This is a genomic window from Streptomyces botrytidirepellens (assembly GCF_003721215.1).
Classification (GTDB): domain Bacteria; phylum Actinomycetota; class Actinomycetes; order Streptomycetales; family Streptomycetaceae; genus Streptomyces; species Streptomyces himastatinicus.
Genome location: NZ_RIBZ01000108.1, coordinates 1 through 57,671, shown reverse-complemented (window position 1 = coordinate 57,671; position 57,671 = coordinate 1). Strand labels below are relative to the sequence as shown.

Here is a 57,671-nt window from a genome sequence, read left to right as displayed (position 1 = left end):
GGTGCGGGGACCGGCGCAGGGCGGGCAGGAAGGCGTTGGTGACCTCGAGGACCGCGAACACGTTGGTCTCGTACGTGCGCCGGAACTCCGCGACGTCGGCTTCGGCCGGTGAGGCGGACGACACCGAGATGCCCGCGTTGTTGACCAGCACGTCCAGGCGATCCACCCGGGCCGCGGCCCCGGCGACGCTGTCTGTGTCCGTCACGTCCAGGACCAGCGGACGGGCGTCGCCGCCGATCTCCGCCACGGCCCGCTGCCCGCGTCCGGCGTCCCGGGAACCCACGTACACGGTGAAGCCCTCCTCGGCGAGGAGGCGGGCGATGTGCTTGCCGATGCCCTTGTTGGCACCGGTGACGAGTGCCGTGCGATCGTTCATGACACCTACGGTGCTCCGGCGGCGACCGCTCTGCCAGGTGCAGCTTGTACCAGGCTGCCGGGAGCGCGGACACCCCCTAGCCGGAGACGCCCAGCGAGGCGTAGTCGTAGCCGCCTCCCCAGGGCTCGCTGGTGTGGACGTTGGTCAGCCGGGAGCCGCGCCAGATCACGGCCCGCTGGAACAGGATGGGCAGATAGGCGGCGGAGTCGGAGATCTTCTCATTGATCCGCGCGTAGTCGCTCCCGGCCTTCGCCGGGTCCTGTTCCGCGATCGCCGCGTCGAAGAGGTCGTCGACCGTGGGATCGTCCAGCTCCGCGACATTGACATTGCTCGCGTCCTGGATGAAACGGCTGTCGGCGAGCGGCTGGAGAAACCCCTGACCGGTCGGGAAGTCGGGGGACCACCTCTGGAAGACGATGCCGTAGCCCTTCTTCTTCACGGTCGCGGGCGAGCCAATCGTCGCGTAGAAGTCCCTGTAGCCGATCCGCTCGATCCGGGTACGGATACCGACCTTCTTCAGCGACTCCGAGAGCGACGTGGCGATTCCCACGTCGACGGGCTGGTCACGCACCGCGATGGTGGTCGTGAACCCGCCCGACTCTCCGCATGCCGTCAATTCCTTCTCCGCCTGGGGGACGTTCGGCTTGCCCTTGTCCTTGACGGTGTCGTACGGGTCGTAGGAGGAGACGGAGCCCGTGACGGTCGGCGGAAGCATATGGGGCGCGAGATCGCCGCTCTGCGGACCGCCTGCCGCGGTCCGCATGTTCTCCCTGTCCGCCGCGTAGAGGACGGCCTTACGGCAGTGGACGTTGTCCAGGGGTTTGACGGAGCGCGGAAGGGCCGCGAACCGAAGCACTCCGGTGTACGGGTTGTCCAGCCGGTCGGAGTCCTTCCGGGCCTTGATGAGGCCGGTCCCGGTGAGCCCGGAAAATCCCAGGTCGAGGTCGTATTGGCCCGAAATCAGGGCCTGCGCGTTCGCCTGCTCATTGTCATTGATCCGCACCGTGATCCGGTTCGGGAGTGCGGTGCGGATCGGGTCGGACGACGGGTTCCACTGCGTATTGCGGACCAGCTCCAGTGACTTTGCCGGCGTGTAGGACTTGAACGTGTACGGCCCGGAGGAGAACGGACGATTCTGATAATTGACTTTGGTGTCCTTCGCCCGCTTGACGGGCGACGCGGCCGGCATCGCGAGCATGTGCTCGAAGTCGCCGTTGGGCTCGGGCAGCCGGAAGACGATGGTCTTGTCGTCCGGGGTCTCGATGGCCTTCAGGCCCAGCTTGTCCTGGGAGGTGTCCTTGTACGGCCCCTTGTAGGTGTGCTCGGGGTCCAGCACCTGCTGGAGATAGACCGGGCCGCCGTTGATCACCTCCGGGGCCCAGACCCGCTCGATGCCGTATTTGATGTCCTTGGAGGTGATCGCCGTGCCGTCTTCCCAGGTGAGGCCGTCGCGCAGGGTGTAGGTGTACGTCTTGCCACCGTCCGTCACTTCGGCCCTCTCCTGGGCGAGGTCTGCGACCAGTTCGGTGCCCTTCTTGCCGGGTTCCGGGGCGTAGGTGACCAGTTGGCGGGCGTAATAGCGGGAGAAGTTCCAGACGAAGCCGTAATAGCTGCGCTGCGGGTCCCATGAGTCCGCGTCGATGCTGCTGACGAATTTCAGCGTGCCGCCGGGCTTCGTCGAGGCGTTGACCGTGCCCTTGGTCGCGGCGTTGTACCCGGACGTGGGGCCCGTCTTCGGCGTGCTGGACGACTTCGGTTTCCGCTGTCCGGAGTCGTTCGTGGAGGCGTCGGAATCCTTCATCCAGGACAGCACCAGCGGGATGCCCGCGGCGATCAGGGCAATGGCCAGCGCTCCCACCAGACCGTAACGGACCGTCCGGCGGAGGCCCGGTGAGGCACCGCGGGAGGAGGGGGCCGGGGCGGGCGACGGCAGGGTTGTCGGCGACCAGGCGGGTTGCGGCGGCACGTCGGGCAGCGGCCGTGGCGCCGGGGCCGGGTCGGGTTCGGGGTCGTACGCCGAGGGCGTGGGCGCGGGCGGCGGTTCGTACGGGGGCGGCGCGGGCTCGGGCGCGGGTGTCGGCACCGGTTCGTGTTCGTACGGTGGCGGCGGCGGGCCGAAGCCGGGCGGTGCCCAGGCCACGTTGCGGGCCAGGGCCAGACCGCCCGCCGTGTTGCGGTCGCGCTTCTGCGGCAGGGGCCGCCCCTTCGCCCGCAGCGCCGTGTACACCTGTGCGTAGACCGTGTCCAGGTCCAGCAGCTCCGGCCCGCCCGGCGCTCCGTCGCGCAGGAGCCGCAGCAGCTCTCCCGTGAAGGCCGTGTGGGGCTCACCCGGCGGGGCGAGGGCGAAGCTGGTGTCGGGAACGGAGGCCAGTAGATAGGTGCCCTCGACTTCGACCTGGTCGATCACCGCATCGGCGCCCGGCGCGCTCATGAAGCCGAGCACCCGTCCGCTGAAGCAGCAGTCGAGCAGCATCACTTGACGGCCGGTCCGCCCGTCGAGCACGACGTCGCGCAGCGTGCCGTAGGGGAGCCCGGTGTAGGAGCGGTGCGGTATCGATCCGGTCAGCCCCAGGAAGAGTTCGCCGCGGCGCGGCTCCACGAGGCCGTGTCCGGCGAAGTACACCAGCAGGGTGTCCGTGGCTTCCTCGGCCGCGGTCCGCACGGCGTCGAGGACCTCGACCGCGGTGGCGGGATCCTCGATCACCGTGCAGTGCTCGGGTGCCAGCCCCCAGGAATGCGGGGCGCATAAGGCCGCGGCCAGCGCGCTCAGGTTGTTCGCCACCGCCGGGATCTGTTCCAGATGGGCATACCGGCTGGTGCCGATGAGCACGGCGCGGGTGGCGGCGGGGTCGGGCAGGACGGCCACGGCTACCGCCCTTCCCCGGCGTCTTCTCCCTCTGGTTCGGGCCCGGTCGGGGACTCCAGCGCATCGATCAGACGCCGCAACTCCTCGTCGCCGCCGCCGTCGAGACAGACCGTGAGGTCACCGCGGCGCACGGTGATCCGGCGGGCATGTGGTCGCGTCTGCCGCCAGGTGGACAGCGCCAGCGCGAAGGAGGCCGCGCTCCAGGCGTTGTCGGTGACCAACTGCAACACTTCGGTGAGCAGGCCCATCTGGCCCGGCGACGGCGGGGCTTGGACCAGTTCCACACGGGCGCCGCGGCGCATGGCCGGGTCCCGCCCCAGCCAGTCGTGGAGCGATCGCAGCTCCTCCTCGCCGCCGCTCACCGCTACGTCGATCCGCACCAAGCCCCCCTTGTGACGACAGACTTCTCAATTCTGTCCTACTCGGGGGCGCCTGCGAAGGATGAACGCGGGGCAGGATGAACGCCGGGAAGAGTGAACGCGGGGAAGGGTCGACGATCAGGCGGCGCCGGGGGCGGCTGCGGAACGATTCCGGGCAGCCGGGCCATCACCCACTCCTCGCCACTCTCAACGTATAGCGCACCGGGGGCCTTGCGGCAAGGCCCCCGTCGTGCCGCAGAATTTCCGGCCGTAGCCAGGACCTGCGGAAACGGAGTCGCGACGTGTGTGTGTTGTTGTCGGAGCACGGGGTGAGCGAGCCCACCGGCGCGTTCGATCTTCCCGACCGCCTCTCGCCCAAGGCCGACCCGGCGCTGATCGCCGGGGACGAGCGGCACTTCGCGGCCATCGCGGAGTGCCTCGAACAGTCGATCGCCGAACTGTCCGACAGCCTCGAAGCCGCGCGCAAGGCGCCCGGTGGCGTCGGCAGGCAGGCGATGGACCGGGACACGGAGATCCACCGGCTGACCGCCCGCCTGCGCGCGCTGCGCCGCTTCGGCCTGGACCTGTGCCTCGGGCACATGGTCGGCGAGGACGGGGCCGAGCCCGTGTACGTCGGACGGCTCGGCCTCAAGGACAGCACGGGCCGTCAGCTGCTGCTGGACTGGCGTTCCCCCGCGGCCGAGCCGTTCTTCGGGGCCACCCACGCCAACCCGATGGGTCTGGCGAGCCGCCGCAGATACCGCTGGACCCTCGGCCGGATCAGCGACTACTGGGACGAGGTGTTCACCTCGGACGGGTTCGCCGGACACGCCGCGCTGGACGACCAGTCCGCCTTCATCGCCAGCCTGGGCAGCAACCGGTCGCCGCGGATGCGCGACGTGCTCGGCACCATCCAGGCCGACCAGGACGCCATCATCCGGGCGGGCTCCCGGGGCGCCCTCGTCGTGGACGGCGGTCCGGGCACGGGGAAGACCGTCGTCGCCCTGCACCGCTCCGCCTACCTCCTCTACTCCGACCCGCGCCTCGCGCACCGCCGGGGCGGTGTGCTGTTCGTCGGCCCGCACCAGCCTTATCTGGCCTACGTCGCCGACGTCCTGCCCAGCCTCGGGGAGGAGGGCGTGCGGACCTGCACCCTGCGGGACCTGGTCGCCGAGGGGGCCGGAGCGGCCATCGAGGCCGACCCGGAGGTGGCCCGGCTGAAGTCGTCCGCGGACATGGTGGCGGCGATCGAGAAGGCCGTCAGGTTCTACGAGGAGCCGCCCGCCGAGGGCATGACGGTCACGACCGACTGGGCCGACGTCTGGCTGGGCGCCGACGACTGGGCCGAGGCGTTCGACGCACCGGAGCCGGGCACTCCGCACAACGAGGCGCGCGAGCAGATCTGGGCGGAGCTGGCCGCGATCCTGCTGGACAAGCTCGGCGAGCTCGGCGACGAGATCTCGCCCGATGCCTTCCGGAGGTCGCTGCTGCACGACGAGGAGCTGGTCACGACGCTCAACCGCGCGTGGCCGCTGATCGACGCGGCCGACCTCGTGGGCGACCTGTGGTCCGTACCCGCCTACCTGCGGATGTGCGCCCCCTGGCTGGGCCCCGACGAGGCGCGGAAGCTGCGCCGCAAGGAGGCTCCCCAAGCCTGGACGGTGTCCGACCTGCCGCTGCTGGACGCGGCGCGGCAGCGGCTGGGCGACCCGGAGACGGCCCGGCGCACGCTCCGGCACCGGGCCGCCGTCGACGCCGAACGCCGCCGCATGGCCGACGTCATCGACAACGTGCTCGCGGCCGATGACGATGGGGAAGGCGCGGTGACGATGCTGCGCGGACGGGACCTCCAGGACAGCCTGATCGACGAGACCGCACTGCCCGGCGCCGACCCGGACCTGCTCGCCGGTCCGTTCGCGCACATCGTCGTGGACGAGGCTCAGGAACTGACCGACGCGGAGTGGCAGATGCTGCTGCTGCGGTGCCCGTCCCGGAGCTTCACCATCGTCGGGGACCGCGCCCAGGCCAGGCACGGGTTCACGGAGTCATGGCAGGAACGGCTGGAGCGGGTCGGGCTCGACCGGATCAACCTGGCGTCCCTGAGCGTCAACTACCGGACGCCCGAAGAGATCATGGCGGAAGCCGAACCGGTCATCCGGGCCGAACTCCCGGACGCCAACGTGCCGACCTCCATCCGCAGCGGCAACGTCCCCGTCGAACACGGCTCCGTCGCGGACCTGACCACGATCCTCGACACCTGGCTCGCCGCACACGACGAGGGGACCGCGTGCGTCATCAGTACCGGAGCCGACGCCTTCCGGGCGACGTCCCGCGTCCGGTCGTTGACCCCGGAGCTGTCGAAGGGGCTCGAATTCGACCTGGTCGTCCTCGTCGACCCGGAGGAGTTCGGCGAGGGCATCGAAGGCGCGGTCGACCGCTACGTGGCGATGACCCGGGCGACGCGGCAGCTCGTCGTCCTCACGAGCTAGCGGGACGTCGGCTGGTGCGTTCCCGGGGTGTGTCCGAACGTACGGCGGAACACATCGATGAACGCGCTGGCGGACGACCAGCCGCACCGGTGCGCCACGGTGGTCACCGGAAGGTTCTCGGCCAGCAGGATCAACGCGTGGTACAGGCGCAGTTGGGTGCGCCACTGCGGGAAGGTCATGCCGAGGTCGGCCTTGAAGTGGCGGGAGAGCGTGCGGTCGCTGGCGCCGACCTCCCTGCCCAGCGCGGCCAGGGTGCGGCCGTCGGCCGGATCGTCGCACAGGATCGCGCACACCGCCTTCAGCAGAGGGGCGGTGGGCGTGGGCAGGTGCAGCGGCTGCTGGGGTGAGGCCCGCAACTGGTCGAGCAGTACGGCCCGCAGCCGCCCGCGCTCGGGGCTGTCGTCGTGCGGGGTGTGGGTGTAGACGAGGATCAGTTCGCGGAGGAGCGGACCGACCGCCAGCACGGTCGGCTCGTCCAGGCCGAGCGGGTTGTCGCTCGCGTCCAGGCCGACCAGGTGGAGTTCGAGTTCGCCGTGGGCCTGGTGGGCGTGCACGGTGCCGGCCGGCACCCAGATGGCGCGCGTGCCCGGGGCGATCCACGTGCCGGTGCCGGTCGTCACGGCCAGCACTCCGCGGCCCGCGTAGACGATCTGGTGGTCGTCGTGGTGGTGGGCGTCGATGGCGGCCCCGGGCGCCAGCCACTGGGTGCGGGTCGGCGCCACCGGCTCATGGCGGACTTTCGGCATGGGTTGGCAGTTTATCGGAAGCCCGACAGGGCGCCCGGTGACGACGATGGCGAGGTGCCCAGGAACAAATCCATCATCATGCTGTCGGTCGGCCACGCCTGCGTGGACGTCTACCAAGGCGCCGTCGCGTCGCTCGTCCCGTTCTTCGTGGCCGAGCGTGCGTACAGCTATTCCGCGGTCTCGGGCGTCGTGCTCGCCGCGTCCCTGCTGTCCTCGGTGGCCCAGCCGGTGTTCGGCGCGCTCACCGACCGCTGGGCGATGCCGTGGCTGCTGCCGGTGAGTACGGTCCTCGGCGGGCTGGGGATCGCCCTGAGCGGTGTGGGTGGTTCGTACGCCTGGACGCTGGCGTTCGTGGCCGTGTCCGGTATCGGGGTCGCCGCCTACCACCCCGAGTCCGCGCGCGTTGCGCGGCGCGTCAGCGAGGGCAGCCACAGCGCGATGGCGTGGTTCTCCCTCGGCGGCAACCTCGGCTTCGCCACCGCGCCGCTCATGGTCGGCGCCGTCGTCGCCACCGGCGGTCTGCGCCTGACGCCGCTGCTCGTCGTACCGGCGCTCGTCGGCAGTGTGCTGTGCCTGCCCGTCCTGCGCGCACTGGGCGGGCCGGTGCGCGGCGACACCGGTGCGGCGGTGGCGACGGGCCCCGATGACGTCGCCTCGTTCGTGAAGCTGTCGCTGGCCGTGGTCTGCCGGTCCATCGTCTTCATCGGCCTGAGCACGTTCATCTCGCTGTACGCGCAAGCGCGCCCGGGCGGCAGCACGGCGGCGGGCACGGCGGCGCTGTTCGTGCTCTACCTCGGCGGCGCGGTGGGCTCCGTGCTGGGCGGACATCTGGCCGGCCGCTGGGACCGGGTCACCGTCGCCCGCTGGTCGTACCTCTTCACGGTCGCCGCCGTCGCGGGGATCGTGTACGTGCCCGGCCCGGCGATCTACGCGTTCGTGGCGCTGACCTCCGTCGGCCTGTACGTCCCCTTCTCCCTCCAGGTCACCCTCGGCCAGGACTATCTGCCCACCCGCACCGGCACCGCCGGCGGGATCACCCTCGGGCTGACCGTCAGCGTCGGCGGCCTGGTCACTCCGCTCATCGGCAGCGTCGCCCACGCGACCTCCCTGCGCACGGCCCTGACCCCGCTGATCCTGATGCCCGCCCTGAACTGGCTGCTGTTCCGCACGCTGCCCGAACCCACCGCGCCGGGCGCCGCTAGCCGTCGTCCGGACCCTCGCCCGGGCCGTCGTCGGGTACATAGCGCAGCACGTCGCCGGGCTGACAGTTGAGGGTGCGGCAGATCGCGTCGAGCGTCGTGAACCGGACCGCCTTCGCGCGGCCGTTCTTCAGCACGGCGATGTTGGCGGGCGTGATGCCGACCGCGGCGGCGAACTCGCCGACGGACATGTTGTGTCGGGCGAGCTGGACGTCGAGGTCGACGATGATCGCCATCAGACGACCTCGGCCATCTCGGTCTCCAGATCGGTCGCCTTGCGCAAGAGGCTGCGCATGATGACGATGAGCATCGCGAACGAGGCCCCCACACCGGCGCTCGCGGTCGCGGCGAACAACGCGCTGATGACGTCCATGCCGTCGCCGGGAGAGGGAATGGACGCCAGGGCCAGATGCGCGGTGACCCCGATCGCCAGCAGCGTCGCCACGATCGAGGACCCGATGATGACGTCGACCCATCGGAAGGCCCGCGGCGTGAAGATCGCACCGCGCCGGACCATGTCGAGCAGCATCCACGTGGCGACGAGCGCGACTTGGACGCACGCGACGCCGAGGATCGCCACCGTCACGTAGGGCGTGGCGAAGGGGGCGTACGGGGGGAACTTGTCGACCTCATCGGCCGCCATCGTCGGTATGACGACGATCTGCCCGAAGAGACCCATCAGGATCGCGGCGACGATGCCGGCCCGCAGCGCGGCGATGAAGAGACGATGCATCTATCGATTGTCGATCGATACCTATCGAAAGTCAATCGATCCCAGCTGCGCGGAGAGCGCGCCGCCGCGTCACCCTTTCGCCCCACGTGCCTCTCGTTGCAGTACGCCGAGGCATCATCCACCGGCCCGCCGGGAAGGAATCACCTTATTCAGCGCAGAACGCCCCAGGGGAGCCGTCGTGCCCGCAGCCAGAAGCGATGCCACCGATGTGCCGGGGAACGGGGAGGAGACCCCGCTGAAGCGGGCCATCGGCCCCGGGCTGCTGGTCCTCTTCGTGATCGGCGACATCCTCGGCACCGGGATCTACGCCACCACCGGCCAGGTCGCGGGCAAGGTCGGCGGGGCGCTGTGGCTGCCGTTCGTCATCGGGTTCGTCGTGGCCATCCTGACGGCGGCCTCGTACGTCGAGCTGGTCGGCAAGTATCCGCAGGCGGCCGGTGCCGCGCTGTACACGCAGAAGGCGTTCAAGGTGCCGTTCGTGACGTTCATCGTCGCCTTCATGGTCATGTGCTCGGGCCTGTCCTCGGCGAGCGCGGCGGCCCGGGCCTTCAGCGGCGACTACCTCGCCGAGTTCACGGACGCCCTCCCGCCCACCTTCGTCGCGATCCTGTTCATCCTCGCCCTGGCCGCCCTCAACCTGCGGGGTGTGTCGGAGTCCGTGAAGACCAACGTGGTGCTCACGCTCGTCGAGCTGACCGGCCTGCTCATCATCCTGGTGACCGGCGCCTGGGCGGTGCTGTCCGGGGAAGGCGATCCGTCGCGGCTCGGCGAGTTCCGGGCGGAGGGCAGCGGTTACGCACTGCTCACCAGCGTGCTGGGGGCGACCGCCCTCGGCTTCTTCGCCTTCGTCGGCTTCGAGGACTCCGTCAACATGGCCGAGGAGACCAAGGACCCCCGGCGCACCTTCCCGCGCGCCATCTTCACCGGCGTCGCCGTCACCGGCACCCTCTACGTCCTCGTCGCCCTGGTGTCCTCCCTGCTCGTGGACTACCGGGTGCTGGAGGAGTCGAGCGGCCCCCTGCTCGAGGTCGTCGAGGTCGGCGGGCTCGACTTCCCGCCCAAGCTGTTCGCCCTGATCGCCCTGTTCGCGGTCACCAACTCGGCCCTGATCAACATCATGATGGCGTCCCGCCTCTGCTACGGCATGGCGAACGAACGCATCCTGCCGCGCGCCATGGGGCGCGTGCTCGCCGGGCGCCGCACCCCGGTCGTCGGGATCGTGTTCGTCTCCCTCCTCGCCATCGGTCTGGTGTCCACCGGCGAGATCGCCGGGCTCGGTGACACCACGGCGTTCCTGCTCCTGTGCGTGTTCGTCATCGTCAACGTCGCCGTGCTCGTGCTGCGCCGCGACCGCGTCGAACACCGGCACTTCCGCACCCCGACGCCGCTGCCGGTGCTGGGTGCGATCACGGCCCTGGTGCTGGCCAGTCCGCTGGCCGACCGGCCCGCCCACGTGTACATCAGGGCGGGGGTGCTGCTGGCCATCGGCATCGCGCTGTGGGTGCTCAACAAGGTGGTGATGACGGTTCGCGGCGAGGCGGGAACCGGTGAAGTACGGTCTGCGGAGTGACGAACCAGCGAAAGCCACGGGGCCCGTACCGCAAGAGCGCGGAACGGCGGGAACAGATCCTCCAGGCCGCCTACGAGGCCATCGACGAGCACGGGGAACGAGCCTCCCTCCAGGACATCGCCGCCCGCGTCGGGGTGACCCAGCCCGCCCTGACGTACTACTTCCCCACGCGCGACGACCTGCTCCTCGCGGTCCTGGAGCGGCGCGACGTCCTGGGCAAGGCGTTCGCCCGAGCCGCCGGAGACGGCGAATCCGTGATCGACAGCATCGTGGCGGGCACGCGCCTGATCACCGATCACCCCGGGGTGGCCAAGCTGGGCGTCGCCCTCTCGGCGGCGGCCACCGATCCGGAGAGCCCCGTGCACACCCACTTCGCCGAGCGATACCGGGGCCTCGCGGCCGAGGCCGCGCAGGACTTCGAGGAGGGGCAAGCTGCCGGTGAGATCCGGGCCGATGCCCCGGCCGACCACCTGGCCAGGGCGGTGCTGGCGGTCATGGACGGCCTCCAGCTCCAGTGGATGCACGACCCCACGGTGGACATCGCCGCGATCGCCGAGACGTTCGCGCGGATGCTCACGGCTTCGGCCGCCGACCAATAAATTTTTGGGGTGATAGATTTTCGGCGTCCGCTACCGGAAGGGGGACGCCGATGTCCGCCACCCCGCCCCGTCCGCCGCAGGACCTCGACTTCGACCCGGAGGTCTTGCGCGCCCGCTACCGCGCCGAACGCGAGCGCCGCATCCGACCCGACGGCAGTGCCCAATACCGGGGCGTCGGGGGCGAGTTCGGGTACTACGCCGACGATCCCCACGCCGATCCCGCGTTCACGCGAGAGCCCTTACACGACCGCGTCGAGGTGGTGATCGTCGGTGGTGGCTTCGGCGGTCTGCTCGCCGCCGCACGGCTGCGGCAGGCGGGCGTCGTGGAGCCGATCCGAGTGATCGACAAGGGCGGGGACTTCGGCGGCACCTGGTACTGGAACCGCTACCCCGGCATCCACTGCGACATCGAGTCGTACATCTACCTGCCGTTGCTGGAGGAGGTCGGCTACGTCCCCAAGTGGCGCTACGCGCCAGGGGAGGAGATCCGGCAGCACGCCCGGGCCATCGCCCGCCACTTCGGCCTGTACGACGACGCCTGCTTCCAGACCCAGGTGACCGAACTCCGCTGGGACGACGACCAGAGGGAGTGGACCGTCGCCACCGACCGCGGCGACCGCATACGGGCCCGCTACGTCATCACCTCCACCGGCACCCTGAGCCAGGCCAAACTCCCCGGCATCCCCGGCATCGAGACCTACCGGGGTCACACGTTCCACACCAGCCGCTGGGACTACCACTACACAGGCGGCGACGCGGGCGGCGGGCTGCACAAGCTGGCCGACAAGCGCGTCGCCCTCATCGGCACCGGGGCCACCGCCATCCAGGTCGTGCCCCACCTCGGGGAGGACGCCCGGCACCTCTACGTGTTCCAGCGCACGCCCTCCTCCGTCGACCTGCGCGACAACCGCCCCACCGACCCCGCGTGGGCCGCGTCGCTCCGGCCGGGCTGGCAGCGGCGCCGCATGGAGAACTTCCTGAAGGTCGTCACCGGTGTGCGCACGGACGAGGACCTGGTGAACGACTCCTGGACCAGCAGCGCCCGGCTCCAGGAGAAGCTGATCCCGACCAACGCCTACGCGGACGTCCCGCCCGAGGACCGGGAACGGCTGTACGAGATCGCCGACTTCCAGAAGATGAACGAGATCCGGGACCGCGTCGAAGCCGTGGTCGAGGACCCGGAGACGGCCGAGAAGCTCAAGCCCTGGTACCGCTACATGTGCAAGCGGCCCACGTTCAGCGACCACTACCTCCAGACCTTCAACCGGCCGAACGTCACCCTGGTCGACACGGCGGACACCCACGGCGTGGAGCGGATGACGGAGACCGCCGTCGTGGTCGGCGACACCGCGTACGAGGTCGACTGCGTCATCTTCGCCACCGGCTTCGAGGTGGGGGTCTCCGGGATCCTCTCCGGACAGCTTCCGGTGTACGGCAGGGGCGGCGTCCCGCTCTCCGAGGCCTGGGCGCGTGGCCCCAAGACGCTCCACGGCTTCTCCAGCCACGGCTTCCCCAACCTGTTCCAGCTGGGCCCGCTCCAGAACGCGTCCTCCGTGAACTTCGTCCACGTCCTCGACGAACAGGCCCAGCACGTCGCCGAGATGGTCACCGAGGCCCGTAAGCGCCGGGCCCGGTACGTCGAACCCACCTCCGCGGCGCAGGACGCGTGGTTGGCCGCCCTTGCGGACAACGCACCCGACCTGCACACCTTCCAGGCGGAGTGCACCCCCGGCTACTACAACAACGAGGGCATGCCGCGGAAGCGCGACGCGTACGCCGACGGGCCGGTGGCCTTCCACGACCTGCTCCGGCGCTGGCGCGCGAACGGCGGCATGGACGACGTCCTGGTGGAGGCGGAGGAAGCGTGAACACCCGGGGTCACAACCGGTTCGGCGGCGACGTGGCCGTCTCCGGCTCACGTCTGCGTGCGCGGCGCCTCAACCACCCGAGCCCGCTGTGGGGTTCGAACGGTGTCGCCTTCGGCCCGGACGGGCGCCTGTACGTCGCCCAGTTCCTCGCCGGGCAGATCAGCGCCGTCGACCCCGCCACCGGGGACGTCGAGGTGGTCGTCCCGATGGACGGCCCGGTGCAGTCGCCGGACGACCTCGCCTTCGGCGCGGACGGCTCGATGTACATCGCCGACCTCATCCCCGGCCGGGTGTGGCGGCGCAGCCCGCAGGGCGCGTACACCCTGGTCTCGGACGAGGTGAAGGTGGTCAACGGCATCACCTGCGTCGGGGACCGGCTGTTCGTCAACGAGATGCGGCCCGGCGGTCGCTTGCTGGAGCTGTTCCCGGACGGCGGCGAGCCCGTGGTGCTCACCGAGGGGCTCGCCCTGGGCAACGCCATGCAACTCGGCCCGGACGACCATCTGTACTACCCGCACATGATGACGAACCAGGTGTGGCGGATCCCGCCGGACGGCGGTGTGCCCGAGGTGGTCGCCGAGGAGGTGCACGAGCCGGTCGCGGTCCGCTTCGACCAGGGCGGGGTGCTGCACGTCCTGTCGCGCGGGGTGGAGGGCATCGTCACCCGGATCGATCTGCACGGCGGCGGCTCCCGCACGCTCGTCACCAGCGGCCTGGTGGGCCTGGACAACGCGGCGTTCGACGCGGAGAACCGCATGTTCGTCTCCAGCTACGCCAGCGGCGGCATCACCGAACTGCACCCCGACGGCCGCACCCGGGAGATCGTCCCCCGCGGCCTCGACGGCCCCTACGGCGTGACGGTCGACCTCGGCGGCACGGTGTACGTGGCCGACCACTACCGGCTGGCGAGCCCGGCGCCCGCCGACGAGGGCGAGCCGGTCGCCGTAGACGGGGCAGACGGGGCAGACGGGGCAGACGCGTCGGACGCGTCGGACGCGGCGGGCGGCGTCACCTCGCTCACCCTGATGCCCTTCGTGCACGGCGTGACCAACGCGGGCGGACTCGTCCACTTCACGTCCCAGTACGGCGACGTCCACACCCACGATCCCGACCGGCGGACCACACGGCGGCGGGTGACCGGCCTGAACGAGCCGGTCGGCATCACCGTGGGACCGGACGGCTCCCTCGTCGTCGCGGAGGCGGGCGCCGCCCGCGTCGTGTCCATCGACGACCGCGACACCGTCACCGTCCTCGCCGAAGGGCTCGGCCACCCGGTGGACGTGGCCTTCGACGCCCAGGGGCGGTGCCATGTGAGCGACGACCTGCTCGGGGCCGTCCTCCGGATCGGCGACGACGGGGCGACAGAAGTGGTCGCGGACGGGCTCGGCGCGCCCCAGGGACTCGCGGTCCTCGGCGACACGCTGTTCACGGTGGAGACCGGGCCGCGCAGGCTGACGGCGATCTCGCTGAGCACGGGGGAGCGGCGGACCGAGGCCGAGGATCTGCCGGTCGGGCAGCCCCCGGGCACCGCTCCCCGGACCACGCCCGCGCTCTTCACCCACGGCATGGTCGGCGCTCCCCGCCCGTTCGCCGGACTCGCCGCCGGCCCGGACGGCTCGCTGCTCCTCGCGGCCAACGGCGAGGGCACCGTGTGGCAGCTGAAGACCTGACACAGACATGGCACAGAGAGAAGGGGCGTCACATGAGCGGTACGGGTCTTGAGGGTCGCGGCGTCGTCGTCACCGGCGCAGCGTCCGGAATCGGCCGGGCCACGGCCCTGAAGTTCGCCCAGGAAGGCGCGAAGGTGCTGGTCGCGGATGTCGACCGGGCGGGCGCGGAGGAGACCGTGGCGGAGATCGGGGCCACCGGGGGAGCCGCCGTGGCGGTCGTCGGCGACCTGAGCGACCAGGGGGTGGTGGATACGGTCGTCGAGCGGGCCGTCGACGCGTTCGGTGGTGTGGACGTGCTGGTGAACAACGCCGGGATCATGGACCGCATGTCCGCGCTCGGCGAGACCGACGACGCCGAGTGGGAGCGGGTCATCCGGATCAACCTGACGGCGCCGTTCCTGCTGACCCGTGCGGTCCTGCCGCACATGCTGGCCGCCGGGCGCGGCTCGATCGTCTTCACCGCGTCCGAGGCGAGTCTGCGCGGCAGCACGGCGGGCGCCGCGTACACCGCCTCCAAGCACGGCGTCGTCGGCCTGGTGAAGAGCCTGGCCGTCATGTACCGGGGACAGGGCATCCGCGCCAACGCCATCGCCCCCGGCCCCACCATGACCAGCATCCGGGTGGACGCCGCTCAGGAGGCCCACGGGCCCGCCGTCGTGGGCCAGTTGAGCGCCGCCACCATGGGCCGGTACGGATCGGCGGAGGAGCAGGCCGCCGCCATCGTCTTCCTGGCCTCCGACGCCGCCTCCTTCGTCAACGGCGCCGTCCTCCCGGTCGACGACGCCTGGGCCGCCGTCTGACCGGCCTCAATGGATTGATTCAGGATTGACCGGGTCGGCCGTGTGATTGCGTACGCTTTCCTCGTTCGACCTCGCCGACCCGGTCGAGGATCCGCGGTGGCCTGGGGGACGGGCCCCCGCGGACCAGTGTGATGTCCCGAAGTGGTGGTTGACGATGGCCGGCAGGGTGCGGCGGGACGAGCAGGTCAGCGCGACGCGGGAAGCGCTCCTGGACGCGGCGGAGCGGCTGTTCGCCGAGCACGGGGTGCACGCCGTCGCCAACCGCCAGATCAGTCTGGCCGCCGGGCAGGGCAACAACGCCGCCGTCAGCTATCACTTCGGCACCAAGACCGACCTGGTGCGCGCCATCGCCCGCAAGCATGCTGAGGCGATGGAGGCCGGCCGCCTCGCCATGATGGCCGACATCGGCGACTCCACCGATCTGCGGGACTGGGTGGCCTGTGCGGTCCGCCCGGTCACCGGGCATCTGGAGGCCCTGGGTGCCCCCAGCTGGTACGCCCGGTTCATCGCCCAGGTCACGGCCGATCCCGCCCTGCGCGCGATCACGGTCGAGGAGTTCGCGGCCGGATCGCCGTCCATGCAGAAGCTTCAGGAGGGGCTGGAGCGCTGTCTGCCGGACCTTCCGGCCGAGGTGCACGCCGAGCGCGCCGCCATGACACGTCACCTGATCACGCAGATGTCCGCGGAGCGGGAGCGCGCTCTCGCGGACAACGCGCCGACGTCCAGGGCCAGTTGGCGCGAGACGGCGAACGGTCTGATCGACGTCATCGTCGCCCTCTGGCTGGCGCCGGTCACGGTCGATTCCCAGGCTTACCAGGTCACCGGCAGTTCGTAGACGCCGTAGACGACACCGTCGTCCTTGAACGGGGATCTCCTCCGGCGGGGCCGTGGGAGGTGTCAAGGGGGTGGCTTGATCAAGGGGGTCGCCCAAGATCGTTTAAACCATCCGCTTGACTCTATTAAATCATCGGGTTTACTTGTGTGTGGCTGTACGAGCCGGCGAGTCAACGAGTCGATGAAGGAGCATCCGCGATGAAGGTCACGGTGGACGACGAGAAGTGCTGCGCCGCGGGCACCTGCGTGATGGTCGCGCCGGAGGTGTTCGACCAGCGCGAGGAGGACGGCATCGTGGTCCTGCTCGACCCGACACCCTCCGCGGAGCTGCACGACGCGGTGCGTGAATGCGTGCAGGTGTGCCCCGCGGGCGCGATCCAGGTGAGCGAGGACGCGTGAGCGCTCCCTCCAGTGTTCTGGTGGTCGGAGCCTCGGCGGGCGGGCTCTCCACCGCGGAGGCCCTGCGGCGCAAGGGGTTCCGGGGCGGCCTGACCGTGCTGGGCGCCGAGCCGCACCAGCCCTACGACCGGCCGCCGCTGTCCAAGCAGGTCCTCTCCGGTGCCTGGGAGCCGGACCGGACCCTGCTGCGCCGTCCCGACCAACTGTCCTCGCTGGACGCCACGTTCGTCCTGGGGGACGCGGCGGTCAGCCTCGACGCGGAGGCGCGTACCGTCCACACCGCGTCGGGACGGGTGCTGCGGGCCGACGCGATCGTCGTGGCCACCGGTCTGCGCCCCCGCACGTTCGCCGGGCAGGACGGGCTCGCCGGGGTCCATGTGCTGCGCACGGTCGATGACGCGGTGGCGCTGCGGGCCGGGCTGATGGCCGCCTCGCGCGTCGTGGTCGTGGGGGACGGGGTGCTCGGCACGGAAATCGCCGCCACCGCACGGACCATGGGGGCGTCGGTCACCCTGGCCGGACCTCAGCCCGCGCCGCTGGAGAGCCAGTTCGGCCCCCTGGTGGCCGGGCAGCTCGCCGCACTGCACGCCGACCGCGGCGTCGCTCTGCGGCTCGGCGCCGGGGTGACCGGGCTGGACGAGCGGGCCGGACACGTCACGGGAGTGCACCTGGCCACCGGCGAGGTGCTGCCCGCCGATCTGGTCGTGGTGGCCTTCGGCTCCGCCCCGGCGACGGACTGGCTGGCGGGCAGCGGCCTCAAGGTCGACAACGGGGTGGTGTGCGACTCCTCGTGCCGCGCCGCGGACGGCGTCTACGCGGTCGGGGACGTGGCCCGCTGGCACCACGACGGCCTGGGTGCCCTGCTGCGCCTGGAGAACCGCACCAACGCCACCGAGCAGGCGGGCCACGTGGCCGCCGCCATCCTCGGCGAGAACCGTCCGTACACCCCGGTTCCGTACTTCTGGACCGACCAGTTCGACGTCAAGATCCAGGTGTATGGCGTGCTGTCGGCCGAGGCCGAAGTGACGGTCGTGGAGGGGGACATGGACCAGGGCCGGTTCGTCGCGCACTACCGCAGGGGCGGCGCCACGACCGGAGTGCTCGGCTGGCGCATGCCCAAGCAGGCCCGGCTGCGGCGGCAGGAAGTCGTCGACGCGTTCCAGGATTCCCACGGTGGAGGTACGTCATGACCCGCCAGGTGGACGCGGCCGCGGCCCACGCCGAACTCCCCGAATTCCCCATGCCCCGGGCGCGAGGATGCCCCTTCGATCCGCCCCCGGCCTTCCACGCGCTGCGCGAGGAGGGGCCGGTCACCCGGGTCCGGCTCCAGGACGGCAGCACCCCGTGGGTGGTGACCCGGTACGCCGAGCAGCGGGCCCTGCTGGCGGACCCGAGGCTCAGCGTCCTCCCCGCCCTGCCCGGCTTCCCGCGCCCGGAGCGGCCGCACGCCGATGGCGACGGCGACGGCGAGGAGGCGTCCGCCGAGGCCCACGGCCTCAGCTTCATCAACATGGACGACCCCGAGCACGCCCGGCTGCGCCGGATGGTCACCGGACCGTTCGCCATCAAGCGGATGGAGGCCATGCGCCCGGCGGTCCAGAAGATCGTCGACGACATGATCGACGACCTGCTGGCCGGGCCGAACCCGACGGATCTGGTCGAGTCCTTCGCCCTGCCGGTGCCCTCCCTGGTGATCTGCGAACTGCTCGGCGTCCCCTACGACGACCACGCGTTCTTCCAGGCCAACAGCAAAGCCATCATCACCCGCACCTCCACGCCCGAGCAGCGCGCCGAAGCCCATGGCCGATTGGGCGAGTACCTCGGCAGCCTGTTGGACGCCAAGGTCGGCAACCCCGGCGAGGACGTGCTGTCCGATCTGGCCGCGAAGGTCCAGGACGGCGCGCTGACGCGCCAGGAGGCGACCTCGATGGCCGTGCTCCTGCTGTTCGCCGGGCACGAGACCACCGCCAACATGATCGCCCTGGGCACCCTGGCCCTGCTGGAACACCCCGACCAGCTGGCCCGCCTCCGGGACGGCGACGATCCGAAGTTCGTCGCGGGCGCGGTCGAGGAGCTGCTGCGCTACCTGCACATCCCGCACCTGGGGATGCGCCGTGTCGCCCTGGAGGACATCGAGGTGGCCGGCCGGACCATCCGCGCCGGCGAAGGGCTGCTGCTGCTCAACGAGATGGGCAACCGCGACCCCGACGTCTTCCCCGGGGGCGATCGGCTGGACCTCGACCGCGACGCCCGCCGCCACATCACCTTCAGCTTCGGCGTGCACCAGTGCCTGGGCCAGCCGCTGGCCCGCATGGAACTCCAGGTCGTCTACGGCACCCTCTACCGGCGCATCCCCACCCTCCGCCTGGCCACCGGCGTGGACCGGATCCCCTTCAAGCACGACTCGTTCGTCTACGGAGTCCACGAACTGCCCGTGGCCTGGTGAGGCCCCGTGCATAACGGATCACCGCCGAACGGCCGTGAACGACCCCTGCCTTCCGGTGGGCGGTACGCGGCCGTCGATCGTGGCGACCGGGGCGTCTAACCTCGGCACCAGGCGGCCACGATCGGGGCGGCCGCGCACCGAGGGAAAGAGAGGCCACTCGTGGACGTCGAGCAGCTCGTCGCGTTTCGCCGAGAACTGCACCGGAATCCGGAGCCCGCGTTCGTGGAGATCGGTACGGCGGCCCGGATCGAGCAAGCCCTCGAGGGGCTGCCGATACGCGTCCTCACGGGGAAGGCCGCCCAGGATCTCTCCGCCGTCGTCAACTTCCCGTCGCCGGAGACTCTGGACGAATGGGCGGCCCGCGCCGTCGGCTCGGGCGCTCCGGAGGAACGGGTCCGGTACTTCCGGGAGAACGGCACCGCGCTGGTCGTCGACCTGGTGGGCACCCGTCCCGGGCCGCGCTGGGGGCTGCGCGTCGACATCGACGCACTGCCGATGCGCGAATCGTCCGATGCCGCGCATTTCCCGGTGGCGAACGGCTTTGCCGCCACCAACGGCGCCATGCACGCGTGCGGCCACGACGCCCACGCCACCATCGGCGTCGGCCTGCTGCACCGGCTGGCGGACCGCGACTTCGCGGGCTCCCTGCGGATCCTGTTCCAGCCCGCCGAAGAGGGGGTCCGGGGAGCGCAGACGATGATCGACGCCGGGGTGGCCGACGAGATCGACCACATGCTCGCCGTGCACATGGCCGGGGACATGGCCGTCGGCGGGGTCGTGGGGAGCTTCACCGGCGGCCTGGCCACCCGCAAGCTGAAGGTCGACTTCGAGGGCAAGGCATCCCACGCGGCCGGTGCGCCGGAGTCCGGGCGCAACGCGCTGATCGCGGCGGCCACGGCCGCGCTGGGCATCATGGGGATCCCGCGCTTCAACGCCGCGGACACCCGGCTCAACGTCGGCACGCTCGTCGCCGGTGACGGCGTGAACATCGTGCCCTCCTCCGCGGAGATGACGTGCGAGGCGCGGGCGACCGATGACGACATCGTCGACGAGCTGGTCGACCGGGTCCGCGCGATCGTGGAGGGCGCGGGCCTGGCGCAGGGGGTGCGGACGAACGTGGCGGTGATGGGCCAGTCCGCCACCGTTGCACCGGACGACGACATGATCGACCGCATCGTGGAGGTGGCCACCGCCCACGACGACGTCACCGAGGTCATCCGGACCCGGGCGTTCGCGGGCAGCGACGACGCCAACCTTCTCATCAGGCATGTTCAGCAGCGCGGGGGCAAGGGCGCCTATCTGATGGTCGGAGCGGGCAGCCCGGGACCCCACCACAGCGAGACCTTCGACGTCGCGGAGGCGGCGATCCCGACCGGGATCGACATCCTGGAATCGCTGGTACGCGGATAGCCGCACACCGGAAGGACGCGTCAGGGCCGGGAGGCGGTGGCGAAGACCGGTGGGCGGTGCGACGCCCAGGGGCGTTCCGCCTCCAGCTGCGCCGCCACCCGGACCAGCAGGTCCTCGCGTCCGTAGGCCGCGGCCAGCTGGATGCCGAGGGGCGTGCCGGACTCGGTCAGGGCGGCCGGTACCGCGATCGCGGGCTGACCGGTGGTGTTGAACGGCGCGGTGAAGGTGAGCACGTCCACCGACTTCCGGAGGCCGTCCTGATCCCGCCACGGCCACCCCACCGGCAGGGGCGGGGTGGCGAACACCGGGCTCAGCAGCAGGTCGAACTCCTGCCACCACCGGGCCATGCCCGCCCGGAGGCCGTTCTGCCAGGCCAGGGCGTCGGCGAGTTCCAGCCCCGTGATCTCCCGTCCGCGCCGCACCCAGAACCGGGTGACGGGGTCGAGGTCGTCCGGTCCCGGCCCCTCGCCGAGTTCCCTGGTCAGCGCCTCGACGCTCTGCGCCGCGGTGACGCTCAGCGCGTCGAAGAACGCCGTGAGGCACCGGGGGTCCAGCATGGGCGCGGGATGCGCCTCCTCGACCCGGTGCCCGAGCCGTTCGAGGGTCCGGGCCGTGTCGAGTACGGCGTCCCGCACCGCGTCCACGACCTGAGGCGCGTGGTCGGGTGCGTGGGCGAGGACACCGACCCTGAGCCGCCCCGGATCACGGCCGACCATCGCGGCCGGCCCGCCCGCCGGAAGGGGCGCCGGGCCGCCCCGGTCCCCGGGCGCGCCACCGCTCACCGCGTCGAGCACCGCCGCCGTGTCGCGCACGGTCCGGGTGACGACGGCCGGGACGCTGTGGCCCCATCGGTCGGCCCTCCCCGGACCCGCGCTGATCCGCCCCGCGCTGGGCTTCAACCCCACCAGGTGGCAGAACGCGGCCGGCATCCGGATCGAGCCGCCGCCGTCCCCGCCCTGCGCCACGGGCACCATGCCCGCGGCCACCGAAGCCGATGCGCCACCCGACGAACCGCCCGGGGTCACATCGGTGCGCCACGGGTTGCGCGTCACGCCGTGGAGTCGGCTCTCGCTGACCGAGAGCAGGCCGAACTCCGGGGCCGAGGTCTGGCCGACGACGATGAACCCCGCCTCCTTGAGCCGCCGGTTGATCACGGAGTCCTCCCTGGCGACCCGGCCGTGCCGGGCCACCCACGCGCACCCGAAGGTGGCCGGGTCGCCTTCGCTGTCGCTGAGCGACTTCGTCAGCGTGGGCACTCCCGCGAACGGGGCGTCCCGGGGCACCCGGTCCGCCTCCGCGAGCGCCCGTTCGTACCGCCGGTGTGTGATCGCGTCGATCTGCGGGTCGGTCGCCTCGATGCGCTCGATGGCGGCCTCGACCAGTTCGCGCGGGGAGGTCTCGCCCCGCCGGACCAGGTCCGCCTGGTCGTGGGCGTCCATCGTGGCCGGTGTGGTCATGCGGCTCTCTCCTGATCTGCTGATCTGCGGGGGCGGCGGAAGGCCGGTCAAGCGGACCGGTTCACTGAGCGGACCGGATGCATGGCCGCCGGTCGGTGCGGGGCATAGCTTCCCCGCAACGACGGACGACGGAGGCGCCATGGCGTTACTTCAGGCCGCGGCGTTACTTCAGGCCGATGTGCGCACCGGGCCCCAGCGGCAGCCCGAACCCGTAGAACACGCCCAGGATCGCCAGCCACACCACCAGGAACGGCGCGGCGAAGACCGAGAGCCGGGCGATGAGGGTGCCGAGACGGGCCTCGGGCTCGTACTGGCGGAGCATGGCGAGGATGACGAAGAGGTACGGGTTCATCGGCGTGAGGATGCCGGTGGCCGAGTCGCCGATGCGGAACGCCGCCTGGCTGAGCGCGGGGCTCATCCCGAGCAGCATGAACGCCGGGACGAAGATGGGCCCGGCCAGGGACCACAGGGCGGAACCGGACACGATGAAGAGGTTGAGACAGGCGGTCACCAGGACGAACGCCACGATGGCCCAGAAGCCGGTGAGCCCGATGGCATCGAGGAACGCCGCGGACTTCACGGCGAGCAGGATGCCGACGTCGGACCAGTCGAAGAGCGCGATGACCTGGGCCGCCACGAACATCATGACGAGATAGCCGGACATGGTCCTGAGCGAGTCGGAGACGGACGCGATCAGGTCCTCGGCGCCGGTGACGGTCCTGGCCGTCCTGGCATAGGTGAGCGCGGCCAGGAGGAACGCGCCGAACACGATCGGGACCATCCCGGTGAGCACCGGCGACGGCAGCAACGCCCCGCCCGCGCCGCGCAGCGGAGCCCCGGAGGGCAGCCACAGGGCGGCCAGCGCCGCCAGGTAGAGGGCGACGACGAGCGCGGTGTACCGCCCGGCGGCTCCCCCGCCTGACCATTGACGACCGCTCGCTCGTCCTGCGCACCGTCAAGCACATGGGGCGGTTGCTCGACGACGACGGCCGCTCCGTGGGCATCGTGCCGCTGTCGTGTGGGGTGCCACCGGCTGTGGGAGCGCTTCCATGACGGTCGTGTTCATGCCACGATGCTGCGCGGGCAGGCCGCGCACGGGGGCGCTCTTCGGCGGCATGTCCTGGTCACGATTGATCCGCCACCGCGATCAGGAAGGGATGAGGACGTGTCCCCATCGACCCGCACCACCCCGCGCGGACCACGGCGTTCGGTGCTCGTCGCCCTCGTCGGAGCGCTGATCTCGTTACTCGCGGTCATGCTGCTGGGCGCGCCCGCGGCCTCGGCCCGTACGGTCACCACCGAGGCTGCCGCCGCGGCCAAGGCTCCTGCCGCGGCCAAGGTCCCCACCGCGGCCCTGACCGAGATCAAGAACTTCGGCACCAACCCCAGCAATCTCCAGATGTACCTGTACGTTCCGGACAACGTCGCCCCGAACCCGGCCGTGGTGGTGGTCGTGCACTACTGCACGGGATCCGGGCCCGCGATGTACTCCGGCACCGAGTTCGCCTCGCTGGCCGACCGGTACGGCTTCATCGCCGTGTACCCCTCCGTCACCCGCAGCAGCAAGTGCTTCGACGTCTCCTCACCGCAGGCGCTGCGCCGCGGCGGGGGAAGCGACCCGGTGGGCATCAAGTCCATGGTCGACTGGGTGACCCGTACCTACTCCGCCGACACCAGCAGGGTCTTCGCCACCGGTACCTCCTCCGGCGCGATGATGACCAACGTCCTGCTGGGGGACTACCCCGATGTGTTCGCGGCCGGGTCCGCGTTCGCGGGCGTGCCGTTCGCCTGCTTCGCCACCACCAACGGGTCGGAGTGGAACAGCGACTGCGCCAACGGCACCATCACCCGCACCCCGCAGCAGTGGGGCGATCTGGTCCGCGGCGCCTACCCGGAGTACAGCGGGCCCCGGCCGCGTATGCAGCTGTGGCACGGAACGCAGGACGACATCCTGCGCTACCCCAACTTCGGGGAAGAGATCAAGCAGTGGACGAACGTGCACGGAGTCGGTCAGACCCCGACGCGCACCGACTCCCCCCAGTCCGGCTGGACCCGCACCCGGTACGGCTCCACCGGTGACCGGGCCCCCGTCGAGGCCATCAGCCTCCAGGGCGTCGGCCACAACCTGGTCACCAGCGGCATGGCGGCCCGTGTGATCACGTTCTTCGGCCTGGACAGCAACGGCCCCGCGCCCCAGCCCCAGCCGGGCGCCTGCCGGGTGTCGGCCACCACCAGCGCCTGGAGCACCGGCCTGACCGCCTCCGTGGCCGTCACCAACACCGGCACGACCACGCTGAACGGCTGGCAGCTGGGCTTCACCCTGCCCTCCGGCCAGACCATCACCGGTGGCTGGGGCGCCACCTACAGCCCCGCGAGCGGAGCCGTGACCGCCACCAACGCCGCCTACAACGGCACGCTCGCCCCGGGCGCGAGCGTCACCATCGGCTATCAGGCCAACCACACCGGGACGACGAGCGCTCCGGGTGCCTTCACCCTCAACGGAAAGACCTGTACCTGACGTCCTCGGGGCGGACGAGGGAGCGGATCGAGGCACGCTTCAGCGGCCTCGGGCCGGTGTCGGTGACCTTCACCTGAGGCCGCCGGGGCCGCACCCACAGGAGGACTCCGCCATGCCGCCGCGGAAAGAGCCACCAACGCGGTGGGGGCGGGCCGCAGGCCCCGGGGAGCCCGGGGCCTGCGTGCGGCTCAGATGCCGAATTCGGTGGGCGGGATCCCGAGGGCGGCGCACGCCTCGTGGATGACCTGCTGCTCGGACGGCTCGATGTAACCGTCGGCCCCGGCGATGACGATGCCGGTCTGGATGACCGCGCGGGCCTCCGTCGGCTTCTTGGCCGCCTTGGCGATCTCCTGCATCACCTCGGTCTTGCCCAACTGGAAGTTGGCCATGAGCCGGTCCAGGTTCTTGTTGAACCGCTGGCGGAGCTGGTCCGCCGGGAAGTTCTGGAGGACGTCGTTGGTGGTGATCAGCTCCTCGACGCGCTGCCGCTCCGCCGGCTCGACGTGCCCGTCCGCCGCGGCCACCAGCGCGCACATCGCCATCGAGGCATCGCGGTAGGCGCCGCTCTTCAGCTCGGTCTTCACCGACGCGAGCTGGGACTTGAGCAGCCCGACCAGCTGGGCCTTGGAGCCGCCGGAGGACGAGCCGGACCCGTGGCCGCCGTGCTGCCCCTGCCCGAAGGATCCGTGCCCCTGCCCGGACCCGCCCCTTCCTCGGCCGCTCTGGGCCTGCTGGAGGTTCTTGGCCTGGTCCTTGAGCCGGTCCCACATTGCCATTGGTGCCACCTCGGCTTCTTGTTGCTGCTTGTCCGGTTCTGCTCGTCGGTCGCGTTGCTTCGCGGTCTGTTCAAGGTGAACGCTCCCGACGGTGACCGGGTTCCCGAAAAGCAAAGCACACGTAAAAGGAGACGGATCACACGCCGGTCGGCGACGCTGGCCGGATGAGTGGAGCAATCTCGTACGCATGGCGTGACCCCATCACCGACGAGGAGATGGTCGACCTCGTCCGCTCTCACGGCGGCAAGGCCGTCGCCGGCTGGTGGAGCAGGGTCAAGGAACACAGCCTCGGCTGGGTGGGGGCCCGCGACGGCGACGGAGCCCTCGTCGGCTTCGTGAACGTGGCGTGGGACGGCGGTGCCCACGCCTTCTTGATCGATACGAAGACCCGGGGCTCGCACCAGCACCGCGGAACCGGAACGGCCGTCGTCCGTCTGGCGGTGAACCATGCGCGCGCCGCGGGCTGCGAGTGGCTGCACGTCGACTTCGAGCCCGGGTTGCGGGGCTTCTATGTCGACGCCTGTGGCTTCCGCCCCACGGACGCGGGACTGATCCGCCTGACACCCCCGGCAGCCGAACGGGGTCCGGAACAGGCGTCGGCGTAGCGGCGAGCGGCGGGCGGAGACGCGTGAGGAGGTTAGGGGCGATCAGGGGTTGGGGGGTCTTATCACCCTGCGTAGCGTTCCCGGCAAGCGCGCGTCGCAGTGTCGGGCGCCTTTTCGACCCGGGGTGGCTGTGGTGGGCAACCAGGAGAAGCTTCTTGACTACCTCAAGCGCGCGACCACGGACCTGCGCGCTGCCCGCAAACGCATCGCGGAGATCGAACACCGCGACCGGGAGCCGATCGCCATCGTCGGGATGGCGTGCCGCTATCCGGGCGGGGTGGACTCGCCCGAGGGGCTGTGGCGGCTGGTGGACGAGGGCGTGGACGCGATCTCGGAGTTTCCGGCCGACCGTGGCTGGGGCGTCGAGGACATCTACGACCCCGAGCCCGGCAAGCCGGGGAAGACCGCCGCTCGCGAGGGCGGATTCCTCCATGACGCGGGCGAGTTCGACGCCCAGCTCTTCGGGATCAGCCCGCGCGAGGCGACCGAAACCGACCCCCAGCAGCGATTACTCCTCGAGGTGTCGTGGGAGGTGCTGGAGCGGGCCGGGATCGATCCGCTGTCGCTGAAGGGCAGCCCGACGGGCGTGTTCGCCGGGGTCATGTACCACGACTACGCGCGGGGCAGCAACGGAGGCAGCATCGTCTCGGGCCGGGTCTCCTACACCCTCGGCCTCGAAGGCCCCGCGGTGACCCTGGACACGGCGTGCTCGTCGTCGCTGGTGGCGATGCACATGGCGATGCAGTCGCTGCGCTCGGGAGAGTGCACGCTCGCCCTCGCGGGCGGCGTGACGGTGATGTCCACCCCCGAGATGTTCATCTACTTCAGCGAACAACGCGGCCTGGCGACGGACGGCCGCTGCAAGTCGTTCGGCGCGGGCGCCCATGGCGTCGGCTGCTCCGAAGGCGCCGGGGTCCTCCTGCTGGAACGCCTGTCGGACGCCCGCCGCAACGGGCACCCGGTGCTGGCCGTCGTACGGGGGAGCGCCCTCAACCAGGACGGCGCCAGCAATGGCATGTCGGCCCCGAACGGCCCGTCACAGCGGCGCGTGATCCGTCAGGCGCTGGCGAACGCGGGCTTGTCGGCGNGTGATCCGTCAGGCGCTGGCGAACGCGGGCTTGTCGGCGGGTGATGTGGACGCGGTCGAGGCGCATGGCACGGGGACGACGCTGGGCGATCCGATCGAGGCGCAGGCGCTGCTGGCGACGTATGGTCAGGACCGCGCGCGGCCGCTGTGGCTGGGGTCGATCAAGTCGAACATGGGCCACACTCAGGCCGCTTCGGGCGTGGCCGGGATCATCAAAGTGGTGCAGGCGATGCGGCACGGTGTGCTGCCGAGGACACTGCATGCGGACGAGCCCACGCCGCAGGTGGACTGGTCGGCGGGCAACGTCCGGCTGCTGACCGAGCCGAGGGACTGGCCGCGCGGCGAGCGTCCGCGCCGCGCGGGCGTCTCCTCGTTCGGCATGAGCGGGACGAACGCCCATGTGATCGTCGAAGAGGCGCCACCGGTCGAGGACGAACCCGAGGAACGCCGCGAGCTGCCCGTGGCCCCCATCGTCGTCTCGGCCGGAACCGCCGAGGCGCTTCAGGCCCAGATCGAGCGGATCCGCGCGTTCGCCGACGACCACGACCAGCTTGATGTGGCGTACTCGGCGGCGACGGGGCGCGCCGCGCTGGAGCATCGTGCGGTGCTGGTCGGAGCGGAGACGATCAGCGATGTGGTGGCGGGCGTCGGCGGCAAGGTGGCGTTCCTGTTCACCGGGCAGGGGAGTCAACACCTGGGGATGGGGCGGGAGTTGTATGACACCTTCCCCGTCTTCGCGGCGGCCTTCGACGCCGTGTGCGAGGCGTCGGGGCTGGCGTTGAAGGAGGTGATGTGGGGTGATGACGAGGCGGCGTTGCAGCGTACGGAGTTCACCCAGCCTGCGATCTTCGCGCTGGAAGTGGCGCTGTATCGGCTCCTCGAGTTCTGGGGGGTTCGTCCGGACTTTCTGGCCGGTCACTCCATCGGCGAGGTGGCGGCGGCGCATGTGGCGGGTGTGCTGAGTCTGGTGGATGCGGCGCGGCTGGTGGTGGCGCGGGGGCGATTGATGCAGGAGTTGCCACCCGGTGGGGCGATGGTGGCGATCCAGGCCACCGAGGACGAGGTCGCTCCGCTGCTGGACGGCGAGGTGGGGATCGCTGCGGTCAACGGCCCGTCGTCGGTGGTGGTGTCGGGCGCCGAGGATGCGGTGGAGTCGGTGGCCGGGCGGTTCACGGGCCGTAAGACGAGCCGTTTGTCGGTCTCGCATGCATTCCATTCACCGCTGATGGATCCGATGCTGGATGACTTCCGGAAGGTGGCCGAGGCCGTCACCTACGGTCGGCCGACCATCCGTCTGACGAAGGATGTGGCGTCGGCTGAGTACTGGGTGCGGCACGTGCGCGATGCGGTGCGGTTCGCCGATGACGTGCGGGCGTTGCGGGACGAGGGGGTGACGCGGTTCCTGGAGGTGGGGCCGGATGGGGTGCTGACGGCGATGGCGCAGCAGTCCGTCGAGGGCACGATGGCGGCCACGCTGCGCCGGGACCGTCCCGAGGTGGAGGGCGTGTTCGCCGGGGTGGGGCGGTTGTTTGCGGTGGGTGTGCCGGTGGACTGGGCCGCGGTGTTCGCGGGGCGTGGTGCCCGGCGGGTCGAATTGCCCACGTATCCCTTCCAGCGCACCCGCTACTGGCTGATCGAGCAGTCCACGGCCCTCGCCGGGGCCGACTCCGTCGACCATCCGCTGCTGACCTCGATGGTGGAGCTTCCCGAGGACGGCGGGGCGGTGTTCACCGGGCGGCTCTCCCTCGACTCCCACCCCTGGCTCGCCGACCATGACGCCTTCGGCGCGGTGGTGGTGCCCGGGCAGGTGTTCCTGGAACTGGCCCTCTTCGCCGCCGAGCGGACGGGTCGGGGCCGGGTCGAGGAGCTCGACCTCCACGCACCGCTGGTCATGGCCGACGCCGAGGACGTCATGACGCTGCGCGTGCTCGTCGGCGAGGCGGGCGCCGTCAGCGTGCATGCGCGGCGTGACGGCCGGACGGCCTGGGTGAAGTACGCCACGGGTGTCCTGACCGCCGAGGCCGACGGCCCCTCCTGGGCGCGCGACGAGGCGACGTACGCCACGGTGCTCGACGCCGCCGCAGAGGCCGCCGGGCTGCACGCCAACGGCGAACCGACCCTCGCCCACGTGTGGCGCGGGGCCTCGGTGTGTGTCGATGAGGAAGGGCGCCCGGTCCTGTCGGTGGAGTCGGCCGAGACACGGGCGCTCTCCACGGAGGAGGTGCGGGCGCACACCGGAGGCCGTGAATCGCTCTTCCACGTGGAGTGGATCGCCCCACCGGCGCCGCCCGCGGACTCCGAGATCGGCACCCACGTGGTCTACGAGTGCCCGCCGGTCGAGGACACCACGCCCGGGGGATTCCGTGCGCTGACCCGGCAGGTGCTGTCCGTCGTGCAGAAGTGGCTGACCGATGAGCAGTCGGAGTCCGCCAGGCTCGTGGTCGTCACACGGGGCGCGACCGACGGCACCGACCTGGGGCACGCTGCGGTGTGGGGGTTGGTGCGCGCGGCGGAGGGGGAGTATCCGGGCCGGTTCGTCCTGGTCGACCTGGACGCCGGGGTCGGCCCCGGCGCCGCACTGCCCGCGGAGGCGTTGCGCCTGCCCGGCGAGCCCGAGGTGGCCGTTCGCGACGGCGAGATCCGGGTGCCGAGGCTGGCCCGCGTCCCGGCGCTCGACGGCGCCCCGTCGTGGGGCCCGGACGGAACGGTCCTGATCACCGGTGGCACGAGCGGCCTCGGCGCCCTGACCGCCCGCCACCTGGCCGGTGAGCACGGCGTCAAGAGCCTGCTGCTGACCAGCCGCCGCGGCATGGACGCGCCGGGCGCGGCCGAGCTCATGACAGAACTGGAGAAGTTGGGCGCCGCAGTGGAAGTGGCGGCCTGCGATGTCGCCGACCGGGACGCCGTGGCCGCGCTGGTGGCCGGACGACGGCTGACGGGCGTCGTGCACTCGGCCGGGATCGTGGACGATGTGCTCCTCGGGGCGTTGACGCCGGAGCGGCTGGACGCGGTCATGCGTCCGAAGGTGGACGCCGCGTGGCATCTGCACGACCTCACCCGCGACCACGACCTCTCGGCGTTCGTCCTCTTCTCGTCCGTCGCGGGCACCCTCGGCGGCGCCGGACAGGGCAACTACGCCGCCGCGAACGCCTGGCTGGACGCCCTCGCCCGGTATCGCGCCGCCCGGGGGCTGCCCGCGCTGTGCCTGGGCTGGGGGCCATGGACCCAGGTCGGGGGCATGGCCGACCGGCTGGACGAGGCCGAGTTGCAGCGGCTCCGGCGTACCGGAATGCCACCGCTGTCCCCCGACGAGGGGCTCGCGCTGCTGGACGCGGCGACCGTGCCCGGGCGGCCACCTGCGACGCTTCCGGTCCGCTTCGACCTGACGGTGATGCGCACCCAGGCCGAGACGGGGACACTTCCCGCCCTGTTCGGCGGACTGGTACGCGCCCCGGCCCGCCGGGCGTCGTCCGGCAGGGCGTCACTGGAGCGGCGACTGAACGGGCTGACCGGGGCGGAGCGCGAACAGCTCCTGGTGGACCTGGTACGTGGCCACGTCGCGCGGATCCTGGGGCACCACGGCGTCGAGGCGGTGCCGCCGGACCGTGCGGTGAACGAGCTGGGCCTCACCTCGCTGGGCGCCGTGGAACTGCGTAACGCGCTCAACGCCGAGACCGGTCTCTCACTGCCTCCGACGCTGGTCTTCGACTACCCGACACCGCTCGCCGTCGCCGGTCTGCTGCACGAGAACTACCGGCCGGTCGACGCCGACCCCGCCGCGCCGCTGCTGGCCGAACTGAGCCGGATGGAGGCCGCCCTGACCGCGCTCGCGGCGGACGACGACGCGGCGCACGCCAAGGTCACGGCCCGGCTGGAGGCGCTGTCGCGGCGGGCGCGGGACGCGCGGAGCGGAGTGGTGGCGGATGGCGGGCCGGACGGCGCCCCGGCGCCCGCTGCCGATGCTTCCGACGACGAGCTGTTCGAGGCGCTGAACAAGGAACTGGGACTGTCCTGACGGACACCGCGTCTGCTTGTGGACTTTCACGGATGGGTTGATGACGATGTCGAAGGACTCCAACGAGGACCGGCTGCGGGAGTATCTGCGGCTTGCTACCGGTGAGTTGCAGCAAACCCGGCGCCGTCTGCACGAGGTGGAGGACCGGGAGCGGGAGCCGATCGCGATCGTGGGAATGGCGTGCCGTTTCCCCGGTGGCGCGGCCACGCCGGAGGGGCTGTGGGAGCTGGTCGCCGACGGCCGGGACGCGGTGGGCGAGTTCCCCACCGACCGGGGCTGGAACCTGGACGGGCTCTACGACCCGGACGGGACGGGCGAGAACACCAGCTACGTCCGGCACGGCAGTTTCCTCGACGGCGCGGGCGACTTCGATCCGGAGTTCTTCGGGATCAGCCCGCTGGAGGCGCTGGCGATGGATCCGCAGCAGCGGCTGCTGCTGGAGACCTCGTGGGAGGCGGTGGAGCGGGCCGGGATCGACCCGCCGTCGCTGAAGGGCAGCGCCACGGGCGTGTTCGCGGGGCTGGTGTACCACGACTACCCGGGCAGCAGCGTGACGGGCGCGCTGGTGTCCGGCCGGGTGGCCTACACCCTGGGTCTCGAGGGCCCGGCGGTGACGGTCGACACCGCCTGCTCGTCGTCGCTGGTCGCGCTCGACATGGCGGTCAAGGCGCTGCGCGGCGGGGAGTGTTCCCTGGCGCTGGCCGGCGGGGTGACGGTCATGTCGACGCCGGTCACCTTCGTGGAGTTCAGCCGCCAGCGGGGCCTGTCGCCGGACGGCCGCTGCAAGGCGTTCGCCGCGGCGGCCGACGGCACCGGATGGGGCGAAGGCGTCGGCGTGCTGGTGCTGGAGCGGCTGTCGGAGGCGCGCCGCAACGGCCACCGGGTGCTGGCGGTCGTACGCGGCAGCGCCGTCAACCAGGACGGCGCCAGCAACGGCCTGACCGCGCCGAACGGCCCGTCCCAGCGCCGGGTCATCCAGCAGGCGCTGACGAACGCGGGCCTGTCCGCGGCCGATGTGGACGCGGTGGAAGCACACGGCACGGGGACGACGCTGGGCGATCCGATCGAGGCACAGGCACTGCTGGCCACCTACGGGCAGGAACGCCCGGACGACCGGCCGCTGTGGCTGGGATCGGTCAAGTCGAACGTCGGTCACACGCAGGCGGCCGCGGGCGTCGCCGGTGTGATCAAGATGGTCCAGGCGATGCGGCACGGGATCCTGCCCAAGACGCTGCACGTGGACGAGCCGTCGCCGCAGGTGGACTGGTCGGCGGGGAACGTCAGGCTGCTGACCGAGGCCCGCGCGTGGCCGGAGGGCGAGGGCCCGCGCCGCGCCGCCGTGTCGTCGTTCGGCGCCAGCGGGACGAACGCCCACGTCATCGTCGAGGAGGCGGTCGAGGACGCGCCTGAGTCGACCGGCGCGCCGGCGCCCACCGGCGCGGCGGAGCCGCAGGACGGCTCGGAGCGCCCGGTGGTGCCCTGGGTGATCTCGGGCACGTCCGAGGCCGCGGTACGCGCGTACGCGGCGCGACTGCTGGACGTGGCGGCGGGGGAGCCCCGCCCGGCGGACGTGGGGTGGTCGCTGGCGACGCTGCGGGCGCCGTTCGCGTACCGGGCCGCGGTGGTGGGCGCCCGCGGCGAGGAGATCGCACAGGGCCTCGCCGCCGTGGCGCAGGGGCAGGCCCCGGTGGTGTCGGCCCGCTCCGCGACCGGCCCGGTGATGGTGTTCCCGGGACAGGGGTCGCAGTGGGTGGGGATGGCGGTCGAGCTGATCGCGTCGTCCGAGGTGTTCGCGGAGCAGATGGCCGCCTGCGAAGAGGCGCTGGCGCCCTTCGTGGACTGGTCGCTCCGCGACGCGCTGGGCGACGAGGCCATGATGGAACGGGTCGATGTGGTCCAGCCCGTGCTGTGGGCCGTGATGGTGTCGCTCGCGGGGCTGTGGCGGCACTACGGCGTGGAGCCCGTCGCGGTGGTGGGCCACTCCCAGGGGGAGATCGCCGCGGCGAGCGTGGCCGGAGCGCTGTCGTTGCGGGACGCGGCCCGGGTGGTGGCGCTGCGCAGCAGGGCGCTGCCCGCGCTGTCCGGCCAGGGCGGCATGGTGTCGGTGGCGCTGCCCCGGGAGGAGGCGGAACGGCGGCTCTCCCGGTGGGGCGACCGGATGTCCGTCGCGGCGGTGAACGGTGGCGCCTCGACGGTGGTCTCGGGCGAGGTGGGCGCCCTGGAGGAACTGCTTGCCGCGTGTGAGGCGGAGGAGGTGCGGGCGCGCCGGATTCCGGTGGACTACGCCTCGCATTCGGCGCAGGTGGAGCGGATCGAGCAGGAGCTGCTGGAGGTGCTGGCGCCGATCCGGCCCCGCGCCGCGCGCATCCCCTTCTACTCCACCGTGACCGGCGACCTCATGGACACCACGGGGCTGGACGGGGGCTACTGGTACCGGAACCTGCGGCAGACCGTGGAGTTCGACCGGGTGATCGGCCTGCTCACCGAGCGGGGCATGGACGTGTTCATCGAGGCCAGCGCTCATCCGGTGCTGGCACCCAGCATGGAACACACCGCGATCGGCACGCTGCGCCGCGACGACGGTGGCCTGGACCGTTTCCTGACCGTCCTGGCCCAGGCCCACACCCACGGCGTGGACGTCGACTGGGAGAAGGTGTTCGCCGGGACCGGGGCCCGTCAGGTGGAGCTGCCGACGTACGCCTTCCAGCACCGCCGGTACTGGCTGACCGATCCGGTGGGCGGCGCCGACGCGGTCTCGATGGGGCTGGGCGCGCTGGGCCACCCGCTGCTCGGCGCGATGGTCATGCTCGCGGACTCGGACGAGGTGGTGCTCACCGGACGGCTGTCGATCGGGGCCCTGCCCTGGCTGGCCGACCACGTCATCGACGGATCGGTCCTCTTCCCCGGCACCGGGTTCGTGGAGCTGGCGGTGCGCGCGGGCGACGAGGTCGGCTGCGGCCGGGTCGAGGAACTGACCCTCCACGAGCCACTGGTCCTCACCGAGCGTGGCGGAGTGGCCGTACAGGTCGTCGTCGGCGCGGAGGACGAGGCGGGCCGCCACGCGGTCACGGTGTACGCGCGTGAGCAGGACGCGATGGACCTGCCCTGGAACCGGCATGCCACCGGTCTGCTGACCTCGGCCACCTCGACGGCGGGCGGCGCCGACCTGACGGCCTGGCCGCCACCCGGCGCCGAGCCGATGGACCTGGATGTCGCCGCCCTGTACGGGGAGTTGGTCGACCTGGGAATGGCGTACGGGCCGACCTTCCAGGGACTGCGGGCGGCCTGGCGGTCCGGCGACGAGGTGTTCGCCGAGATCGCCCTGCCGGACGGCGCCGAGGCCGATGGCTTCGGTCTGCACCCGGCCCTGCTCGACGCGGGCCTGCACGCGATCGGCCTCTCCCCGGCGGGGGCCGGGGACGCGGCCCTGCTGCCGTTCTCCTGGTCGGGCGTGGAACTGCACGCCTCCGGCGCGGGCGCGCTGCGGGTGCGCGTCACCCCGCTCCAGGACGGTGTCGCGGCCCTGACGATCGGCGACGCGACCGGCCAACCCGTCGCCACGGTCGACTCCTTGGTGCTGCGGCCGCTCACCGCCGTGCGGACCGCACCCCGCACCGAATCGCTCTTCCACGTCGCCTTGGCCCCGCTCCCCACCGGCGGGGACACGGCCACCGACACGGAGGTGTTCCGCGTCGCCGCCGGGTCCGATGTGCGTACGGCGGTGAACGGGGCGCTGGAGGCGCTCCAGTCCGCCGCCTCGCGTCTGGTGGTGGTCACACGGGGCGCGGTCCCGGTGACCGGCGACGACGACCCCGACCTGGCCGCGGCGGCGGTCTGGGGCCTGGTCCGCAGCGCCCAGACCGAGGACCCGGGGCGGTTCGTCCTGGTCGACCTGGACACTGCCGACGGTGCGGACGACGCGGCCGACGATGCCGCCATCGCCTCGGCGTGCGCGACCGGGGAGCCCCGGATCGTGGTCCGCGGGAACACTCTCCACGCCCCTCGGCTCGCCCGACTCGCGGAAACAGCGCGGACGGAGGACGCACCGGCGCCGGTGTTCGGCGACACGGTGCTGATCACGGGCGGGGTGGGGGTGCTGGGCGGTCTGATGGCCCGGCATCTCGTCACCGAGTACGGCGTACGACGGCTGCTGCTGACCGGTCGCCGGGGCGCGGACACCCCGGGCGCCGCCGAGCTGGTGGCGGAGCTGACCGGCCTGGGGGCCGAGGTGGAGGTGGCCGCGTGTGATGTCGCGGACCGGGAGGCCGTGGCGGCGCTGCTGGCGGGGCGGGCGCTGTCGGGTGTGGTACACGCGGCGGGGGTGCTGGACGACGGGGTGATCGCGTCGCTGACGCCCGAGCGGGTGGACCGGGTGATGCGCCCGAAGGTGGACGCGGCGCTCCATCTGCACGAGCTGACGCGCGAGATGGACCTGAGCGCGTTCGTGCTGTTCTCCTCGGCCGCCGGGGTCATCGGCTCCCCGGGACAGGGCAACTACGCGGCGGCCAACGCGTTCCTGGACGCCCTGGCCGCACACCGCCGCGCCCAGGGGCTGCCCGCGCTGTCCCTGGCGTGGGGTGTGTGGCAGACCAGCTCGGGGATGGCCGGGAGCCTGGGCGACGCCGACCGGTCCCGTATGACCCGCGGCGGCATCCTCCCGCTGTCCCACCGCGAGGGCCTGGCACTCTTCGACGCCGCGGTGCGCGCGGACGCGGCCGTGCGGGCCGACGCGGCGGTGCGCGCGGACGCCGTACGAGGGGACACGGCACGCGCGGACGCACCCGCCGCGGTCGTCCCCGTGAAACTGGACCTCGCGGCGGTCCGCGCGAGCGGCTCGGTGCCGGAGCTGCTGCGCGGGCTGGTTCCCGTCGTCACCCGCGGCACCGCCCGCAACCGGGCCGACGCGGACGGGCTCCGCCGGCGGCTGGTGGGCCTGTCCGAGGACCAGCGGCTGGAGACGCTGCTGACCCTGATCCGCGGCCAGGCCGCCATGACGCTCGGCTACGCCGGGCCGGAGGCCGTCGACCCGGAGCGTGCGTTCCGCGACCTGGGAGTCGACTCGCTGGCCGCGATGGAGCTGCGCAACGCGCTGGGCCGGACGACGGGGCTGAAGCTGCCGGTCACGTTGGTGTTCGACTATCCGACCCCCGCCGTCCTCGCGCGCCATCTGCTGGACGAGGTGTCGGGGACCGTGAACGAGCGCCACGTCCAGCCGGTCGTGACCCCGGCCGACGGCGACCCGATCGCCATCATCGGCATGGCCTGCCGCTACCCCGGTGGGGTGGCCTCGCCGGAGGACCTGTGGCGACTCGTGGACGGCGGAACGGACGCCATCTCGGCCTTCCCCGACAACCGCGGCTGGAACCTGGAGCGGATCTACGACCCCACGGCCACCCGGCCGCGGACCAGCTACGTCGACCAGGGCGGATTCCTGTACGACGCGGCCGAGTTCGACCCCGGCTTCTTCGGGATCGCGCCGAACGAGGCGATGGTCATGGACCCGCAGCAGCGGTTGCTGCTGGAGACGTCCTGGGAGGTGCTGGAGCGCGCCGGGATCGATCCGACGACGCTGAAGGGCAGTCCGACCGGTGTGTTCGCCGGGATGATGTACCACGACTACAGCCAGAACAGCAGCACGGGTGCCATCGTCTCCGGCCGCGTCGCCTACACCCTCGGTCTCGAGGGCCCGGCCGTCACCGTCGACACCGCCTGCTCGTCCTCGCTGGTCGCCCTGCACTTGGCCGCCCAGGCGCTGCGGTCGGGCGAATGCACCCTCGCCCTCGCGGGCGGCGTCACCGTGATGGCCACGCCGGACAACTTCATCGAGTTCAGCGAGCAGCGGGGCCTGTCGCGGGACGGCCGGTGCCGGTCCTTCGCCGCCGCGGCCGACGGCTCCGGCTGGGGTGAGGGCGTGGGCATGCTGCTGGTGGAGCGGCTGTCGGACGCGCGCCGCAACGGCCACCCCGTCCTGGCGGTCGTACGGGGCACCGCGACCAACCAGGACGGCGCCAGCAACGGCCTGACCGCCCCCAACGGACCCTCCCAGCAGCGGGTGATCCGGCAGGCGCTGGCCAACGCGGGCCTGGCGCCGGCCGAGGTGGACGCGGTCGAGGCACACGGCACGGCCACCACGCTGGGCGATCCCATCGAGGCGCAGGCGCTGCTCGCCACGTACGGCCAGGACCGCCCCGGCGACGAGCCGCTGTGGCTGGGGTCGATCAAGTCGAACATCGGCCACACCCAGGCGGCGGCCGGTGTGGCAGGCGTCATCAAGATGGTCCAGGCGATGCGGCACGGCGTCCTGCCGAGGACGCTGCACGTCGACGAGCCGACGCCGCAGGTGGACTGGGCGGCGGGCGAGGTCCGGCTGCTCACCGAGGCACGGGAGTGGCCGCGCGGCGACCGACCGCGCCGCGCGGGCGTGTCCTCCTTCGGCATCAGCGGCACCAACGCCCACGCCATCATCGAAGAAGCCCCGCCGATCGAGGAAAGGCCCGCGGAGCGGCGGGAGTTGCCGGTCGTCCCGCTGGTGGTGTCGGCCCGGACCCGGGCGGCGCTGGACGCCCAGCTCGACCGGATGACCTCCGTGGGGCAGGACGCGCTGGACGTGGCGTACTCGGCAGCGACGGGCCGGGCCGTGCTGGAGCACCGCGCGGTACGGATCGGGCCGTCCGAGACCGTCATCGGCTCCGTCACCGAAGGCAGGCTGGCGTTCCTGTTCACCGGGCAGGGCAGCCAGCGGGTGGGGATGGGCCGGGAGCTGTACGACACGTTCCCCGTGTTCGCGGCGGCGTTCGACGAGGTGTGCGACGCGCTCGACATGCCGTTGCGCGAGGTGATGTGGGGCGACGAAGTTGCCCTGGACCGCACCGAGTTCACCCAGCCCGCCGTCTTCGCGCTCGAAGTGGCGCTGTTCCGGCTGGTGGAGTCGTGGGGCATCACACCGGACGTGCTGACCGGGCACTCCATCGGCGAGGTGGCGGCGGCGCATGTGGCCGGGGTGTTCGGCCTCGCCGACGCGGCCCGGCTGATCACCGCGCGCGGACAGCTGATGCAGGCCCTGCCGCCCGGTGGCGCGATGGTGGCCATCCAGGCCACCGAAGAGGAGGTCACCCCGCTGCTCGGCGAACGGGTGGGGCTCGCGGCCGTCAACGGCCCGGCGGCCGTGGTCGTCTCCGGTGCCGAGGATGCCGTGACCGCGCTCGCGGAGCGGTTCGGTGACCGCAGGACGGCCCGGCTGAAGGTCTCGCACGCGTTCCACTCACCGCTGATGGACCCCATGCTGGAGGACTTCCGGGAGGTCGCCGAGAGCGTCACGTACCACGAACCGGCCCTCCGGCTCACGAAGGACATGGCGTCGGCGGAGTACTGGGTGCGGCATGTGCGGGACACCGTGCGGTTCGCCGACGATGTGCGCGTCCTGCGGGACGAAGGCGTCACCCGGTTCCTGGAGATCGGCCCGGACGCCGTACTGACCGCGATGGCCCAACAGACCGCCGAGGGCACGATGGCGGCCGCGCTGCGCCGCGACCATCCCGAGACGGAAAGCCTGTTCACCGCGGTCGGGCGGCTGTTCACCGCCGGAGTCCGCGTCGGCTGGGAGGCCATTCTCGGCGGCCGCGGGGCACGGCGCGTCGATCTGCCGACCTACCCCTTCCAGCGGCAGTCGTACTGGCTGGAGTCGGGGCGCGGACCGGAGGCGTCGGACCATCCGCTGCTGGACGCGGCGGTCGGGGTCGCGGGCACGGATCAGACCGTGCTGACCGGGCGGCTCTCGCCCGGCACACAGCCCTGGCTCGCCGACCATGTCGTCGGCGGCGGGCTCCTCTTCCCCGGTACGGGCTTCGTCGAGCTGGCCGTCCGCGCGGGCGACGAAGTGGGATGCGGCCGGATCGAGGAGCTGACGATCGAGGCGCCCCTGGTCCTCGCGGAGCGCGGCGCCGTGGCCCTTCAGGTGCTGGTCGGGCCGGACGACGGCTCCGGCCACCGACCGGTCGAGGTGTACTCGCGCGGTGAGGACGAGATCCATCAGCCCTGGGCCCGCCACGCCGCCGGAACACTGGCCCCGGCCACCGGCGACGGCGCGCGGGAGAGGGCGCAGTGGCCGCCGCCCGGGGTGGAGCCCGTGGACGTGGCGGGCCTGTACGAGGCGCTCGCGGACGCCGGAGTGGCGTACGGGCCGGCCTTCCAGGGGCTGAAGGCCGCCTGGCGGCGCGGCGACGAGGTGTTCGCCGAGGTCGTGCTGCCCGGCGCGGCGGACCGGTTCGGGCTGCACCCGGCGCTGCTGGACGCGGCGCTGCACACGATCCCGCTGCTCTCGGCCGACGACCGTGTCGTCCTCCCCTTCGCCTGGACGGGCGTGGAACTGCACGCCTCCGGCGCCGATGTGCTCCGCGTACGGGTCGCGTCATCCGGTCAGGACCAGGTCACCCTGGACGCCGTGGACGGCACGGGCCGACCCGTCATCTCCGTGAACTCCCTGACGCTGCGGCCGATGGCGACACCGTCCCTCGCCCGCGTCGACTCGCTGTTCCAGGTGGAATGGACACCCGTGGCGGCGGCCACCCAGAGCCATGGTGACATCACGGTGTGGCGGGCCGAGGGCGATGATGTCCGGTCCACGCTGCAATCCGCCCTGACGGCGCTCCAGTCGGAGACCGGCACCCTGGCGGTCCTCACCCGCGGTGCGGTGTCGGTGGCCGGTGAGGACGTCACCGACCTGGCCGGTGCGGCGGTGTGGGGCCTCGTGCGCAGCGCCCAGTCGGAGGATCCGGGGCGGTTCGTCCTGATCGACGTGGGCGGTGCGGAGTACGAGACGGACATCGCGCTCGCGCTGGCGGCGGGAGAGCCGCAGGTGGCGGTCCGGGACGGAAAGGTCTACGTGCCGCGGCTGCGGGCCGCCTCGGTGACGGAGTCCGAACCGTCGTCCGTCTTCGGCGACGCGGTGCTGGTCACGGGCGCGTCGGGGGCGCTGGGCGGCCTGGTGGCGCGTCATCTGGTGACCGTGCACGGCGTGCGGCGGTTGCTGCTCACCAGCCGCCGCGGGATGGACGCACCGGGCGCCGCCGAGCTGGTGGCGGAGCTGACCGGGCTGGGCACCGAGGTGGAAGTGGCCGCGTGTGACGTGGCCGACCGCGAGGCGCTGGCGGCGCTGCTGGCGGGCCGGGAGCTCTCGGGCGTCGTCCATGCGGCGGGTGTGCTGGACGACGGGGTGATCGCGTCGCTGACGCCGGAGCGGATGGACCGGGTGCTGGGTCCGAAGGCGGACGCGGCGCTGCATCTGCACGAGCTGACGCGCGCGATGGAGCTGAGCGCGTTCGTCCTGTTCTCCTCGGCGGCGGGTGCGATCGGCTCGCCCGGGCAGGGCAACTACGCGGCGGCCAACGCGTTCCTCGACGCCCTGGCCGTCCACCGCCGCGCCCAGGGCCTGCCCGCCCAGTCCCTGGCCTGGGGCCTGTGGGCGACCGACGCCGGTATGGCCGGGGAGCTGGCGGACCACGACCGGCAGCGGATCGTCCGTACGGGGCTGACGGGGCTGTCGCCCGCCGAAGGGCTGAAGCTCTTCGACACGGCCGCCGCACTCGCCGCCCCCGTCCTGGTCCCCATGAGCCTGGACACCAGGGCGCTGAACGCGGCCGAGGCGCCCCCGATGCTGCGCGGCCTGGTACGCGGCTCCGCGCGGCGTGCCGTGTCGGCGCGCCACGACGAGGGCAGGGCCGCGGCGCTGCGGCAGCGGCTCGCCGCACTGCCCGCCGACGAGCGGTACGACGAGCTGCTCACCCTCGTCCGTACCCATGCGGCGGCCGTGCTGGGGCACGCGGGCCCGGAGGCCATCGAACCCGAGCGGGCCTTCGGCGACCTCGGATTCGACTCGCTGGGCGCGGTCGAATTCCGCAACGCCGTCAACGCCGCCACCGGGCTGCGGCTGCCCCCCACCCTGATCTTCGACTACCCCAACGCCAAGGTGCTGGCCGAACACCTCGCCACGGAACTGGCGCCCGCCCCCGCCGACGGTGACACCGGCGCCGACGAGGAAACCGTCCGCCGCCTGCTCGCCTCGATCCCGCTCACCCGGCTGCACGACGCGGGGCTGATGGACACCCTGCTCGAACTCGCCGGTGCCGCCGCCCCCGCCACGGCCGCGCCCGGGGCGGAGCAGCAGGACGCGATCGACGCGATGGACACCGAAACCCTCATCAGCATGGCGCTCCAGGACACCGCCCTGACCGCCCTCGACGACGACGCGACGCGGGAAGCCTGAGGACACGATGGCCGACACCGACCACAAACTCGTGGCGGCGCTGCGCGCGTCGCTCAAGGAGACCGAGAGTCTGCGCGCCCGCAACCGCGCCCTCCAGGCCGCCTCCCGCGAACCCATCGCGATCGTGGCGATGAGCTGCCGCTACCCCGGCGCGGCCTCGCCCGAGGAGCTGTGGCGGCTGGTCGCCGACGGGACGGACGCCGTCTCACGGTTTCCCACCGACCGCGGCTGGGACGAGACGGCCATCTACGACCCCGAGCCCGGACACCCCGGCAAGACGTACAGCCGGGAAGGGGCGTTCCTGTACGACGCCGCCGAGTTCGACCCCGAGTTCTTCGGGATCGCGCCGAACGAGGCGATGGTCATGGACCCGCAGCAGCGGTTGCTGCTGGAGGCGTCGTGGGAGGTGCTGGAGCGGGCGGGGATCGACCCGACGACGCTCAAGGGCAGCCCGACCGGTGTGTTCGCCGGGATGATGTACCACGACTACACCTACAACAGCAGTACGGGCGCCATCGCCTCCGGCCGCGTCGCCTACGCCCTCGGACTGGAGGGCCCGGCCGTCACCGTCGACACCGCGTGCTCGTCCTCGCTGGTCGCCCTGCACTGGGCGGTCCGGGCGCTGCGGTCGGGCGAGTGCTCGCTCGCGCTCGCGGGCGGTGTCACGGTGATGGCGACGCCCGAGACGTTCATCGAGTTCAGCCATCAGCGCGGGCTGGCGCCCGACGGCCGCTGCAAGTCGTACGCGGTAGCCGCCGATGGCACCGGCTGGGGCGAGGGCGTGGGCATGCTGCTGGTCGAGCGGCTGTCGGACGCGCGCCGCAACGGCCACCCGGTGCTGGCGGTGGTACGGGGGAGCGCCCTCAACCAGGACGGCGCCAGCAACGGCCTGACCGCCCCCAACGGCCCCTCCCAGCAACGTGTGATCAAGCAGGCCCTGGCCCACGCCCGGATATCCGCCGACCAGGTCGATCTGATCGAGGGGCACGGCACGGGCACGACGCTCGGCGACCCGATCGAGGCGCAGGCGCTGCTCGCCACGTACGGCCGGGACCGCCCGGACGACCGCCCGCTGTGGCTCGGCTCGATCAAGTCCAACATCGGCCACACCCAGGCCGCGGCGGGCGTGGCGGGCATCATCAAGGTCGTCCAGGCGATGCGGCACGGCGTCATGCCGAGGACGCTGCACGTGGACGAGCCGACACCGCAGGTGGACTGGGCCGCGGGCGAGGTCCGGCTGCTCACCGAGGCACGGGAGTGGCCGGACGAGGGGCGTCCGCGCCGTGCGGGTGTGTCCTCCTTCGGCATCAGCGGGACGAACGCCCACGTCATCATCGAGGAGGCGCCGCCCGTCGAGGCCGAGGACGAGGCGGCGGCTCCGGCCGCGGCGGGGCCCGTCCTGTGGACGCTGTCCGCCAGGAGCCCGGAGGCGCTGCGGGCCCAGGCCGAACGCCTCCACTCCCACCTGGGCGAACGACCGGACCTGGCTTCCGAGGACGTGGCGTTCTCGCTGGCCACCGGCCGCGCGGCCCTCGAACACCGGGCGGCGATCGTCGCCGACGACCGTACGGACCGTACGGACCTGCTCGCGGGCCTCACCGCCCTGGCCCAGGGATCCCCGTCGCCCTCCCTCGTCACCGGCAGGGCCCGCGAGGGCAAGGTGGCGTTCCTGTTCACCGGGCAGGGCAGTCAACGCCTCGGAATGGGACGGGAGTTGTATGCCACCTTCCCGGTCTTCGCGGCGGCGTTCGATGCGGTGTGCGAGGCGTCCGGGCTGCCGCTGAAGGAGGTGATGTGGGGCGATGACGAGGAGGCGTTGCACCGCACGGAGTTCACCCAGCCCGCGATCTTCGCCGTGGAAGTGGCGCTGTACCGGCTGGTGGAGTCCTGGGGGCTTCGCCCGGACTTCCTCGTCGGCCACTCGATCGGGGAGCTGGCGGCGGCCCATGTCGCGGGTGTGCTGAGCCTGGAGGACGCCGCGCGGTTGATCACGGCCCGGGGACGGCTGATGGGCGCGTTGCCGCCCGGCGGCGCCATGGTGGCGATCCAGGCCACGGAGGAGGAAGTCGCGCCGCTGCTGGACGGCGAGGTGGGGATCGCTGCGGTGAACGGACCGTCGTCGGTGGTGGTGTCCGGTGCCGAGGATGCGGTGGCGGCGGTGGCCGGGCGGTTCACGGACCGTAAGACGAGTCGCCTGTCCGTCTCGCATGCGTTCCATTCGCCGTTGATGGACCCGATGCTGGATGACTTCCGCAAGGTGGCCGAGGCCGTCACCTACGGTCGGCCGGCCATCCGTCTGACGAAGGACATGACGTCGGCGGAGTACTGGGTGCGCCATGTGCGGGACGCGGTGCGGTTCGCCGATGATGTGCGCCGTCTGGAGAGCGAGGGCGTGACCCGGTTCCTGGAGATCGGGCCGGACGGCATCCTCACGGCCATGGCCCGGCAGACGGTGCCGGACGCCACGACGGCGGCCGCCCTGCGCCGCGACCGCCCCGAGGCCGTAACGCTGCTGACAGCGATCGCACAACTGCACACCACGGGCGCCTCTCCCGACTGGACGGCCCTCTTCGCGGGACGGGGAGCACACCGCGTCGACCTGCCCACCTACGCCTTCCAGCGCAGCCGTTACTGGCTGTCGGCGCCGGTGGCCGGGGAGGGCGGAAACGCGGTGTCCCTGGGCCTCACCACGCTCGACCACCCCCTGCTGACCGCAGAAGTCGCGGTCCCGGGCTCCGGGACCGTGGTGTTCACGGGGCGGCTGTCGACGGACACCCAGCCCTGGCTGGCCGACCACGCGGTGCTCGGTACGACGCTGCTGCCCGGGACCGCATACGTCGACATGGCTATACGCGCGGGCGACCAGGTCGGCTGCCGCGTCCTCGAAGAGCTGACCCTGCACGAGCCCCTGGCCCTGCCCGAGGGCGGCGGTGTGCGGCTGCGGCTGACCGTCGGCGAACCGGCCGACGACACGGGACGACGCCCCCTCACCCTCCACGCGCAGGCCGAGGACACCGACGACGCGGAGGCGGCCTGGACCCTGCACGCGGAGGGTGTGCTGACGCCCGAGGACACCGCCGCGCCGCCGCCTTCCGACCTGACGCAGTGGCCGCCGCCCGAGGCGGCGAGGATCGCCACCGACGACGCGTACGAGCGTTTCCACGACATCGGCTTCGCCTACGGCCCGGCGTTCCAGGGGCTCAAGGCGGCCTGGCGCGTCGGCGACGAGACCTTCGCCGAAGTGGCGCTCGGCGACACGGTGGGCGCCGGGCGTTTCGTGCTGCATCCGGCCCTGCTGGATTCCGCGCTGCACGCGGTGCTGCTCGGCACGGGCGAGGACGACGCCACGGCGTTGCCGTTCGCCTGGAAGGGGGTCCGGCTGCACGCCTCCGGCGCCACGGCCGCGCGCGTCCGGCTCACACCCAAGGGCGAGGGCGCGACGGAGGTACGGATCGCCGACGCCCAGGGGCGGCCCGTGGCGTCCGTGGAGTCGCTGATCGCGCGGGAGGTGTCGGCCGAGCAGCTCGCACCGGCACCCACCCGGCCCGGCGACTCCCTCTTCCACGTGGCGTGGACACCCGCCTCCGCCCCCACCGCCGGAACGGACTGGACGGTGGTCGCCGACTTGGCGGAACTCACCGACCCGGTGCCCGCCACGGTCGCGTGGACGCTCCCCGGCGGCACGGGCGACCTCGCCGACGACGTCAGAACGGTCACCGGCGACACCCTCCGGGCCCTTCAGACCTGGCTCGCGGACGAACGGTTCGCCGACCGCAGGCTCATGGTGGTCACCCGCGGCGACCACCTCGCCCACGCGGCCGCCCGGGGGCTGGTCCGCGCCGCCCACGCGGAGGACCCGGAGCGCTTCGCGCTGCTCGACACGGACGGCCACGGTGACCCGGAGACCATCGGCCTTGCCATCGCGTCCGGCGAGCCGGAACTGCGCCTCCAGGACGCCGCACTCCTCGTACCCCGCCTGGCGCGCACCCCCGCGGACCCGGAACACCCACCCGCCTGGGACCGGCTCGGTACCGTGCTGATCACCGGCGGTACGGGCGGCCTCGGCGCTCTCGTCGCCCGCCATCTGGTGGCCGAGCACGGCGTCCGCGACCTGCTGCTGACCAGCCGTCGCGGCATGGACGCCGAGGGCGCGGCCGACCTGCGACAGGAGCTGACCGGGCTCGGCGCGACGGTCGAGATCGCGGCCTGCGACGTGGCGGACCGGGCCGCGCTGAAGGCGCTGCTCGCCGATCGCCGGCTCGGCGCCGTCGTCCACACCGCCGGGGTGCTGGCCGACGGCCTGATCGCCAACCTGACGCCGCACAGCCTCGACCAGGTGCTGCGTCCCAAGGTGGACGGCGCGCTCAACCTGCACGACCTCACCCGCGGCCACGACCTGGGCGCCTTCGTGCTGTTCTCGTCGTCGGCGGGTGTGCTCGGCGCCCCCGGCCAGGGCAACTACGCCGCCGCCAACACCTTCCTCGACGCGCTCGCCCACCACCGTCACGCCGAAGGACTGCCCGCGCAATCCCTCGCCTGGGGGCTGTGGGCGGACACCGGTGGCATGGCGGGCGGCCTGAGCGAGGCCGACCTCCGGCGACTGCGCCGCCAGGGCATGCCCGCGCTGTCGGCGGTCGACGGACTCGCGCTGTTCGACGCCGCGTCCGCCCGTACCGAGCCGGTGCTGGTGCCGATGGGGCTGGAGCTGCGGGCGCTGAGCGGCGGAAGCGGTGGCGAACTCCCCGCACTGCTGCGCGGGTTGGTCCCGGCCACGCGGCGCCGTACGGCGGCCGCCGATCCCGCGGTGCTGCGGCGCGAGCTGGCGGCGCTGCCCGCCGAACGGCGGGAGGGAGCGCTGCGCGATCTGGTGCTGGGCCTGGCCGCCACCCTGCTCGGACACAGCGGCCCCGAGGCGGTCGACCCCGAACGCGACTTCCTGGAGTCCGGGTTCGACTCGCTCACCGCGATGGAGCTGCGCACCGCGCTGAACGCGGCCACCGGGCTGAAACTGCCCGCGATGGCGGTGTTCGACAGCAAGAACCCGTCCCTGCTGGCCCGTCTCCTCGCCGACGAGCTGGCCGGGCTCCCCGCCACCGAGCCGCAACCGCAGACAGAGCAGGAGGCGGAGACGACGGACGAGAGCGTCACCGACCTGTTCCGGCGGGCCGTCCACGCCGGTGACACCTCCGGCGCGCTGGCGCTGATGTCGGCGGTCGCGGCGCTGCGGCCCCGCTTCGCCACGCCCGGCGACTTCGGCCGCGTCCCGAAGGCGGTGCGGCTGGCCGACGGTCCGCGCCGTACCCGGCTGATCTGCCTGGCCACACCCATGGCGGCGGGCGGTGTGCACCAGCACGCCCGGCTGGGCGCGGAATTCCGGGACGTCCGCCACGTGTCGGCCCTTCCGCTCCCCGGATTCGCCCGGGGCGAGCCACTGCCCGGTTCGGCCGAGGCGCTGTCGCGGGTCCTGGCCGACGCCGTGCTGGAGGCGGCCGAGGGCGAGCCGTTCGCCCTGCTCGGCTACTCCTCCGGCGGCATCATCGGCCACGTCCTCGCCCGGCACCTGGAGGAGGTGGCGGAGGTCCCGCCCGCCGGGCTGGTCCTCATCGACACCTTCCGCGTCGACGACACGGCGATGAAGTTCGGCTTCGACCAGCTCATGCGGGAGGTGCTGGCAATGGAGTCGGCCTACGGACCGTACGATGCGGCGCGGCTTTCGGCGATGCCGTACTACTTCGGGGTGCTGGGCGACTTCGCCCCCGTGACCCTGGCCGCGCCGACCCTGTTCGTCCAGGCGGAGCAGCCGTTCGTGGAACCGCCCGAGGGCGTCGACCCGGCCGAGATGAGGGCCCGGCCCTGGGACCCGGACCACACGCTGCGCACCGTGCCGGGCGACCACTTCTCGCTCGGGCAGGAGCACGCCCCGACGACCGCCCGGACCATCGACGAGTGGCTGACGACGCTCGACTGAGCCGCGACCGACGTACACGTTCCCCCGGGGATATCCACGCCGCGCACGGGCGACGCGGAACCCCGCTGCTGAGCAGGACCCGAACCGAGGTGGTTTGAGACATGGCGCCCACGCCAACGGCCAAAGGAACCGTCCCCTTCCGGGAGTACCGCACCTGGTACCGCGTCACCGGCCAGCCGGGATCGGGCCGCCCGGCCCTCGTCGTCGTCCACGGCGGCCCCGGGTCCACGCACGACTACCTGATCCGGCTGGCCGCCTTCGCCGAACACGGCTGGCCCGTGGTGCACTACGACCAGCTCGGGAACGGCGGCTCCACCCATCTGCCGGACGCCGACCCCGGCTTCTGGACCCCTCAGCTCTTCCGCGACGAGCTGGACAACCTCCTGCACCGACTCGGCATCGCCGACGACTACATCCTGTTCGGGCAGTCGTGGGGCGGGATGCTCGCCGCCTGGCACGCCTCGACCCGGCCCGCCGGGCTGCGCGGCCTGGTCGTCGCCAACGCCCCCGCCTCCTACCCGCTGTGGCTGTCGGAGATGGATGTGCTGCGCGCCCAGCTGCCACCCGGCGTGGACGCCACGCTGCGGCGCCACGAGGCCGCGGGCACCACGGACAGCGACGAGTACCTGGAGGCGATGCTGGTCTTCTACAGCCGCCACGTCTGCCGCCTCGACCCGTGGCCCGGCGAACTCATGGCCTCCTACCTGGAGGCCGTGACCGACCCGACGGTCTACCGCACCATGAACGGGCCCAACGAGTTCCACGTCATCGGCAGCCTCCGCGACTGGTCGGTGATCGACCACCTGCCCCGCATCGACGTGCCCACCCTGGTCGTCTCCGGCCGCCACGACGAGGCCACTCCGGTCACCGTGCGCCCCTACCAGGACCTCATTCCGAACGCCCGCTGGGAGATCTTCGAAGACTCCAGCCACGCCCCGCACCTCGAGGAACCGGAACGCTTCACCGAGGTGCTCGGCACATTCCTTGACACGGTCGGCGCGCCCGGCACGCGGACCACGACGGTGAGCGGAGGCTGAGACGACGGTGGATGCCAACGTCGAGGAGATCGTCGAGGCGCTGCGCGGCTCGCTCGTCGAGAACGAGCGGCTGCGGCGGGACAACGAGAGCCTGCGCGCCGCCGCGAGTGTCGCGACGGAACCCGTCGCGATCATCGGCATGGCCTGCCGCTTCCCCGGTGGCGTCGCCTCCCCGGAGGAGCTGTGGGCGCTGGTCGCCGAGGGCCGCGACGCCATCGGCCCGTTCCCCGGCGACCGTGGCTGGGACCTGAGCACCCTGTACGACCCGGAGCCCGGAAAGCCCGGCAAGAGCTACGTACGCCATGGCGGTTTCCTGTACGACGCCGCCGACTTCGACCCCGAGTTCTTCGGCATCAGCCCGCGCGAGGCCCTCACCATGGACCCCCAGCAACGGCTGCTGCTGGAGATCACCTGGGAGGCGGTGGAACGGGCGGGCCTGGACCCGGCGTCGCTGCGCGGCAGCCGCACCGGTGTCTTCGCCGGTGCCATGTACCACGACTACGGCATCACCAGCAGCGACGGCAGCCTGGTGTCCGGACGCGTCGCCTACACCCTCGGCTTCGAGGGCCCGGCGGTCACCGTCGACACCGCCTGCTCCTCGTCGCTGGTGGCGTTGCAGTGGGCGGCGCAGGCCCTGCGTACGGGGGAGTGCACCCTGGCGCTGGCCGGGGGCGTCAGCGTGATGGCCACGCCCGAGACGTTCATCGAGTTCAGCGAGCAGCGCGGGCTTTCGCCCGACGGCCGCTGCCGCTCGTTCGCCGCCTCCGCCGACGGCACCGGCTGGGGCGAGGGCGCGGGCGTCCTGCTGCTGGAGAAGCTGTCCGACGCCCGCCGCCACGGCCACCCCGTGCTGGCCGTGGTGCGCGGCTCGGCGGTCAACCAGGACGGCGCGTCCAACGGCTTCAGCGCGCCCAACGGCCCGTCCCAGCGCCGTGTGATCAAGCAGGCGCTGGCCGCTGCCGGGCTGACGCCCGCCGACGTCGACGCCATGGAGGGGCACGGCACCGGGACCTCGCTCGGCGACCCGATCGAGGCGCAGGCGCTGCTCGCCACGTACGGCCGGGACCGCTCGGAGGACCGCCCACTCTGGCTCGGCTCGATCAAGTCGAACATCGGTCACTCCCAGGCCGCCGCGGGCGTCGCGGGCGTCATCAAGATGGTCGAGGCCATCCGGCACGGCACCCTGCCGAAGACCCTGCACATCGATGCGGCGACACCGGAGGTGGACTGGGACGCCGGGAACGTACGCCTCCTCACCGAGGCCCGCGCCTGGCCCGACACCGGCCGTCCGCGCCGCGCCGCGATCTCCTCTTTCGGAGTCAGCGGCACCAATGCCCACGTGATCATCGAGCAGGCGGACACCGGCCCCGTGTCCGAGCCCCTGCCCGCCGAGCGGCCCTCGACCCCGGGCGTGCCCGTGCCGCTGCCCCTGTCAGCCCACACCACGGCCGCCCTGCGCGCCCAGGCCCGGCACGTGGCCGACCATCTGCGGAACACACCCGGCCTCGACCCCGTGGACCTGGGCTTCTCCCTCGCCACCAGCCGTGCCGCACTCGCACGCCGCACTGTCGTGGTCGGCCGCGACCGCGAAGAGATCCTCGGCGCGCTGACCGCACTGGCGGACGACGCGGACGACACAGCCCTCGGTGGCGTCGCCCGGTCCACCGGGCTGACCGCCTTCCTGTTCACCGGACAGGGCAGTCAGCGCCTCGGCATGGGCCGGGAGCTGCACGCCGCGTTCCCCGTCTTCGCCCGCGCCTTCGACGAGGTGTGCGCCGCGCTCGACCCGGCGGTGCGCGAGGTGATGTGGGGCGACGAGGAGGCGCTGCACCGTACGGAGTTCACCCAGCCCGCCGTCTTCGCTCTCGAAGTGGCACTGTTCCGGCTGCTGGAATCGTGGGGCGTACGGCCCGACTTCGTCGCCGGCCACTCGATCGGCGAGCTGGCCGCCGCCCATGTGGCCGGGGTGTTCTCCCTCGCCGACGCGGCCCGGCTCATCACCGCGCGGGCCCGGCTGATGGGGGCGCTGCCGCCCGGCGGCGCGATGGTGGCCGTGGAAGCGACACCGGACGAGGTGGCGCCGTACCTGACCGAGCGGGTGGACCTCGCCGCCGTCAACGGCCCCACCTCCGTGGTGCTCTCCGGCACCGAGGACGGCGTCACGGCGGTCCTCGAACGGCTTGGTAAGCGCAGGACGAGGCGCCTGACGGTTTCGCACGCCTTCCACTCGCCCCTGATGGACCCGATGCTGGACGCATTCCGCCGCGTCGCCGAGACCATCGCCTACGCCGAGCCGCGCATCCCCGTCATGACGGACGGCGAGGTGGCCACCGCCGAGTACTGGGTGCGACACGTCCGGGACACGGTCCGGTTCGCGGACGCGGTGTCCCGGCTGGAGGCCGAAGGCGTCACCCGGTACGTGGAGGTGGGACCCGACGGCGTGCTGACCGCCATGGCCCGGCAGTGCCTCACCACCTCCGCCGACACCGCCGTGCTCGTCCCGGCGCTGCGCCGCCGCGACCCCGAGCCCGTCGCCGTCCTCACCGCCCTCGGCCACCTGCACAGCGCGGGCCTGCGCGTCGACTGGGCAGGCGTGTTCGACGGACGGGGCGCCCGGCGCGTCGACCTGCCCACCTACCCCTTCCGGCGCGCCCGCTACTGGCTCGACAAGAGCGGCCGGGGCGGCGACGTCACCTCCGCGGGCCTCGACCGGCCCGACCACCCGCTGCTCGGCGCGATGGTGCGGCTGCCCGGCTCGGACGGTGTGGTGTTCACCGGACGGCTGGCCACCGGAGCCCACCCCTGGCTGTCCGACCACACCGTGCTCGGCTCCGTGCTGCTGCCCGGCACCGCGTACGTGGAACTGGCCGTACGGGCCGGCGACCAGGTGGGATGCGGCCGCGTCGAGGAACTCACCCTGGGCGCGCCCCTGATCCTGCCCGAACACGGCGGCGTCCACCTCCAGGTCGCCGTCGACGCGCCCGACGCGTCCGGCCGCCGCCCGGTGGCCGTGTACTCCCGTGCCGACGACGCCCCGATCGACCGCGAATGGATCCAGCACGCCGAAGGGATCCTGGCCCCCGACGCCGGTGAACCGTCCGCCGACCTCGCCACGTGGCCCCCGCGCGACGCCGAACCCCTCGCCGCCGAAGGGCTCTACGAACGGCTGGACTACGGTCCCGCGTTCCAGGGGCTGCGCACGGCATGGCGACGCGGCGACGACGTGTTCGCTGACATCGCCCTCCCGGCCGGTGTCGACGCCGGACGCTTCGGCCTCCATCCCGCCCTGTTCGACTCGGCGTTGCACGCGCTCGACCTGGCGGCGGACGACGGTGCGACGGTCCTGCCGTTCTCCTGGTCGGACGTCACCCTGCACACCGAAGGCGCCACCGCCGCCCGGGTCCGCCTGTGCGTCCGGGGCGACGACACCGTGTCGCTGGAGCTGGCCGACGCCCTGGGACGGCCCGTCGCCTCGGTCGGCTCGCTGACGCTGCGTCCCGTCACCGCCGACGGGCTCGCCCTGGCCTCGGCCAGGGTCGCGGACGCCCTCTTCCGCGTCGAGTGGGTCCCGGCCACCGGTGGGCGGGCGGTGGCCGACGATGCCGAGGTGGCCGTGCACCACTGCACGCCGACGACCGGGGACACGCCGTCCGCGGTGCGTGCGGCGGTCAATGGCGCGTTGGAAGCCGTACAGGCGGCGGCCGGTCGCGATGCCACCCTCGTCGTCATCACCAACGGCGCGATCGACGGCTCCGACCTCGGCCACGCCGCCGTCCGGGGACTGGTGGGCGCCGCCGCGAGCGAGAACCCCGGCCGCGTCGTCCTCGTGGACACGGACACCGAGACCGACTTCCGCTCCCTCCTGGAGATGGGCGAGCCCGAACTGAGCGTCCGGGGCGGCGAGGTCCGCGTACCGCGGCTGGTCAGGGTGCCGCTCGGCCCGGACACCCCCGCATGGGACCCGGAACGCACCGTCCTGATCACCGGCGGCACCGGCGCCCTCGGCGCCGCCGTCGCCCGCCACCTCGTCACCCGGCACGGGGTCCGGGGGCTGCTGCTGACCAGCCGCCGCGGCCCGGAGGCGCCGGGCGCGGCCGGGCTGATCGAGGAACTGACCGCGCTGGGCGCCGAGGCCGAGGTGGCGGCGTGCGACGTGGCCGACCGCGACGCCCTGGCCACGCTGCTCGACGGCCGGAGCATCGGCGGGGTCGTGCACACGGCGGGCGTGCTGGACGACGGCGTGATCCCCTCGCTGACGCCCGGCCGTGTCGACCACGTACTGCGCCCGAAGGCGGACGCGGCGTGGCATCTCCACGAACTCACCCGCGACATGGGGGTGACCGCGTTCGTGCTCTTCTCGTCCGTCGCCGGTGTCCTCGGCGCGCCCGGGCAGGGCAACTACGCGGCCGCCAACACGTTCCTGGACGCCCTCGCCGCCCACCGGCACGCCCACGGGCTCCCCGCGCTGTCGCTGGCCTGGGGCCCGTGGGCCGGTGACGGCATGGCGGACGGTCTCGACCAGGGGGGTCTGCGCGCCCTGGCCCCGGAAGAGGGCCTCGCGCTGCTCGATGCCGCCGCCGGTGTGCCGGAACCCGCGCTGGTGCCCGCCCGGTTCGACCCGGCGGCCTTCGACACGCCTCCGCCGCTCCTGCGCGGCCTCGTCCGCGGCCGGTCGCGCCGCGCCGCCGACACCGCCGACACCACGGCCTCCGCCACCGAGGCACTACGGCGGCGGCTGGCCGCGCTCACCGACGACGAACGCGCCGCCGAACTCCTCGGCCTCGTCCGCTCCCAGGCCGCCGCCGTCCTCCGCCTCGCCGGAGCCGAGGCCGTCGACCCCGAACGGGCCTTCCGCGACCTGGGGTTCGACTCCCTCACCGCGGTCGAGCTGCGCAACCTCCTGAGCGCCGCCACCGGGCTCCGGCTGCCCGCCACCCTCGTCTTCGACTACCCGACCCCCGGCGAGCTGGCCCGGCACCTCCTGGAGGAGCTGTCCGGCGCGGTGGAGAAGGCGGCGGTCGGGCCCGTGGTGACACGGGTGGACGACGAGCCGATCGCCATCGTCGGGATGGCGTGCCGTTATCCGGGCGGGGTGGATTCGCCCGAGGGGCTGTGGCGGCTGGTGGACGAGGGCGTGGACGCGATCTCGGAGTTTCCGGCCGACCGTGGCTGGGGCGTCGAGGACATCTACGACCCCGAGCCCGGCAAACCCGGCAAGACCTATGTGCGCGACGGCGGGTTCCTGCACGACGCGGCCGAGTTCGACGCGGACTTCTTCGGCATCAGCCCCCGCGAGGCCCGCGACATGGACCCGCAGCAGCGCTTGCTGCTCGAGGTGTCGTGGGAGGCGCTGGAGCGCGCCGGGATCGACCCGGGCACGTTGAAGGGCACCCCGACGGGTGTGTTCGCCGGGGTCATGTACCACGACTACTCCGGCGGGACCGGCGGCGGCAGCCTCGTCTCCGGGCGCGTCGCCTACACCCTCGGGCTCGAAGGCCCCGCGGTGACCGTGGACACGGCGTGCTCGTCGTCCCTGGTGGCGATGCACTGGGCGACCCAGGCACTGCGTTCCGGCGAATGCTCACTCGCCCTCGTCGGCGGCGTGACCGTGATGGGAACGCCGCAGTCGTTCATCGACTTCAGCGAGCAACGCGGGCTGGCGACGGACGGCCGCTGCAAGTCCTTCTCGTCCTCCACGGACGGCACCGGGTGGGGCGAGGGCGTGGGCATGCTGTTGGTCGAGCGGCTGTCGGACGCGCGCCGCAACGGCCACCCGGTGCTGGCGGTGGTACGGGGGAGTGCCCTCAACCAGGACGGCGCCAGCAACGGCATCTCGGCCCCGAACGGACCCTCCCAACAGCGCGTCATCCGCCAGGCGCTGGCGAACGCCGGCTTGTCGGCCGGTGATGTGGACGCGGTCGAGGCGCATGGCACGGGGACGACGCTGGGCGATCCGATCGAGGCGCAGGCGCTGCTGGCGACGTACGGACAGGATCGCGCGGAGCCGCTGTGGCTGGGGTCGATCAAGTCCAACATGGGCCACACCCAGGCGGCGGCCGGGGTGGCGGGCATCATCAAGATGGTGCAGGCGATGCGGCACGGTGTGCTGCCGAGAACGCTGCACGTGGCCGAGCCGACGCCGCAGGTGGACTGGTCGGCGGGCAACGTCCGGCTGCTGACCGAGCCGAGGGACTGGCCGCGCGGCGAGCGTCCGCGCCGCGCGGGCGTCTCGTCCTTCGGTATCAGCGGGACGAACGCCCATGTGATCGTGGAGGAAGCCCCGCCGGTCGAGGAGAAGCCCGAGGAGCGCCGTGAACTCCCGGTGGCGCCGATCGTGGTGTCGGCGAAGACGCACCACGCGCTCCAAGCCCAGATTCAGCGGATTCGTGCGTTCGCCGACGACCACGAGCAGCTTGATGTGGCGTTCTCGGCGGCGACGGGACGTGCGGCGTTTGAGCATCGTGCGGTGCTGGTGGGGTCGGAGACGATCAGCGATGTGGTGGCGAGCGGGGGCGGCAAGGTGGCGTTCCTGTTCACCGGTCAGGGCAGCCAACGCCTGGGGATGGGGCGGGAGTTGTATGACACCTTCCCTGTCTTCGCGGCGGCCTTTGACGCGGTGTGTGAGGCCTCGGGGTCGGCGCTGAAGGAGGTGATGTGGGGCGACGATGAAGCGGCGTTGCAGCGTACGGAGTTCACCCAGCCCGCGATTTTCGCCCTGGAAGTGGCCCTGTTCCGGTTGCTGGAGTCCTGGGGTATCCGCCCGGACCACCTGGCCGGTCACTCCATCGGCGAACTGGCCGCCGCCCATGTCGGGGGAGTGCTGAGCCTGGAGGACGCCGCGCGGTTGATCACGGCGCGAGGACAGCTGATGGGGGCGCTGCCACCCGGTGGGGCCATGGTGGCGATCCAGGCCACGGAGGAGGAAGTGGCGCCGCTGCTGGACGGTGCGGTGGGAATCGCCGCGGTCAACGGCCCGTCCTCGGTGGTGATTTCGGGCGCCGAGGACGCCGTGACGGCGGTCGTCGCCCACTTCGGCGATCGTAAGACGCGCCGCCTCTCCGTCTCGCACGCGTTCCACTCGCCCTTGATGGACCCGATGCTGGAGGACTTCCGCAAGGTCGCGGAGAGCGTGGAGTACCACGCCCCGGCCATCCGCCTGACGAAGGACATGGCGTCGGCGGAGTACTGGGTGCGGCATGTGCGCGATGCGGTGCGGTTCGCCGATGACGTGCGGGCGTTGCGGGACGAGGGGGTGACGCGGTTCCTGGAGGTGGGGCCGGATGGGGTGCTGACGGCGATGGCGCAGCAGTCCGTCGAGGGCACGATGGCGGCCACGCTGCGCCGGGACCGTCCCGAGGTGGAGGGCGTGTTCGCCGGGGTGGGGCGGTTGTTTGCGGTGGGTGTGCCGGTGGACTGGGCCGCGGTGTTCGCGGGGCGCGGTGCCCGGCGGGTGGAGTTGCCCACGTATCCCTTCCAGCGCACCCGCTACTGGCTGATCGAGCAGCCTACGGCTCTCGCCGGGGCCGACACGGTCGACCATCCGCTCCTGGGCGCGCGGGTCGTGCTGCCGGACACCGGTGGGGCGGTGTTCACCGGGCGGCTCTCCCTCGACTCCCACCCCTGGCTCGCCGACCACGATGTGCTGGGCACCCTGCTGCTGCCCGGCACCGGCCTGGTCGAACTCGCGTTGCAAGCCGCCCACCAGGTGGGGTGCGAGGCGATCGACGAGCTGACGCTCGCAGCGCCCCTCGTCGTCCCCGAAAAGGGCGGCGTGGCGGTGCGGGTCGTGGTGGGTGGCCCGGACGACTCCGGCGCGCGCACCCTCGAGATCTACTCGTCCCTCGATGACGAGACGTGGACCCGTAACGCGACCGGTGGCATCGTCCCGTCCGCCACGCCACCGTCGTCCGATCTGAGCGTCTGGCCACCGGCCGACGCGACGCCGCTTCCGGTGGACGGTGCCTATGCGGCCCTGCTCGCCCGCGGCTATGACTACGGTCCGGCCTTCCAGGGGCTCAGGGCGGCCTGGCGGCGCGGCGATGACGTCGTGTTCGCCGAGGTCGCGCTTCCGGAAGGGGCGGAGGCGGCCCGGTTCGGTGTGCATCCCGCGCTGCTGGACGCGGCGATGCACGTCGGGCTGATCGAGGACGAGGGGGCAGGGGCGCCGGAGCTGCCGTTCTCCTGGGGTGGCGTCTCGCTCCACCGGGCCGGTGCCTCGGCGCTGCGCGTCCGGCTGTCGCACCGGGACGGGGACGGCGGTACGGAGGTGCTGGTCGCCGACGAGACCGGGGCGCCCGTCCTCTCCGTGGCGAACCTGACGTCGAGGCCCGTGTCGGCCGGGCAACTGCGGGCGGGCGGCGACCACCGCGAGTCGCTGTTCGCCCTCACCTGGACGAAGGCGGCCGCCCCCAGCGCGCCGGAGACACCCGTCGAGGTGTACGAGGTCCCGCGGGCGGCGGGTGACGCACCCGAGGCCGTACGCGTGGTGCTGGGCGAGGTGCTGGCGCGCCTCCAGGAGTGGCTGGCCGACCACGGCAAGGACGAGGAGAAGCTCGCGGTCGTCACCCGTCGTGCGGTGCCGGTCGAGGGCGAGGTGGTCGACCTGGGCCAGGCACCCGTATGGGGTCTGGTCCGGGCGGCCGCGGCGGAGAACCCGGGCCGGTTCCTCCTTCTCGACCTCGATGAGGCGGACACCGTGCCACCCCTGGCCGACGCGCCCGAGATGGCGTTCCGGGACGGCGAACTGCTCGTCCCCGAGTTCGCCCGCGTGCCCGCCGCCGCGGTGGACGAGTCCCACGACCCGTGGGACCGGGCGTCCACGGTGCTGATCACGGGCGGGACCAGTGGCCTCGGAGCCCTGGTGGCCCGTCACCTGGTGACGGCACACGGCGTCAAGCGGCTCGTCCTCACCAGCCGCCGGGGCGAGAACGCGCCGGGCGCGCCGGAACTGCACGCCGAACTGACGGCCCACGGTGCGCACGTGGCCATCGAGGCGTGCGACGTGACCGATCGCGCCGCGCTCGCCACCGTGCTGGACCGGCATCCGGTCGACGCCGTCGTGCACGCGGCCGGTGTCGTGGACAACGGGCTGGTGCGAGGGCTGACCCCCGAGCGCATGGACACGGTCCTGCGACCCAAGGTGGACGGGGCCTGGAACCTGCACGAGCTGACGGCCGACCGCGACCTGTCGGCGTTCGTGCTGTTCTCCTCGCTCGCCGGGCTCGTGCTGGCCGCCGGGCAGGGCAACTACGCCGCGGCGAACGTGTTCCTGGACGCGCTCGCCCACCGTCGCCACCAGGCCGGACTGCCGGTGACCTCGCTGGCGTTCGGGCTGTGGGAGGCCGACACCGGGCTCGGCGAGCTGGCCGAGGCCGACCGGAAGCGCATGCTGCGCATGGGCCTGCCCGCCCTGTCGCAGGAAGAGGGACTGGCGCTGCTGGACGACGCGCTGCGTACGCGGGAGCCGCTGCTGGCCCCGTTCCACCTGGACATGTCCGCCCTGCGGACACGTCCCGCCGACCGGCTCCCGGGGATGCTGCGCGGCCTGGTGCCCACCGCGCGCCGCCGCGTCGGCCCGGGCCCG

The 57,671-nt window shown here is 72.4% G+C and carries 26 protein-coding genes and 2 pseudogenes (1 of these 28 running past the window's edge); 19 read left to right on the top strand and 9 right to left on the bottom strand.

Annotation, left to right across the window (positions count from 1 at the left end; translation table 11 throughout):
* The 3 genes from EEJ42_RS08395 to EEJ42_RS08385 form a co-directional block, all read right to left on the bottom strand.
* Window positions 1-376 carry the 5' portion of an SDR family oxidoreductase gene (locus EEJ42_RS08395; protein WP_123099342.1) on the bottom strand. The gene continues 341 nt to the left of window position 1, outside the view, so 376 of the gene's 717 nt are visible here — the first part of the coding sequence; it begins with the start codon at window positions 374-376; the stop codon falls past the left edge of the window.
* Between the two features lie 76 nt (window positions 377-452).
* Window positions 453-3,242, bottom strand: a complete 2,790-nt coding sequence (locus EEJ42_RS08390) for a caspase, EACC1-associated type (RefSeq protein WP_123099341.1) — start codon at window positions 3,240-3,242, stop codon at window positions 453-455.
* Window positions 3,243-3,244: 2 nt separating this feature from the next.
* Window positions 3,245-3,622: an effector-associated constant component EACC1 gene (locus tag EEJ42_RS08385; protein ID WP_123099352.1), complete on the bottom strand. Its 378-nt coding sequence runs from the start codon at window positions 3,620-3,622 to the stop codon at window positions 3,245-3,247.
* Between the two features lie 308 nt (window positions 3,623-3,930).
* Here EEJ42_RS08385 and helR point away from each other — a divergent pair, with 308 nt between their 5' ends.
* Window positions 3,931-6,090, top strand: coding sequence for an RNA polymerase recycling motor ATPase HelR (gene helR, locus EEJ42_RS08375; protein WP_123099339.1), 2,160 nt, complete (start codon window positions 3,931-3,933; stop codon window positions 6,088-6,090).
* Here the strand turns inward: helR and EEJ42_RS08370 are convergent.
* The gene (locus EEJ42_RS08370; RefSeq protein ID WP_123099338.1) at window positions 6,087-6,836 is read right to left on the bottom strand and encodes a helix-turn-helix transcriptional regulator; all 750 of its coding nucleotides are present in this window, start codon (window positions 6,834-6,836) and stop codon (window positions 6,087-6,089) included. The two genes, helR and EEJ42_RS08370, sit on opposite strands and share 4 nt — an antisense overlap.
* 54 nt (window positions 6,837-6,890) lie before the next feature.
* On the opposite strand from EEJ42_RS08370, the gene EEJ42_RS08365 reads away from it, so the two are divergent.
* Window positions 6,891-8,108: an MFS transporter gene (locus EEJ42_RS08365; protein ID WP_123099337.1), complete on the top strand. Its 1,218-nt coding sequence runs from the start codon at window positions 6,891-6,893 to the stop codon at window positions 8,106-8,108.
* Here EEJ42_RS08365 and EEJ42_RS08360 read toward each other — a convergent pair.
* Together EEJ42_RS08360 and EEJ42_RS08355 are read right to left on the bottom strand one after the other, a co-directional pair.
* Entirely contained in the window at window positions 8,035-8,271 is a 237-nt protein-coding gene (locus EEJ42_RS08360; RefSeq protein ID WP_123099336.1) for a helix-turn-helix domain-containing protein, read from the bottom strand. The two genes, EEJ42_RS08365 and EEJ42_RS08360, sit on opposite strands and share 74 nt — an antisense overlap.
* Window positions 8,271-8,768: a DUF2975 domain-containing protein gene (locus tag EEJ42_RS08355; RefSeq protein WP_123099335.1), complete on the bottom strand. Its 498-nt coding sequence runs from the start codon at window positions 8,766-8,768 to the stop codon at window positions 8,271-8,273. The genes EEJ42_RS08360 and EEJ42_RS08355 overlap by 1 nt, the downstream gene beginning before the upstream one ends.
* Before the next feature lie 178 nt (window positions 8,769-8,946).
* Between EEJ42_RS08355 and EEJ42_RS08350 the strand changes: the two genes are divergently transcribed.
* From EEJ42_RS08350 to EEJ42_RS08305, 10 genes are all read left to right on the top strand, one after another.
* On the top strand, window positions 8,947-10,338 hold the full coding sequence (locus EEJ42_RS08350; RefSeq protein ID WP_123099334.1) for an APC family permease: 1,392 nt from the start codon (window positions 8,947-8,949) through the stop codon (window positions 10,336-10,338).
* Window positions 10,335-10,937 carry a TetR/AcrR family transcriptional regulator gene (locus tag EEJ42_RS08345; protein WP_123099333.1) on the top strand — a complete coding sequence of 201 codons (603 nt, stop codon included), beginning with the start codon at window positions 10,335-10,337 and terminating at the stop codon, window positions 10,935-10,937. Before EEJ42_RS08350 ends, EEJ42_RS08345 begins: the two co-directional genes overlap by 4 nt.
* A gap of 50 nt (window positions 10,938-10,987) precedes the next feature.
* A complete protein-coding gene (locus tag EEJ42_RS08340) occupies window positions 10,988-12,805 on the top strand; it encodes a flavin-containing monooxygenase (RefSeq protein WP_123099332.1) in 1,818 nt (605 codons plus the stop codon).
* Window positions 12,802-14,475, top strand: a complete 1,674-nt coding sequence (locus EEJ42_RS08335) for a hypothetical protein (RefSeq protein WP_123099331.1) — start codon at window positions 12,802-12,804, stop codon at window positions 14,473-14,475. Before EEJ42_RS08340 ends, EEJ42_RS08335 begins: the two co-directional genes overlap by 4 nt.
* A 32-nt stretch (window positions 14,476-14,507) precedes the next feature.
* Window positions 14,508-15,275 carry an SDR family NAD(P)-dependent oxidoreductase gene (locus EEJ42_RS08330; RefSeq protein WP_123099330.1) on the top strand — a complete coding sequence of 256 codons (768 nt, stop codon included), beginning with the start codon at window positions 14,508-14,510 and terminating at the stop codon, window positions 15,273-15,275.
* A gap of 154 nt (window positions 15,276-15,429) precedes the next feature.
* Window positions 15,430-16,110: a TetR/AcrR family transcriptional regulator gene (locus tag EEJ42_RS08325; protein ID WP_123099329.1), complete on the top strand. Its 681-nt coding sequence runs from the start codon at window positions 15,430-15,432 to the stop codon at window positions 16,108-16,110.
* 197 nt (window positions 16,111-16,307) lie between these two features.
* Entirely contained in the window at window positions 16,308-16,508 is a 201-nt protein-coding gene (locus tag EEJ42_RS08320) for a ferredoxin (RefSeq protein ID WP_123099328.1), read from the top strand.
* Window positions 16,505-17,698 (top strand): NAD(P)/FAD-dependent oxidoreductase, encoded by a 1,194-nt coding sequence (locus EEJ42_RS08315; RefSeq protein WP_123099327.1) that lies wholly within the window; start codon window positions 16,505-16,507, stop codon window positions 17,696-17,698. Before EEJ42_RS08320 ends, EEJ42_RS08315 begins: the two co-directional genes overlap by 4 nt.
* Window positions 17,695-18,954: a cytochrome P450 gene (locus EEJ42_RS08310; RefSeq protein ID WP_123099326.1), complete on the top strand. Its 1,260-nt coding sequence runs from the start codon at window positions 17,695-17,697 to the stop codon at window positions 18,952-18,954. The genes EEJ42_RS08315 and EEJ42_RS08310 overlap by 4 nt, the downstream gene beginning before the upstream one ends.
* Window positions 18,955-19,113: 159 nt before the next feature.
* Window positions 19,114-20,364, top strand: coding sequence for an amidohydrolase (locus EEJ42_RS08305; RefSeq protein WP_123099325.1), 1,251 nt, complete (start codon window positions 19,114-19,116; stop codon window positions 20,362-20,364).
* Between the two features lie 20 nt (window positions 20,365-20,384).
* On the opposite strand, the gene EEJ42_RS08300 is transcribed toward EEJ42_RS08305, so the two are convergent.
* Both EEJ42_RS08300 and EEJ42_RS08295 read right to left on the bottom strand, forming a co-directional pair.
* Entirely contained in the window at window positions 20,385-21,821 is a 1,437-nt protein-coding gene (locus EEJ42_RS08300) for an amidase (protein ID WP_123099324.1), read from the bottom strand.
* Window positions 21,822-21,984: 163 nt separating this feature from the next.
* Window positions 21,985-22,668: an AbgT family transporter gene (locus tag EEJ42_RS08295; protein ID WP_246096227.1), complete on the bottom strand. Its 684-nt coding sequence runs from the start codon at window positions 22,666-22,668 to the stop codon at window positions 21,985-21,987.
* A gap of 408 nt (window positions 22,669-23,076) precedes the next feature.
* Here EEJ42_RS08295 and EEJ42_RS08285 point away from each other — a divergent pair, with 408 nt between their 5' ends.
* Entirely contained in the window at window positions 23,077-24,339 is a 1,263-nt protein-coding gene (locus tag EEJ42_RS08285; protein ID WP_425472861.1) for an extracellular catalytic domain type 1 short-chain-length polyhydroxyalkanoate depolymerase, read from the top strand.
* Window positions 24,340-24,527: 188 nt separating this feature from the next.
* On the opposite strand, the gene EEJ42_RS08280 is transcribed toward EEJ42_RS08285, so the two are convergent.
* Complete coding sequence (locus EEJ42_RS08280) at window positions 24,528-25,115, bottom strand: tellurite resistance TerB family protein (protein WP_123099322.1); 588 nt, start codon at window positions 25,113-25,115, stop codon at window positions 24,528-24,530.
* 164 nt (window positions 25,116-25,279) lie between these two features.
* On the opposite strand from EEJ42_RS08280, the gene EEJ42_RS08275 reads away from it, so the two are divergent.
* The 6 genes and pseudogenes from EEJ42_RS08275 to EEJ42_RS08250 form a co-directional block, all read left to right on the top strand.
* Window positions 25,280-25,720, top strand: a complete 441-nt coding sequence (locus EEJ42_RS08275; protein ID WP_123099321.1) for a GNAT family N-acetyltransferase — start codon at window positions 25,280-25,282, stop codon at window positions 25,718-25,720.
* Between the two features lie 67 nt (window positions 25,721-25,787).
* Window positions 25,788-30,822 (top strand): annotated as a pseudogene (locus tag EEJ42_RS08270) (type I polyketide synthase).
* A 16-nt stretch (window positions 30,823-30,838) separates the two neighbouring features.
* Window positions 30,839-41,083, top strand: coding sequence for an SDR family NAD(P)-dependent oxidoreductase (locus EEJ42_RS08265; protein ID WP_425472859.1), 10,245 nt, complete (start codon window positions 30,839-30,841; stop codon window positions 41,081-41,083).
* 31 nt (window positions 41,084-41,114) lie between these two features.
* The gene (locus EEJ42_RS08260) at window positions 41,115-47,051 is read left to right on the top strand and encodes a type I polyketide synthase (protein WP_425472860.1); all 5,937 of its coding nucleotides are present in this window, start codon (window positions 41,115-41,117) and stop codon (window positions 47,049-47,051) included.
* A 101-nt stretch (window positions 47,052-47,152) separates the two neighbouring features.
* Complete coding sequence (locus EEJ42_RS08255) at window positions 47,153-48,088, top strand: proline iminopeptidase-family hydrolase (RefSeq protein WP_123099319.1); 936 nt, start codon at window positions 47,153-47,155, stop codon at window positions 48,086-48,088.
* 97 nt (window positions 48,089-48,185) lie between these two features.
* Window positions 48,186-57,671, top strand: a pseudogene (locus EEJ42_RS08250) (SDR family NAD(P)-dependent oxidoreductase); the annotation flags it as partial.

Bases quoted from the DNA above. Each gene is read 5' to 3' on its own strand.
- EEJ42_RS08370 (WP_123099338.1), bottom strand. From the start codon at position 6,836: ATGCCGAAAGTCCGCCATGAGCCGGTGGCGCCGACCCGCACCCAGTGG.
- EEJ42_RS08360 (WP_123099336.1), bottom strand. From the start codon at position 8,271: ATGGCGATCATCGTCGACCTCGACGTCCAGCTCGCCCGACACAACATG.
- EEJ42_RS08355 (WP_123099335.1), bottom strand. From the start codon at position 8,768: ATGCATCGTCTCTTCATCGCCGCGCTGCGGGCCGGCATCGTCGCCGCG.
- EEJ42_RS08340 (WP_123099332.1), top strand. From the start codon at position 10,988: ATGTCCGCCACCCCGCCCCGTCCGCCGCAGGACCTCGACTTCGACCCG.
- EEJ42_RS08330 (WP_123099330.1), top strand. From the start codon at position 14,508: ATGAGCGGTACGGGTCTTGAGGGTCGCGGCGTCGTCGTCACCGGCGCA.
- EEJ42_RS08325 (WP_123099329.1), top strand. From the start codon at position 15,430: ATGGCCGGCAGGGTGCGGCGGGACGAGCAGGTCAGCGCGACGCGGGAA.
- EEJ42_RS08320 (WP_123099328.1), top strand. From the start codon at position 16,308: ATGAAGGTCACGGTGGACGACGAGAAGTGCTGCGCCGCGGGCACCTGC.
- EEJ42_RS08310 (WP_123099326.1), top strand. From the start codon at position 17,695: ATGACCCGCCAGGTGGACGCGGCCGCGGCCCACGCCGAACTCCCCGAA.
- EEJ42_RS08300 (WP_123099324.1), bottom strand. From the start codon at position 21,821: ATGACCACACCGGCCACGATGGACGCCCACGACCAGGCGGACCTGGTC.
- EEJ42_RS08285 (WP_425472861.1), top strand. From the start codon at position 23,077: ATGCTGCTGGGCGCGCCCGCGGCCTCGGCCCGTACGGTCACCACCGAG.
- EEJ42_RS08280 (WP_123099322.1), bottom strand. From the start codon at position 25,115: ATGGCAATGTGGGACCGGCTCAAGGACCAGGCCAAGAACCTCCAGCAG.
- EEJ42_RS08275 (WP_123099321.1), top strand. From the start codon at position 25,280: ATGAGTGGAGCAATCTCGTACGCATGGCGTGACCCCATCACCGACGAG.
- EEJ42_RS08255 (WP_123099319.1), top strand. From the start codon at position 47,153: ATGGCGCCCACGCCAACGGCCAAAGGAACCGTCCCCTTCCGGGAGTAC.